The 54,496-nt window shown below is 62.9% G+C and carries 58 protein-coding genes (2 of these 58 only partly in view); 28 read left to right on the top strand and 30 right to left on the bottom strand.

Annotated elements, in window-relative coordinates; all coding sequences use genetic code 11:
- The 7 genes from algG to yaaA form a co-directional block, all read right to left on the bottom strand.
- Positions 1 to 182, bottom strand: the 5' end (the start) of a protein-coding gene (algG, locus tag ACW9H9_RS06150; RefSeq protein WP_457342204.1) for a mannuronan 5-epimerase AlgG. The gene continues 1,387 nt to the left of window position 1, outside the view; the window shows 182 of its 1,569 coding nt (coding positions 1–182); it begins with the start codon at positions 180 to 182; the stop codon falls past the left edge of the window.
- A complete protein-coding gene (locus tag ACW9H9_RS06145; protein ID WP_457342205.1) occupies positions 182 to 1,639 on the bottom strand; it encodes an alginate export family protein in 1,458 nt (485 codons plus the stop codon). Before ACW9H9_RS06145 ends, algG begins: the two co-directional genes overlap by 1 nt.
- Positions 1,636 to 3,027, bottom strand: coding sequence for an alginate biosynthesis TPR repeat lipoprotein AlgK (gene algK, locus ACW9H9_RS06140; RefSeq protein WP_457342206.1), 1,392 nt, complete (start codon positions 3,025 to 3,027; stop codon positions 1,636 to 1,638). The genes ACW9H9_RS06145 and algK overlap by 4 nt, the downstream gene beginning before the upstream one ends.
- 2 nt (positions 3,028 to 3,029) lie before the next feature.
- Positions 3,030 to 4,199 carry an HlyD family efflux transporter periplasmic adaptor subunit gene (locus ACW9H9_RS06135; protein WP_457342207.1) on the bottom strand — a complete coding sequence of 390 codons (1,170 nt, stop codon included), beginning with the start codon at positions 4,197 to 4,199 and terminating at the stop codon, positions 3,030 to 3,032.
- Between the two features lie 38 nt (positions 4,200 to 4,237).
- The gene (gene alg8, locus ACW9H9_RS06130; protein WP_457342208.1) at positions 4,238 to 5,707 is read right to left on the bottom strand and encodes a mannuronan synthase; all 1,470 of its coding nucleotides are present in this window, start codon (positions 5,705 to 5,707) and stop codon (positions 4,238 to 4,240) included.
- Positions 5,708 to 5,792: 85 nt separating this feature from the next.
- Positions 5,793 to 7,109: a nucleotide sugar dehydrogenase gene (locus ACW9H9_RS06125; RefSeq protein ID WP_457342209.1), complete on the bottom strand. Its 1,317-nt coding sequence runs from the start codon at positions 7,107 to 7,109 to the stop codon at positions 5,793 to 5,795.
- Between the two features lie 808 nt (positions 7,110 to 7,917).
- Complete coding sequence (gene yaaA / locus ACW9H9_RS06120; protein ID WP_457342210.1) at positions 7,918 to 8,697, bottom strand: peroxide stress protein YaaA; 780 nt, start codon at positions 8,695 to 8,697, stop codon at positions 7,918 to 7,920.
- A gap of 121 nt (positions 8,698 to 8,818) precedes the next feature.
- Here yaaA and ACW9H9_RS06115 point away from each other — a divergent pair, with 121 nt between their 5' ends.
- From ACW9H9_RS06115 to moaE, 5 genes are all read left to right on the top strand, one after another.
- Positions 8,819 to 9,943, top strand: coding sequence for a polysaccharide deacetylase family protein (locus ACW9H9_RS06115; RefSeq protein ID WP_457342211.1), 1,125 nt, complete (start codon positions 8,819 to 8,821; stop codon positions 9,941 to 9,943).
- A 347-nt stretch (positions 9,944 to 10,290) separates the two neighbouring features.
- On the top strand, positions 10,291 to 11,685 hold the full coding sequence (locus tag ACW9H9_RS06110) for a PhoH family protein (RefSeq protein ID WP_457342212.1): 1,395 nt from the start codon (positions 10,291 to 10,293) through the stop codon (positions 11,683 to 11,685).
- A gap of 169 nt (positions 11,686 to 11,854) precedes the next feature.
- Positions 11,855 to 12,328: a cyclic pyranopterin monophosphate synthase MoaC gene (gene moaC, locus ACW9H9_RS06105; RefSeq protein ID WP_457342213.1), complete on the top strand. Its 474-nt coding sequence runs from the start codon at positions 11,855 to 11,857 to the stop codon at positions 12,326 to 12,328.
- Positions 12,325 to 12,567 (top strand): molybdopterin converting factor subunit 1, encoded by a 243-nt coding sequence (gene moaD / locus ACW9H9_RS06100; RefSeq protein ID WP_457342214.1) that lies wholly within the window; start codon positions 12,325 to 12,327, stop codon positions 12,565 to 12,567. Before moaC ends, moaD begins: the two co-directional genes overlap by 4 nt.
- 2 nt (positions 12,568 to 12,569) lie before the next feature.
- Positions 12,570 to 13,019, top strand: coding sequence for a molybdopterin synthase catalytic subunit MoaE (gene moaE / locus ACW9H9_RS06095; RefSeq protein WP_457342215.1), 450 nt, complete (start codon positions 12,570 to 12,572; stop codon positions 13,017 to 13,019).
- Positions 13,020 to 13,096: 77 nt separating this feature from the next.
- Here moaE and rhlB read toward each other — a convergent pair whose 3' ends face one another.
- Positions 13,097 to 14,548: an ATP-dependent RNA helicase RhlB gene (rhlB, locus tag ACW9H9_RS06090; RefSeq protein ID WP_457342216.1), complete on the bottom strand. Its 1,452-nt coding sequence runs from the start codon at positions 14,546 to 14,548 to the stop codon at positions 13,097 to 13,099.
- A 96-nt stretch (positions 14,549 to 14,644) separates the two neighbouring features.
- A complete protein-coding gene (locus ACW9H9_RS06085) occupies positions 14,645 to 15,301 on the bottom strand; it encodes an alpha/beta hydrolase (RefSeq protein ID WP_457342217.1) in 657 nt (218 codons plus the stop codon).
- On the opposite strand from ACW9H9_RS06085, the gene ACW9H9_RS06080 reads away from it, so the two are divergent.
- The 5 genes from ACW9H9_RS06080 (at position 15,300) to ACW9H9_RS06060 (ending at position 19,816) form a co-directional block, all read left to right on the top strand.
- The gene (locus ACW9H9_RS06080) at positions 15,300 to 15,650 is read left to right on the top strand and encodes a hypothetical protein (protein WP_457342218.1); all 351 of its coding nucleotides are present in this window, start codon (positions 15,300 to 15,302) and stop codon (positions 15,648 to 15,650) included. The two genes, ACW9H9_RS06085 and ACW9H9_RS06080, sit on opposite strands and share 2 nt — an antisense overlap.
- Complete coding sequence (locus ACW9H9_RS06075) at positions 15,647 to 16,678, top strand: amino acid ABC transporter substrate-binding protein (protein ID WP_457342219.1); 1,032 nt, start codon at positions 15,647 to 15,649, stop codon at positions 16,676 to 16,678. Before ACW9H9_RS06080 ends, ACW9H9_RS06075 begins: the two co-directional genes overlap by 4 nt.
- A gap of 72 nt (positions 16,679 to 16,750) precedes the next feature.
- Positions 16,751 to 17,932 (top strand): amino acid ABC transporter permease, encoded by a 1,182-nt coding sequence (locus ACW9H9_RS06070; RefSeq protein WP_457342220.1) that lies wholly within the window; start codon positions 16,751 to 16,753, stop codon positions 17,930 to 17,932.
- Positions 17,933 to 17,942: 10 nt separating this feature from the next.
- Positions 17,943 to 19,040: an amino acid ABC transporter permease gene (locus ACW9H9_RS06065; protein ID WP_457342221.1), complete on the top strand. Its 1,098-nt coding sequence runs from the start codon at positions 17,943 to 17,945 to the stop codon at positions 19,038 to 19,040.
- Between the two features lie 11 nt (positions 19,041 to 19,051).
- Positions 19,052 to 19,816, top strand: coding sequence for an amino acid ABC transporter ATP-binding protein (locus ACW9H9_RS06060; protein WP_008080191.1), 765 nt, complete (start codon positions 19,052 to 19,054; stop codon positions 19,814 to 19,816).
- 57 nt (positions 19,817 to 19,873) lie between these two features.
- Here ACW9H9_RS06060 and ACW9H9_RS06055 read toward each other — a convergent pair whose 3' ends face one another.
- Together ACW9H9_RS06055 and ACW9H9_RS06050 are read right to left on the bottom strand one after the other, a co-directional pair.
- The gene (locus ACW9H9_RS06055) at positions 19,874 to 20,359 is read right to left on the bottom strand and encodes a type II toxin-antitoxin system MqsA family antitoxin (RefSeq protein ID WP_457342222.1); all 486 of its coding nucleotides are present in this window, start codon (positions 20,357 to 20,359) and stop codon (positions 19,874 to 19,876) included.
- Positions 20,356 to 20,667 (bottom strand): type II toxin-antitoxin system MqsR family toxin, encoded by a 312-nt coding sequence (locus tag ACW9H9_RS06050; RefSeq protein WP_457342223.1) that lies wholly within the window; start codon positions 20,665 to 20,667, stop codon positions 20,356 to 20,358. Before ACW9H9_RS06050 ends, ACW9H9_RS06055 begins: the two co-directional genes overlap by 4 nt.
- 157 nt (positions 20,668 to 20,824) lie before the next feature.
- Between ACW9H9_RS06050 and ACW9H9_RS06045 the strand changes: the two genes are divergently transcribed.
- Together ACW9H9_RS06045 and ACW9H9_RS06040 are read left to right on the top strand one after the other, a co-directional pair.
- Positions 20,825 to 21,484 carry a FadR/GntR family transcriptional regulator gene (locus ACW9H9_RS06045; protein ID WP_457342224.1) on the top strand — a complete coding sequence of 220 codons (660 nt, stop codon included), beginning with the start codon at positions 20,825 to 20,827 and terminating at the stop codon, positions 21,482 to 21,484.
- On the top strand, positions 21,474 to 22,769 hold the full coding sequence (locus ACW9H9_RS06040; RefSeq protein WP_457342225.1) for a CynX/NimT family MFS transporter: 1,296 nt from the start codon (positions 21,474 to 21,476) through the stop codon (positions 22,767 to 22,769). Before ACW9H9_RS06045 ends, ACW9H9_RS06040 begins: the two co-directional genes overlap by 11 nt.
- Here ACW9H9_RS06040 and ACW9H9_RS06035 read toward each other — a convergent pair.
- The 10 genes from ACW9H9_RS06035 to ACW9H9_RS05990 form a co-directional block, all read right to left on the bottom strand.
- Positions 22,766 to 23,416, bottom strand: a complete 651-nt coding sequence (locus ACW9H9_RS06035) for a DUF1120 domain-containing protein (RefSeq protein WP_457342226.1) — start codon at positions 23,414 to 23,416, stop codon at positions 22,766 to 22,768. The two genes, ACW9H9_RS06040 and ACW9H9_RS06035, sit on opposite strands and share 4 nt — an antisense overlap.
- A 10-nt stretch (positions 23,417 to 23,426) precedes the next feature.
- Positions 23,427 to 24,551, bottom strand: a complete 1,125-nt coding sequence (locus tag ACW9H9_RS06030; protein WP_457342227.1) for a DUF1120 domain-containing protein — start codon at positions 24,549 to 24,551, stop codon at positions 23,427 to 23,429.
- A gap of 11 nt (positions 24,552 to 24,562) precedes the next feature.
- Positions 24,563 to 26,989 carry a fimbria/pilus outer membrane usher protein gene (locus ACW9H9_RS06025; RefSeq protein WP_457342228.1) on the bottom strand — a complete coding sequence of 809 codons (2,427 nt, stop codon included), beginning with the start codon at positions 26,987 to 26,989 and terminating at the stop codon, positions 24,563 to 24,565.
- Positions 26,990 to 27,109: 120 nt separating this feature from the next.
- On the bottom strand, positions 27,110 to 27,820 hold the full coding sequence (locus ACW9H9_RS06020; RefSeq protein ID WP_457342229.1) for a fimbria/pilus chaperone family protein: 711 nt from the start codon (positions 27,818 to 27,820) through the stop codon (positions 27,110 to 27,112).
- Between the two features lie 2 nt (positions 27,821 to 27,822).
- Complete coding sequence (locus ACW9H9_RS06015; RefSeq protein WP_457342230.1) at positions 27,823 to 28,446, bottom strand: DUF1120 domain-containing protein; 624 nt, start codon at positions 28,444 to 28,446, stop codon at positions 27,823 to 27,825.
- Positions 28,447 to 28,479: 33 nt separating this feature from the next.
- A complete protein-coding gene (locus ACW9H9_RS06010) occupies positions 28,480 to 29,100 on the bottom strand; it encodes a DUF1120 domain-containing protein (RefSeq protein ID WP_457342231.1) in 621 nt (206 codons plus the stop codon).
- A gap of 42 nt (positions 29,101 to 29,142) precedes the next feature.
- Positions 29,143 to 29,766: a DUF1120 domain-containing protein gene (locus ACW9H9_RS06005; RefSeq protein ID WP_457342232.1), complete on the bottom strand. Its 624-nt coding sequence runs from the start codon at positions 29,764 to 29,766 to the stop codon at positions 29,143 to 29,145.
- A 37-nt stretch (positions 29,767 to 29,803) separates the two neighbouring features.
- Positions 29,804 to 30,427, bottom strand: coding sequence for a DUF1120 domain-containing protein (locus ACW9H9_RS06000; RefSeq protein ID WP_457342233.1), 624 nt, complete (start codon positions 30,425 to 30,427; stop codon positions 29,804 to 29,806).
- Positions 30,428 to 30,463: 36 nt separating this feature from the next.
- Positions 30,464 to 31,102 (bottom strand): DUF1120 domain-containing protein, encoded by a 639-nt coding sequence (locus tag ACW9H9_RS05995; protein ID WP_457342234.1) that lies wholly within the window; start codon positions 31,100 to 31,102, stop codon positions 30,464 to 30,466.
- A complete protein-coding gene (locus ACW9H9_RS05990) occupies positions 31,099 to 31,737 on the bottom strand; it encodes a DUF1120 domain-containing protein (protein ID WP_457342235.1) in 639 nt (212 codons plus the stop codon). Before ACW9H9_RS05990 ends, ACW9H9_RS05995 begins: the two co-directional genes overlap by 4 nt.
- Positions 31,738 to 32,075: 338 nt before the next feature.
- On the opposite strand from ACW9H9_RS05990, the gene ACW9H9_RS05985 reads away from it, so the two are divergent.
- From ACW9H9_RS05985 to ACW9H9_RS05965, 5 genes are all read left to right on the top strand, one after another.
- Entirely contained in the window at positions 32,076 to 32,834 is a 759-nt protein-coding gene (locus ACW9H9_RS05985; RefSeq protein ID WP_457342236.1) for a response regulator, read from the top strand.
- Positions 32,835 to 33,030: 196 nt separating this feature from the next.
- Entirely contained in the window at positions 33,031 to 33,666 is a 636-nt protein-coding gene (locus ACW9H9_RS05980; RefSeq protein WP_457342237.1) for a response regulator, read from the top strand.
- Positions 33,667 to 33,861: 195 nt separating this feature from the next.
- The gene (locus tag ACW9H9_RS05975; RefSeq protein WP_457342238.1) at positions 33,862 to 34,479 is read left to right on the top strand and encodes a DUF1120 domain-containing protein; all 618 of its coding nucleotides are present in this window, start codon (positions 33,862 to 33,864) and stop codon (positions 34,477 to 34,479) included.
- 109 nt (positions 34,480 to 34,588) lie between these two features.
- Positions 34,589 to 35,059 (top strand): nuclear transport factor 2 family protein, encoded by a 471-nt coding sequence (locus ACW9H9_RS05970; RefSeq protein ID WP_457342239.1) that lies wholly within the window; start codon positions 34,589 to 34,591, stop codon positions 35,057 to 35,059.
- Between the two features lie 36 nt (positions 35,060 to 35,095).
- A complete protein-coding gene (locus ACW9H9_RS05965) occupies positions 35,096 to 35,377 on the top strand; it encodes a GIY-YIG nuclease family protein (protein WP_457342240.1) in 282 nt (93 codons plus the stop codon).
- 198 nt (positions 35,378 to 35,575) lie between these two features.
- Here the strand turns inward: ACW9H9_RS05965 and ACW9H9_RS05960 are convergent, their stop codons facing one another.
- Entirely contained in the window at positions 35,576 to 36,121 is a 546-nt protein-coding gene (locus ACW9H9_RS05960) for a GNAT family N-acetyltransferase (protein WP_457342241.1), read from the bottom strand.
- Entirely contained in the window at positions 36,093 to 36,404 is a 312-nt protein-coding gene (locus tag ACW9H9_RS05955) for a type II toxin-antitoxin system TacA family antitoxin (protein WP_457342242.1), read from the bottom strand. The genes ACW9H9_RS05960 and ACW9H9_RS05955 overlap by 29 nt, the downstream gene beginning before the upstream one ends.
- Before the next feature lie 420 nt (positions 36,405 to 36,824).
- Between ACW9H9_RS05955 and ACW9H9_RS05950 the strand changes: the two genes are divergently transcribed.
- The 3 genes from ACW9H9_RS05950 to dacB all read left to right on the top strand — a co-directional run bounded on the left by ACW9H9_RS05950 (position 36,825) and on the right by dacB (position 41,889).
- A complete protein-coding gene (locus ACW9H9_RS05950; protein WP_457342243.1) occupies positions 36,825 to 37,760 on the top strand; it encodes a glutathione S-transferase family protein in 936 nt (311 codons plus the stop codon).
- 107 nt (positions 37,761 to 37,867) lie between these two features.
- Entirely contained in the window at positions 37,868 to 40,285 is a 2,418-nt protein-coding gene (locus ACW9H9_RS05945) for a TonB-dependent siderophore receptor (protein WP_457342244.1), read from the top strand.
- Between the two features lie 149 nt (positions 40,286 to 40,434).
- The gene (gene dacB, locus ACW9H9_RS05940; RefSeq protein WP_457342245.1) at positions 40,435 to 41,889 is read left to right on the top strand and encodes a D-alanyl-D-alanine carboxypeptidase/D-alanyl-D-alanine endopeptidase; all 1,455 of its coding nucleotides are present in this window, start codon (positions 40,435 to 40,437) and stop codon (positions 41,887 to 41,889) included.
- A gap of 1 nt (position 41,890) precedes the next feature.
- Here the strand turns inward: dacB and ACW9H9_RS05935 are convergent, their stop codons facing one another.
- The gene (locus ACW9H9_RS05935) at positions 41,891 to 42,658 is read right to left on the bottom strand and encodes an IclR family transcriptional regulator (RefSeq protein WP_457342246.1); all 768 of its coding nucleotides are present in this window, start codon (positions 42,656 to 42,658) and stop codon (positions 41,891 to 41,893) included.
- 119 nt (positions 42,659 to 42,777) lie between these two features.
- On the opposite strand from ACW9H9_RS05935, the gene hmgA reads away from it, so the two are divergent.
- From hmgA to maiA, 3 genes are read left to right on the top strand one after another with little or no spacing between them, the layout of a single operon-like run.
- Entirely contained in the window at positions 42,778 to 44,061 is a 1,284-nt protein-coding gene (gene hmgA / locus ACW9H9_RS05930; protein WP_457342247.1) for a homogentisate 1,2-dioxygenase, read from the top strand.
- Positions 44,062 to 44,064: 3 nt separating this feature from the next.
- Positions 44,065 to 45,351, top strand: a complete 1,287-nt coding sequence (fahA, locus tag ACW9H9_RS05925; protein WP_457342248.1) for a fumarylacetoacetase — start codon at positions 44,065 to 44,067, stop codon at positions 45,349 to 45,351.
- An 11-nt stretch (positions 45,352 to 45,362) separates the two neighbouring features.
- Positions 45,363 to 46,004, top strand: a complete 642-nt coding sequence (gene maiA, locus ACW9H9_RS05920) for a maleylacetoacetate isomerase (protein ID WP_457342249.1) — start codon at positions 45,363 to 45,365, stop codon at positions 46,002 to 46,004.
- A 96-nt stretch (positions 46,005 to 46,100) separates the two neighbouring features.
- Here maiA and ACW9H9_RS05915 read toward each other — a convergent pair whose 3' ends face one another.
- On the bottom strand, positions 46,101 to 46,904 hold the full coding sequence (locus ACW9H9_RS05915; RefSeq protein WP_457342250.1) for a SirB1 family protein: 804 nt from the start codon (positions 46,902 to 46,904) through the stop codon (positions 46,101 to 46,103).
- Positions 46,905 to 47,091: 187 nt separating this feature from the next.
- Between ACW9H9_RS05915 and ACW9H9_RS05910 the strand changes: the two genes are divergently transcribed.
- A complete protein-coding gene (locus tag ACW9H9_RS05910; protein WP_457342251.1) occupies positions 47,092 to 48,111 on the top strand; it encodes a Leu/Phe/Val dehydrogenase in 1,020 nt (339 codons plus the stop codon).
- Between the two features lie 6 nt (positions 48,112 to 48,117).
- Here ACW9H9_RS05910 and ACW9H9_RS05905 read toward each other — a convergent pair whose 3' ends face one another.
- Positions 48,118 to 49,425, bottom strand: coding sequence for an acetamidase/formamidase family protein (locus ACW9H9_RS05905; RefSeq protein ID WP_457342252.1), 1,308 nt, complete (start codon positions 49,423 to 49,425; stop codon positions 48,118 to 48,120).
- A 214-nt stretch (positions 49,426 to 49,639) separates the two neighbouring features.
- Between ACW9H9_RS05905 and ACW9H9_RS05900 the strand changes: the two genes are divergently transcribed.
- Positions 49,640 to 50,365 (top strand): dienelactone hydrolase family protein, encoded by a 726-nt coding sequence (locus tag ACW9H9_RS05900; protein WP_457342253.1) that lies wholly within the window; start codon positions 49,640 to 49,642, stop codon positions 50,363 to 50,365.
- A gap of 46 nt (positions 50,366 to 50,411) precedes the next feature.
- Here the strand turns inward: ACW9H9_RS05900 and ACW9H9_RS05895 are convergent, their stop codons facing one another.
- Positions 50,412 to 50,672: a YebG family protein gene (locus ACW9H9_RS05895; RefSeq protein ID WP_457342254.1), complete on the bottom strand. Its 261-nt coding sequence runs from the start codon at positions 50,670 to 50,672 to the stop codon at positions 50,412 to 50,414.
- A gap of 264 nt (positions 50,673 to 50,936) precedes the next feature.
- Here ACW9H9_RS05895 and relB point away from each other — a divergent pair, with 264 nt between their 5' ends.
- From relB to ACW9H9_RS05880, 3 genes are all read left to right on the top strand, one after another.
- On the top strand, positions 50,937 to 51,128 hold the full coding sequence (gene relB / locus ACW9H9_RS05890) for a type II toxin-antitoxin system RelB family antitoxin (protein WP_457342255.1): 192 nt from the start codon (positions 50,937 to 50,939) through the stop codon (positions 51,126 to 51,128).
- Entirely contained in the window at positions 51,118 to 51,387 is a 270-nt protein-coding gene (locus tag ACW9H9_RS05885; protein WP_457342256.1) for a type II toxin-antitoxin system RelE/ParE family toxin, read from the top strand. The genes relB and ACW9H9_RS05885 overlap by 11 nt, the downstream gene beginning before the upstream one ends.
- 179 nt (positions 51,388 to 51,566) lie before the next feature.
- The gene (locus ACW9H9_RS05880; protein WP_457342257.1) at positions 51,567 to 52,055 is read left to right on the top strand and encodes a phosphate-starvation-inducible protein PsiE; all 489 of its coding nucleotides are present in this window, start codon (positions 51,567 to 51,569) and stop codon (positions 52,053 to 52,055) included.
- Here the strand turns inward: ACW9H9_RS05880 and ACW9H9_RS05875 are convergent.
- The 3 genes from ACW9H9_RS05875 to ACW9H9_RS05865 form a co-directional block, all read right to left on the bottom strand.
- Positions 52,052 to 52,369 (bottom strand): DUF3509 domain-containing protein, encoded by a 318-nt coding sequence (locus ACW9H9_RS05875; RefSeq protein WP_457342258.1) that lies wholly within the window; start codon positions 52,367 to 52,369, stop codon positions 52,052 to 52,054. The two genes, ACW9H9_RS05880 and ACW9H9_RS05875, sit on opposite strands and share 4 nt — an antisense overlap.
- A gap of 219 nt (positions 52,370 to 52,588) precedes the next feature.
- Complete coding sequence (locus tag ACW9H9_RS05870) at positions 52,589 to 53,866, bottom strand: aromatic amino acid transport family protein (protein ID WP_457342259.1); 1,278 nt, start codon at positions 53,864 to 53,866, stop codon at positions 52,589 to 52,591.
- 60 nt (positions 53,867 to 53,926) lie between these two features.
- Positions 53,927 to 54,496, bottom strand: partial view of an L-serine ammonia-lyase gene (locus ACW9H9_RS05865; protein ID WP_457342260.1) — the end only. 807 nt of this gene lie beyond the right edge of the window; 570 of the gene's 1,377 nt are visible here — the last part of the coding sequence; the start codon falls outside the window, past its right edge; its stop codon occupies positions 53,927 to 53,929.

Raw genomic sequence — 54,496 nt, 5'->3', positions numbered from 1 at the left:
AGGGCCGGCTTGGGCATGTCCAGCGGCGCCGTATCGGGGCTGGAAATGGTGTAGGTCTTGGCCTGTTGCAGTTCCTTGGCGAGGGTCGGCGCCTTGGCGGGTGTGTCGGCAAACGCGGTGGCGCTGGCCAGGACGAGGGCGGCCATCAGCAGGCTTTGAGCATTCATTGCGCAGGCTCCCATCAGAATCGCCAGATCACGTCGATAAAGGCGCGGTGCATGTACGAATCGACCTGTTTGCCGTAGGCATCGCCCGGCTTGAACACGCCGCCGCGAAAGCGCACCAGCGCCGAAGGCTCATCGATCGACTGGCTCAGCGCGGCCGGCAGCAGGCCTTGCTTGAAGTACTTGGTGACCACCAGGTCCATCTCTTGGCCGAGGTCTTTTTTGCCGTCTTCCAGCGGCAAGGAGGTGCTGGACAAGATCGCGCCGGTGACGTCGTCGGTGGTGTTCTGCACCGCGTCGATGCCGTTGCTGCCCACCGGCTTGTTGCCGTCCACGCGCCAGAACTTGTGGTACACAAGGCTGGCGTCGTAGTCCTCGCGCAGCTGCCAGGCGCCGAACAGCGTGGCGGCCTGCAGGTTGTTCATTTCGCCGCGAAACGCTTCGCCCAAGCGATGCACGCGCGACTGGGTACCGGTCCAATTGGAGCGGTTGCTCTGCAGACCGTTCTGCTCGTAATGGGCGCTGGCGCGCGAATACGCCGCGCCTACTTGCCATTGCGGGTCCAGGCGCAGGCGCACGCCCAGGTCGGTGGCCCAGCCGTCGGCGTTGTCGCTGCGTTTGCTGGCGGGGCCGTCGACGGTGTCGCGCTTGCCGTTCATGCCGGTGAGGCTGGCCCAGTAGTTGACGGTGTGGGTGTTGCGCCAGTTGTAGGCATCGCTGTTGGCCTCCAGGCCGAGCCAGGTCAGGTCGCCGTTTTCGCGCTTGTCCAACGGGTCGGTGGCCACGCCCGCCTGGGGGTAGTCGAGCTTGCCGTTGTCATGGGTGTGATGGGCGCGAAGGCCCACCCACTGGCCCGGGGTCCACTGGTAGGACGCGTCGGCGTAGAGGTGCTGGCGGTCCTTGTCTGTGGGGGACAGTTCCTTGAGGTCGGTGCGGTATTCGCTGAAACGTTCGGCGACGCCCACATTGGCCTTGAGCAGGGTGGTGTCGAAGGTCCAGTTCAGCGCTTCGATGTTGGTGTCGCGCCATTGCCCGTCGTCATTGCGCAGGCGTTGGCGGCCGAACTTGAGGATCTCGCCGGGGTAGGGGGTGAAACCGCTGTAACCCACCCAGAACTCACGCAGGGCCAGGTAGTTTTTCTTGGGCGTGCGGTCGTCGTTGCTCGACGGCTGGGCGTCGTCGCTGGGTTGCAGGGTGTCGGTTTCGATGATGTCGCTGGAGGTCACCGCCTGGCCCATCGCGTAGGCGCTCCAGTTGCCGCTTTCGCCATAGGCCCACGGGCGCAGGTCCAGGCCGATGCCGTTCACGTCACCGCCGGGCTGGGTGCCCAGGTCGCGGTCGTCTTCGGATTGGCCGGTGATTTTCACTTCCAGGCCAAAGTTCTTCTGTTCGGTCAGCGCCGCCAGGGTGGGGCAAGACCACAGCAAGGCGAAGGTCAGGCCGATACCGGCCTTGACGAATGGGTTGAGCTTCATAGGGATTCCTCGCCGTCTTCTTCTTGCAGGGCGTGCAGTTGCAGCGCGCTTTGGGCCAGGGTGCCCCGGGCGGCCAGTTCCTGTTGCACCAGGCGTTGGCCTTCGGCGCGTTGGGCGGGCGGCAATTGCTCTTCCAGCTGGGCAGCCAGTTCCTCTGCTTGCGGGGTGTTCTGCGCCTTGGCCAGTTGGCTGAACACATAGGCGTTGAGCGGGTCGGGCCGGGTGCCCTTGCCTTGGGAAAACAGCTGGGCGAGGGCAAAATCGGCACTGTTCTGGCCGTTGCGCGCCGCGGTCAGCAGGTGGTCCAGGGCCTTTTGCGAATAGACCTTGCCCAGGTAGCCCCGGCGGTAGATCTGGCCCAGGTAGTAGTCGGCGGCGACTTCCTTGCCCAGCGCCTTTTCAAAATGCGCCTCGGCCGCCTGGGCGTCGGCGGGCACCCATTTGCCCTCGTAGTAGAGCTTGCCCAGCAGCAGTTCGGCGCGGGGCTGGTCGGCGGCGCGGCCGTTGTCCAGGTACTGCATCATCTGGTCCACGTCGCCCAGTTGCGGGAAGTCATAGAGCAATTGCGCCAGGCTCACCCAGGCCGCCGGGTAGCCGGGGGCGATGTTTTCCAGCAGCGACTGGGCGGTTTTTTCGTCGGGGGTGCCCAGGCTGGCGTCGGCCAAGACGCGGGCCACGCTGTCCACACGCTGCGCGGTGACGGTGCCGCGCGCCTGGCCCGCCTGCAGCTGTTTGAGCAGGTCGGCCTGGCGGTCGGGCTGGCCGCGTTTCTGGTAGACGGTGGCCAGTTCCACGTAGCAGATGTCGGTGCTGGCGAGCGCCGCCTTGCAGGTGCGTTCTACCTCGTCCAGGTGTTGGTCGTAGGTGCCCTGGGTGCGGTAGAGCAGTATTTGCGCCAGGCCCGCTTCCGGGTTGCCGGCGGCGCGCCATTGGGTGATCTGCTGCTGGGCGTCGATGCCCGGGAAGTCGTGCGGGTATTGCAGGTACAGCATGGCCAGCGGGATCAGGGTATTGCCTTCGCCCTGGGCCGCGGCTTTTTTCAGCAGGGCTTGCGCCTCGTGGTGCTCGGCGGTGCTGGCGCCGGGCTTGGCCACCAGCAACCGGCCCAGGCGCGCCTGGGCGCGGCTGGAGGTGTCGGCGGCGGCACGGTACGTGGCTTCGGCCTGCTGGATTTGCGCGGGGTCGCGGGTGCTCACCTGGATGTCGGCGAGGCCCACTTGGGCGTCGCTGTAACCCAGTTCGGCCAACTGCTGATAGTTGTGCTGCGCGGTGGCAGTGTCACCGCGCTTGAGGGCCTCGTTGGCCAGGCGCTGGTCGGGCAGACCGGCGCAGCCCGCCAGGGCGATGGCCAGCGCCAACGGAACCGGCAAGGATCGAAGGGCGCTCATGGTTAAAGACCTGCGGCCATGGCTTTGTCGATCAGCCAGTTGAGCGAGGGGCCACGGTCGCTGGTCACTTCCACGGGGCGGCCGGCGTAGGCGCTGTCCAGCGGGGTGTCGGGCTTGATCTGCACGCGGATATCAGAGGACAGGTCGGCGCTGTTCAAACTGGTGCTGCTGACGATGGTGCCGGTACGGGCCTGGTCTTCATCGGCCACCTGGAAACTGACCCGAGTGCCGGGGCGTACGTCGGCGAACTGGCGGTAGGTAAAGCGTGCTTCCACGTTGGCCTGGCTGCCGCGTGGCACCAGTTGGAAGATCACGTCACCCTTGCTGGCGTATTGGCCGTCAGCAACCATTTGCTGGGCCACGACGCAGTCGCAGGGCGAGGTCAGGGTGCCGGTCATTTGCTTGCCGAACAGTTCTTCCACCTTGGCCGGTTGCAGCTGGTTTTCGTCCAGATGGCCCTTGAGCACGTCGAGCATGCTGGTGCTGAAGGTGGCCAGCGGCGCGCCTTTGGCGGCGACCGCGTCGCCCTTGATCAGGCTTTGCACGGTGCCGTCGCGCGGCATGGTCACGTTCATGCCGGGCACGCTCACAAGGCCTGCCTGGGCATGGCTGACAAAGTACATGCCGTACACCGACTTGAAGACAAACCCGAAGGCGGCCAGGCCTACCAGAAAAGCGGCGAGGCTGAAGGTGACGGCGCGCAGGCGGCCCAGCGGGCTCATGCCGCTGCCGTTGTCCTTGACCTTGCGTTTTTTGGTGAAGTTGTCCCGTTGCAGGGTCGCCAGCACGTCGCCCATGGTCACGATGTCACCGGCCAGATGGGAGGTGATCAGGTGGCGCAGGGTGGCGATGTCCTGGGGTTCCAGGTTCTGGAATTCGCAGCCGGTGCGCCCGCTCTGGCGGTCGTAGGAGCGGATCAGCAGTTCCACGTCCATGGCCAGGCCCAGGTTGTCGATCACGAACTGCAAGCGGCCCTTGTGCACCTCGCCGACGCGCAGCGCCTGCGGGCCTGCGTTGAACGCCAGGCCACCGGCGGACAGGTCGAGCACCCGGGCTTCGAGCGGGGTGCGGTCGGTGCCGAAGAAGCGCAGCTTGGCCGGGATTTTTACCCGGGCGTGTTGGCGCTGGGCTTCGGATTCGTGGACAACGTTGATGTTTACGGGGCTATTCATGGCGGTGTAATTCCTTGGTTAATTCAGGCGTGGCTGGCTCAGACCATCGTCAACAGCACGGCCACGAAAACGCTGCCGGCGGAGAAGGTCATGGTCCGGGACGACCAGGTGTTGAACCAACGTTGAAAACTGGCGAGGTCGCGGGTCAGCTTGGTGTCTTGGCGGGTCCAGGACTGTTGATCGAGGCGGAAGAACACGTAGATTTTCACCAGCGCGCCGACGATCTGGTTGTAGTAGAGGATCAGCGGGTAAGCCGGGCCGATGCGGTGCCCGGAACAGGACAGCAACAGGGTGAGGATCAGCCGGGTGATGCCGATCCACAGCAGGTACGCGAGGATGAACGCGCCGCCGTACTTGAAGCTGGCGATGATGGCCACGGTGAGGCCCAGCAGCGAGGTCCACATGGACACGCGCTGGTCGAACAGCACCACGCTGGTGAACAGGCCGAGGCGGCGTATGCCCAGGCCCAGGGCGCGGGAGTTCTGGCGCAGGTTGTTGCCGTACCAGCGGAACATCAGTTTGCGGCTGGCCTTGATGAAGCTTTTTTCGGGCGGGTGTTCCACGGTGTTGATCGCGGCGTCCGGCACGTAGAAGGTGTCGTAGCCCAGGCGCATCAGGCTGAACCAGCTGGACTTGTCATCGCCGGTGAGAAACTTGAAGCGGCCCAGGCGCCAGTGCTGCAGCGAGTCGCTTTCCACGTCGGCGATAAAACCCGGGTCGGTCACCACGCTTGCGCGAAACACCGACATGCGCCCGGTCATGGTCAGCACGCGCTTGGACAGGGCCATGGAGCACATGTTGATGTGGCGCTGGGCGAAGCGCAGTTTGTGCCACTCGCTCATGATGTAGCCGCCGCGCACTTCGCAGAACTCGTTGGTGGTCAGCCCGCCGACATTGCCGAACAGCTGGAACCACGGCACGGTCTTGCGCACCACGCCTTCGGCGAGCACGGTGTCGCCGTCGATCACGGCTACCACCGCGCGGTCATCCGGCAGGTGACGGGAGATCGCCCGAAAGCCGTAGGCCAGGCCGTCGCGCTTGCCGGTGCCGGCGATGCGCACGAAATCCAGCTTGACGCGTTCGGGCGGGTTCAGGCGTTCCCACAGGCTTTTCACCAGCAGTTCATCGGACATTTCCACCAGCGAGCAGACCACCGTGGTGGGAAAGCCGCACTCGATGGCTTCGCGGATCACCGAGCTGTAGACCTGTGCGGTGGTCAGCGCATCGATGCGAAAACTGGTGACCATCAAAAACACGTGGGAGGGGTCTGCCGATGCGCCCAGCTTGCGCACTTTGCGCCGCAGGTGCGGGTAGACCACGTAGAGAAACAGCATGCCGCGAATGAAATGCGTGGCACCCATGGAGTAGCGCCAGATGCCCACGGCGCCAATCAGGAAAATAAAATTCTTGGACTGGGAGTCGAACGTACTGGCGGGCAGGGTCAGCGCCAGCAGCGCCAGAAACCCCAGGAACAATAGCCAGCCCGTCGCTTGGTTTAGCCTTTGCATGTGTGTGACCTTTGGTGGTGGGGAGCTGCGAGCGGCAAGCGCGCGGCTTCAACGGGCGGCTTGCCGCTCTGAACGTGCGCTGCCCTTACCAGCAGATCCCTTCGGCGCGACCGTTGGCCGTGGTGGCCTTGGTCATGAAACCGACCAGGTCGATCACTTGTTTGCCGTGCGGTGCGTCGTGGGCCAGGGCACGGAATTTCTCGTCGCGGTTGCCCAGGATGATCACGTCGGAGTTGTTGATCACGTCGTCGAAATCCGCGTTGAGCAGGGACGACACGTGGGGGATTTTCCCTTCGATGTAATCCTTGTTGGCGCCGTGGACACGGGCGTATTCGACGTTGCTGTCGTAGATGCTCAGGTCAAAGCCCTTGCCGATCAGCATCTCGGCCAGTTCCACCAGCGGGCTCTCGCGCAGGTCGTCGGTGCCCGCCTTGAAGCTCAGGCCCAGCAGCGCGACTTTGCGTTTGTCATGCCCGCTGATGATGTCGAAGGCGTTTTGCACCTGGGATTCGTTGCTGCGCATCAGTGAGTTGAGCAGCGGCGCTTCCACGTCCAGCGAGCTTGCGCGGTAGGTCAGGGCGCGTACGTCCTTGGGCAGGCACGAGCCGCCAAAGGCGAAGCCTGGGCGCATGTAGTACTGGGACAGGTTGAGGGTCTTGTCCTGGCAGACCACTTCCATCACTTCGCGCCCGTCCACGCCCACGGCCTTGGCGATGTTGCCGATCTCGTTGGCAAAGGTGACTTTGGTGGCGTGCCACACGTTGCAGGTGTACTTGATCATCTCGGCCACGGCGATGTCCTTGCGGATGATCGGGGCGTCGAGTTCTTCGTACAGCGATTGCAGGACGTCGCCGGAGGCCGTGTCGAATTCACCGATGACGGTCATGGGCGGCAGGTCGTAGTCGGCGATGGCGGTGCTTTCACGCAGGAACTCGGGGTTGACCGCGACGCCAAAGTCGACACCGGCCTTTTTGCCCGAGCAGTCTTCCAGGATCGGGATGACCACGTTGGCCACGGTGCCCGGCAACACGGTGCTGCGCACCACGATGGTGTGACGGGTGGCTTTGTCGCGCAGCACAAAACCGATTTCGCGGCACACCGACTCGATGTAGTTGAGCTCCAGGTCGCCGTTTTTCTTGCTGGGCGTGCCCACGCAGATCATCGACAGGTCGGTGTCGCGGATCGCCTCGGCAAAGTTAGTCGTACCGCGCAGTCGGCCGGTTTGAATCCCCTGGCTCAACAACTCGCCCAGACCCGGTTCGACAATCGGCGATTTACCCGCGTTGATCAGGTCAATCTTGTCCTTGGAGATGTCTACGCCGACCACTTCGTGGCCGCGGGCAGACAAGCAACCGGCACAGACTGCACCCACGTAACCCAAACCAAATATGCTGATGCGCATCGCATTTACCTCTGTGTTAGTCACGCCATTAGATGGCTGGAGTTCATGTTTTTAGGCGTCGGTCAGCCACAAATAAGTGCGGCGAATAAACGCCGGTAACTTCAGGGCTGGCAAAATAAAAAGTGGAGTGCTTAAACACTGCACTCAAGGTGTGCACAACGTGGCCTTATTATGAGTACTTGCCCTGAAAAGTCGCCGACGCCCCCGCTGGGGGCGCCCGCTAGTGCGGCTTCAGGGTTAAGAAGCAAACGTAAAGCCTTTAATATCAATGCCTTGGTCTGTATTGATAACCTGTGCAAAAGGGCCCGCGCGTGGTCATTGTTCGCAAACGTCCTGGCGGCGGGTCGGGCGCTATCAACTAATAAGTTGATAGCGAATCCAAAATTAAACATGAGATGACAACTTCGCTACGTGTTGAAGTCGTCACGTAAGTTATCGCTTACAGGTACAGATAAAATCGTTACGGGTGGTATGAGCGGCGCTAGAAGACGAAGTTCCTGGCCACTCATCCTGTTTCCGGAAATTTCTTGAAATATTAGAAAAGATGGCACTGGTAGTACAGTGATAGCACGGTATGTTTTAACGAGTCATTACGGGGAGTTGCGGGAGGGAGATAGTTTTATGCCACTACGGTTAAAAAAAGCGGTGCCATTACGAAAAAAAATTACCGATGTCGAGTGAAATAAAAGTTAAAAATTGAAACGTGTGTTTTCTGGCGCCAAATAAATGACGAATCAAGGGGCGAAGGCGGATGGAAGTGGGAGCAGGCTCCCACCTCCACGTGTGCAGAGCCTGTCGACGTACTGCGTTATTCCGGTGCGTGGTCGCGCAGAAAAACCAGGTTGTCCGGTGTGGACTGTTGCGCGTTAAAACGGTAGCCCTGCACGTCAAACTCCTTGAGTTTGGCCGGGTCGTTGATGCGTTCGTCGAGCACAAACCGGCTCATCATGCCCCGGGCCTTTTTGGCGTAGAAACTGATGATTTTGTATTGGCCGTTTTTCAGGTCCTTGAACTCGGTGTTGATGATGCGCGCGTTCAGGGCCGTGCGCTTGACCGCCGAGAAGTACTCGTTGGACGCCAGGTTGAGCAGCACGTCGTCGCCTTGCTCGGCCAACGTTTCATTGAGCCATTCGCTCAGGCGCGTGCCCCAGAACGCGTACAGGTCTTTGCCGCGGGCGTTGGCCAGCTTGGTGCCCATTTCCAGGCGGTACGGCATCATCAGGTCCAGCGGGCGCAGCAGGCCGTACAGGCCCGACAGCATGCGCAGGTGTTGCTGGGCGTAGGTGAAGCCGTCGTCGCTGAGGGTGTCGGCGTTCAGGCCGGTGTACACGTCACCCTTGAACGCCAGCAGCGCCTGCTTGGCATTGGCGGGCGTGAAGGCTGGGGTCCAGCTGCCGAAGCGCGCCGCGTTGAGGCCGCCGATTTTGTCGGACACGTGCATCAGCTCGCTGATTTGCGCAGGCGTGAGGGTGCGCAATTGCTCGATCAGCTCCTGGGAATGGTCCAGGTACTGCGGCTGGGTGAAGCGCGAGGTGGCCGGTGGGGTGTCAAAGTCGAGGGTCTTGGCGGGGGAAATCACCATCAGCATGAAGTCGTCTCCTGTAATCGTGAGGGGATTCTAGGGGGTGAGGCGGTTTGACTCCACCTATGATGCTGATAGCGACCAATCCGCTATGATGCCCGGCGAACCTTGCGATGGAGACTGTGCCGTGCGAATTGCGCTTTTGTTGTCCGCCTGCCTGCTATGCCTGGGGGCCCAGGCGGCGCCCGTGGAAGTGGCCAGCCTGGACCGTGGCACCTGGCCCGAGCGGCTGAGCAGCCCGGCGCTGTTTGATGTGGCCTCCCGCGCCGAAATCCTCATGTTTGCGCGCACGCTGCTGGTCAGTGAGTCGCTGGACGAACCCGCGCTTGGGCAGCGGCTGGGGCTGAAGATCATCAACCTGGCGTCTGTAGACGACCTGCGTCGCCAGCTCTGGCAGCGGCTGTTGGACAACTACACACAGGCCCAGCAGAGCTGCGGGCAGGACGCCTCGTTTTGCTACCTCGTAGAGAGCATGGACGATCTGCGCGAGCAGGCCGGCAAGTTCGAGGTCAGCGACAGTTCGTTCTATATAGGCTGGGCCGGGCCCAGTCGCACGTTTCATGAGCGCTACCTGGACGAGCTGTTGCGCAAGGCGGCGTTGTTCCCGCAGATCAGCAGTGAAATCGCGCGGTTCGGCGACCACGAGCGCAATGGCGACGAGCTCAACGACCGCATGTTCCTGCTGACCTTTGACAGCGGCCCGTCGCCGGTCAGCGGCAACACCGACTGGCTGGCCGACTACCTGCGCAAACAGAAGCTGCACGGGATGTTCTTTACCCTGGGCAACAGCTTGCAGACACGCCTGGAAAAAACCTCGGGTGCCCAGTTGCAGGCGTTGTATCAGGGACAGTGCGTGGGCATCCAGGGGTGGCAGTATCGTTCCCACAGCCACTGGGTCGACTGGCAGTCGTCGGTGACCCGCAGCGCCGCGCTGGCGCAGAACCTGTTGCCGGAAAACTACGTGCCGCTGTTTCGCCCGCCCTATGGCCAGCGCCGCGCCGACAGCCAGGGTTTTTTCCAGGCCCAGGGGCTGCAAGTGGCGTTGTGGGACATCGACTCGCAGGATGACCCGGGCAAGCTCAAGCCCGAGGAATCGGCCAACCGTGTGCTGACACTCATGCTGTTGTGGCGCAAGGGCGTGATCCTGTTTCACGACACGCAGGACAAGGCACGGGTCGCACTGCCTTGGTTGCTACAGGCCACGGCCGAAAGCGGGCTGGGTTGGCAGGACTGTCGGGAAGCGTTTCGCTGAGCAGGCGATAAGCCCGGCCCCGTTGGGGTTGCGGCTTTTTCGGGGTAAAAATGTTGCGCCATTCGATACCGGCGGACTTTCGACTGTAACGGCACTGTGCCGGTACGCCTAGTGCTATTCGTCATCCTGAAAAATAAACTTCAAAAAAGCGTCAAAGTGCTTTTTCCTGTCATGGGTTTTGCGGTATTACGAAGGCAGACCGCCGAAACCTGCAGCACAGGTGGCGTCTTCCAAGACACCTCATGTGTGCACCGCGCTTGACGCCCCTCAGGTGCGAAAAGCGGTCGAATCGAGGCGCAGCACCGCCCAGGTATTGCGTCGACTGGATCCCACAAAGGTGACCGAGTATGGATGATCATGGACGTAACCCTTCTTCCGACCAGCCAATCCTTTATGTGCTTGATACCAACGTTCTGATCCACGATCCAAACGCACTGCTCAATTTCGAAGAACACCACGTTGCCATCCCGATGATCGTGCTGGAGGAGCTCGACAAACTCAAAAGTGGCCACCACAGCGTTGCCGCCGAATGCCGCCAGGCCATCCGCCTGATCGACAAAACCCTGGGCGAAGCCTCTCCCGAGGACGTTGAGCAGGGGGTGCCGATCCAGCGTGGCAAGGGCGGGCCAAAAGGCTTGCTGTCGATCCTGATGAGCAAGCATCACGAGCCCAACATCCTGTTGCCGGAAAACCTCAACGACAACAAGATCATCAACCAGTTGATCGACCTGCACACGCGCGACAAGGGCCTGCGCCTGGTGCTGGTGACCAAAGACATCAACATGCGCCTCAAGGCCCGCGCCTGCGGGATCGCGGCCGAGGACTACAGCACCGACCAGCTGGTTGACGACGTGTCGATGCTCTCGCGTGGCTATCACACCATGACCGGCTCGTTCTGGGACCGGGTCAGTAAAGTCGAAACCCGCCAGGACCACGGCCGCACCTGGCACCAGGTGCAGTTGATCGACAACCTGCCAGCGGTGCACATCAACGAATTCATCATCGACGAGCAGGGGTTCGTGGGCTGGATCAAAGAAATCCAGGTCGACAAACTGCTGATCCTCGACCTGCATCAGGAACCCCTGTTGCACCAGGAAGCCTGGGGCCTGAAACCGCGTGACATCTACCAGAGCCTGGCGCTGTATGCGCTGCTGGACCCGGACATCCACCTGGTCAACCTGACCGGCGCGGCGGGTTCGGGTAAAACTATCCTGGCGCTGGCCGCGGCCATCGAACAGACCATGGTCAGCAAGCGCTACCGGCGCATTATTGCCACCCGCAGCGTGCAGGGCCTGGACCAGGAAATCGGCTTCTTGCCCGGCACCGAGGCGGAAAAAATGGAGCCGTGGCTGGGGGCGATCACCGACAACCTCGAAGCCTTGCATATGGATGACGAAAACACCCATGGCAGCGTCGACTACATCCTCAGCAAAGTGCCGTTGCAGTTCAAATCCCTCAACTACATCAGGGGGCGCAGCTTCCAGCAGAGCCTGATTCTGATCGATGAATGCCAGAACCTCACCCCGCACCAGATGAAAACCATCATCACCCGTGCGGGCGCCGGTTCCAAAGTGGTGTGCCTGGGCAACCTGGCACAGATCGACACCCCTTACCTGTCCGCGACCAGCTCCGGGCTGACCTACCTGACCGAACGCTTCAAGGACTTCCCCAACGGCGTGCACATCGCCTTGCAGGGCGTCCCTCGCTCGATTCTGGCCGAATACGCCGAATCCCACCTATAAGCCCATGCCACAAAAAACGGGCGCCCTTGCGGCGCCCGTTTTTTTACCTGTGCCTCAACTGCGCGGCGCTCGATCGACCAGGGGTCAGCCCGGGGCCCCGCCTGGGCGCCAAACGTGTGCAATCGTGTCATCGGGTTTACAATCGGCGTTCCTGATCTGGAGTATTCCTGTGCTGACCCATCTCGATTCCCAAGGCCGCGCCCATATGGTCGATGTCACCGACAAAGCGGTGACCTTCCGTGAAGCCGTGGCCGAAGCCCGGGTGCGCATGCTGCCCCAGACCCTGCAAATGATTGTCGACGGCGCCCACCCCAAGGGCGACGTGTTCGCCGTGGCGCGCATCGCCGGGATCCAGGCGGCAAAAAAAACCAGCGACCTGATCCCCCTGTGCCACCCGCTGATGCTCACGGGCGTCAAGCTTGAGTTGAGCGCCGAGGGCAGCGACGCCGTGCGCATCCTGGCGCGCTGCAAACTCAGCGGCCAGACCGGCGTGGAAATGGAAGCCCTCACCGCCGCCAGCGTGGCCGCGCTGACGATCTACGACATGTGCAAGGCCGTGGACCGTGGCATGACCATCGAACATATCCGCCTGCTGGAAAAACTCGGCGGCAAGAGCGGGCATTTCAAGGCGGACGAACAATGAGCGTGACTGTGCTGTTTTTTGCCCGCTATCGCGAGGCGCTGGACCTGGACTCGCTGGACGTCGAAGGTGACTTCGCCACGGTGGGCGCGTTGCGCCAGGCGCTGGCGGGGGACCCGGGTTTTGAAGTGCTCAACGAACCCGGCCTGATGTGTGCCCGCAACGAAGAACTCTGCACCCTCGACGAGCCGCTGGTGGACGGCGATGAAGTGGCCTTTTTCCCGCCTGTGACCGGAGGCTGAGCATGAGCGTTCGTGTGCAGGCCCAGGCATTTGACCCAGGCGCCGAACTCAACGCCATGCACGCGGCCAATGTGGGCGTGGGCGCGGTGGTGAGTTTTGTCGGCTACGTGCGCGACTTCAACGATGGCCGGGACGTGGCGGGGATGTTTCTTGAGCACTACCCGGGCATGACCGAAAAGGCCCTGGCCACGATCGCCACCGAAGCCGGGCAGCGTTGGCCGCTGCTCAAACTCCAAGTGCTGCACCGCATCGGCGCGCTGGAGCCGGGCGAACCGATTGTGTTTGTCGCCGCCGCCAGTGCCCATCGCCAGGCGGCGTTCGAGGCGTGTGCGTTTGTGATGGATTACCTGAAGACGCGGGCGCCGTTCTGGAAGAAAGAAAACACCGCCCAAGGCCCGCGCTGGGTCGAAGGGCGGGCCAGCGACCAGGCGGCCGCTGATCGCTGGGCATGACGCGCGCAAGCGTCCTCTAAAAACGACAGTGGGAGCCCCTTGCCAGCGGGCTCCCACCGTGTGTGGCGCGGTTGCCCTCAGGGGCGTTTGCGCTCCACCGCACGCAGCAGGTGCGTGGGCGGCATTTCGCAACTGATCTTGCGCCCCAGCAGCGCTTCGATCGAGGGCAGTTGGTAGGAATCGTCTTCACCGGCAAAGCTGATCGACACACCCGCAGCACCGGCACGGCCGGTACGGCCAATGCGGTGCACGTAGTCGTCCGGCACTTCCGGCAGGGTGAAGTTGATCACGTGGCTGATGCCATCGATATGAATCCCGCGGCCTGCCACATCGGTGGCCACCAGCACGCGAATCTTGCCCTCACGAAAACCCTCCAGGGTCTTGATCCGCTTGTGTTGCGGTACGTCACCCGACAGCTGCGCGGCGTTCACGCCATCGCGTACCAGGCGTTCCTCGATGCGGCGCACTTCGTCCTTGCGGTTGGCGAACACCATTACGCGCTCCCAGCCGTTGTCGTTGACCAGGTTGTAGAGCAGCTTGTATTTGTCGGCACCGGCCACGGCGTAGATGTGTTGCTCGACGTTTTCGTTGGCGACGTTTTCGGCCTCGATCTCGACGATGGACGGGTCGGTGGTCCACTGGCGGGCCAGGTTCATCACGTCATCGGTAAAGGTTGCGGAAAAGAGCAGGGTCTGGCGCTCACTTTTCGGCGGGGTCTGGCGAATGATCTGACGCACTTGAGGGATAAAGCCCATGTCGAGCATGCGGTCGGCTTCGTCCAGCACCATCACTTCGACCATGTCCAGGTGCACGTCGCCGCGCTGGTTGAAGTCGAGCAGGCGGCCGGGGGTGGCGACGAGGATGTCGCAGTGGCGCGCCTCAAGGTGCTTGAGTTGCTTGTCGAAGTCCATGCCGCCCACAAACGTCATCACGTTGAGGCCGGTGTATTTGGTCAGGTCGGCGGCGTCCTTGGCGATCTGCACCACCAGCTCCCGGGTCGGGGCGATGATCAGTGCGCGCGGCTCGCCCATGTAGCGTTCCTTGGGCGGCGGCGTATCGAGCAGTTGGGTGATGGTGGAGATCAGAAATGCGGCGGTCTTGCCCGTGCCGGTCTGGGCGCGACCGATCGCGTCTTTGCCTGCCAGCGTGAAGCCCAGCACTTGCGCCTGGATCGGCGTGCAGTACGGAAACCCCAGGTCCTGGATGGCGTGCATCAGTTCCGGGGCCAGCTTGAAGTCATGAAAGCGGGTCTTGCCTTCCTGGGGTTCGACCACGAAGTCGTCGAGTTTCCAGGGTTTTACCGCAGGCTTGGGCGCGCGCGCACGGCGCGGCTTTTCCTGGCGTGGCGCCTGGGTGGCGACGGCATCGGTGGCGGGGGCTTTTACAGGCTCCGGCGCAGAAGGCTTTGTGGGCGAGGCAACCGGCGCGGGGCGGGCGGACTGTTTGGCGTCTTGGGCGGGGGCAGGTGCGCTGACGGGCTCAGCCTCGCCTTTGCCGAACATCTTCTTGAGTGCTTTGAGCACGGTCATCTCATTAATTGGTTAAGGAATGTACGCCGGCCAGTGTAATGCAAGAATCGGGCGCGGCGTAGTGCGTCTGTCATGTGGCTACATAAAGTGTGGTTTTCAGCCCAGGCGAGCGGTCAACCAGTCACTGATAGTGTGTATCTCCTCAGGTAACACTTCGTGACCCATTGGGTATTCCTGCCATGTCACGGTGACACTACGGGCGTTCAGGTGATCGTAGGCGCTGCGGCCCATGGCGTACTGCACCACGTCATCGTGCTGGCCGTGCAGGCAAAGCACCGGGATTTGCTGCTGGCTGGCGGACAACGTCAGTTCGTCGCTGAAGGTCGGGGCGTAGGTCGACAGGGCCAATACACCGCCCAGCGCGCCTTGCCACCTCAAAAAAGCGGTGTGAAAGACCACGGCGCCGCCTTGGGAAAACCCGGCGAGAAAAATCCGCGAGGCTTCTATTCCGCTGTTCTTCTGCGCTTCGATCAATTCGATGATTGTGTTTGCAGATGTTTCAAGTTCTTCCAGGCTGATAGAACGGGCCGGGCTCATGGCCTTGATGTCGTACCAGCTGGGCATTTCATAACCGCCATTGATCGTCACCGGGCGGGTCGGGGCCTGCGGTAGCACAAAGCGGGTGGTTTGCAAGGTTTCCTGAAGCATCTCGGCCACGGGCAGGAAGTCGTAACGGTCGGCACCCAGGCCATGCAGCCAGATGACGCAGGCGTCTGCGGGCTTGGCGGGCTGAAGAATCAAGGGGTCGGTCATGGTTGCTCCAAATAAGTGCGCGCGCGCCGAATGGGTGCATCGCAACGGTGCGCAAGAGGTTGATCTGTTAAGAATATGTCGCAAGGTTGAATCTTTTTCTATTGACCCTGGGTCGAAGCGGGTCAGCAAGCAGTCTGGTACGGGGCTTGCTAAGGCAACGGTGATGTCAAGGCTCTCCTGCGGCGGTAACACTATCAGTGACAGCCTGCCGAGGGATAGCGACTGGACGTACAGCGAAAGCCTTGTGCCGTTTGACCCTAAAAAAACCAAGACGGGTCAATTACGCCTCAAAAGGGTGCGGCAAGGCCAAGCTCCGACACAACAAGAGCAACTTTGGAGGTTTGAATGAAGGTATTGAAATCCACCCTGGCGGTCGTCTGCGCAGCCGCTGTGCTGGGTGTCAGCGGTTTCGCCCAAGCCGGCGCCACCCTGGACGCGGTACAGAAGAAAGGTTTTGTGCAATGTGGCGTGAGTGACGGTCTGCCGGGTTTCTCGGTACCGGATGCCAGCGGCAAGATTCTGGGGATCGACGCTGACGTTTGCCGCGCTGTTGCTGCCGCCGTCTTCGGTGACGCCACCAAAGTCAAATTCAGCCAGTTGAACGCCAAGGAGCGTTTCACCGCTCTGCAATCGGGCGAAGTCGATATCCTGTCGCGTAACACCACCATGACCAGCTCCCGCGATGCGGGCATGGGCCTGAAGTTTCCAGGCTTCATCACCTATTTCGACGGTGTTGGCTTTTTGGTGAACAACAAGCTGGGCGTGAAAAGTGCCAAGGAACTGGACGGTGCGACCATTTGCATCCAGGCCGGTACGACCACCGAGCTGAACGTGTCGGACTACTTCCGCGCCAACAACCTCAAATACACCCCGATCACCTTCGACACCTCCGATGAAAGCGCCAAGTCGCTGGAATCGGGTCGTTGCGACGTGCTGACCTCCGACAAGTCCCAGCTCTACGCACAGCGCAGCAAGCTGGCCTCGCCGAAGGACTACGTGGTACTGCCAGAAACTATCTCCAAAGAGCCTCTGGGCCCAGTGGTACGTAACGGCGACGACGAGTGGCTGGCCATCGTGCGTTGGGTTGGCTACGCCATGCTCAATGCCGAAGAAGCCGGTATCACTTCCAAAAACGTCGAGGCTGAAGCCAAGTCCACCAAGAACCCGGACGTTGCCCGCCTGCTGGGTGGCGACGGTGAATACGGCAAAGACCTGAAGCTGCGCAAGGACTGGGTCGTACAGATCGTCAAGCAAGTCGGTAACTACGGCGAAATCTTCGAGAAAAACCTCGGCAAGAGCACCCCGCTGGAAATCGACCGCGGCCTGAACGCGCTGTGGAACAACGGCGGCATTCAATACGCACCGCCTGTGCGCTGATCGCTGATGGTTCTATCACCCGGTGGGCCAACCACCGGGTGATGTTCTGTTCCATTTTTTTCGGGGCACTCCATGCAAAATCAAATCGGCGCACCCAAGCAGAAGTTCAGCTTCAGCGATCCTAAAGTGCGTGCGTGGCTATTCCAGATCATTACCGTCGTGGCGGTGATATCGCTGGGCTGGTACTTGTTCAACAACACGCAAACCAACCTGGCACACCGAGGCATTACCTCGGGTTTCGATTTTCTTGAGCGCAGTGCCGGTTTCGGTATCGCGCAACACCTGATTCCCTACGTCGAGTCGGACAGTTACTACCGGGTCTTCGTCATCGGTCTGCTCAACACCTTGCTGGTGACGGTGATCGGCGTGGTCCTGGCGACCCTCCTCGGTTTCATCATCGGCGTGGCGCGGCTGTCGCCGAACTGGATCATCAGCAAGCTGGCCACGGTGTATGTGGAAGTGTTCCGCAACATTCCGCCGCTGCTGCAAATCCTGTTCTGGTACTTCGCGGTATTCCTGACCATGCCGGGGCCGCGCAACAGCCACAACTTCTGGGACACGTTCTACGTCAGCAGCCGCGGCCTGAACATGCCCGCCGCGATCGCCGCCGACGGGTTCTGGCCCTTCTGGATCAGCCTGGTCGTGGCCATCGTTGCCATCGTGCTGATGAGCCGCTGGGCCACTCGGCGTTTTGAAGCCACCGGCGTGCCGTTCCATAAGTTCTGGGCGGGCCTTGGGCTGTTCATCGTGATTCCATCGCTGAGCATGCTGGTGTTTGGCGTGCCGGTGCACTGGGAGATGCCAAAGCTTGCCGGCTTCAACTTCGTTGGCGGCTGGGTACTGATCCCTGAACTGCTCGCACTGACCCTGGCACTGACCGTCTACACCGCGGCGTTCATCGCCGAGATCGTGCGTTCGGGCATCAAGTCCGTCAGCCACGGCCAGACCGAAGCTGCGCGTTCGCTGGGCCTGCGCCCGGGGCCGACGCTGCGCAAGGTCATCATCCCGCAAGCCCTGCGGGTGATCATTCCGCCGCTGACCAGCCAATACCTGAACCTGGCGAAGAACTCCTCGCTGGCCGCCGGTATCGGTTACCCGGAAATGGTTTCGCTGTTTGCCGGCACGGTGCTCAACCAGACCGGCCAGGCCATCGAAGTCATTGCCATCACCATGAGCGTGTACCTGGCGATCAGCATCAGCATTTCCCTGCTGATGAACTGGTACAACAAGCGCATTGCGCTGATCGAGCGGTGAGGACACCTGCATGAGTACGCATACTTTCAAACCCGACATGCCGCCACCGAGCAAGGTTTTCGGGCCCGTGGCGTGGATGCGCGCCAACATGTTCTCCAGCTGGCTGAACACGTTGTTGACGCTGTTTGCTTTCTACCTGATTTACCTGGTGATCCCGCCGATCCTGCATTGGGCCATCCTGGACGCCAACTGGGTCGGCACCACCAAGGCCGACTGCACCAAGGCGGGCGCCTGCTGGGTGTTCGTCGAGCAGCGCTTCGGCCAGTTCATGTACGGCTACTACCCGCAGGAACTGCGCTGGCGCGTGGACCTGACCGTGTGGCTGGCCATCGTGGGCGCGGCGCCGTTGTTCATCTCGCGCTTCTCGCGCAAGGCGGTCTACGGCCTGAGCTTTATCGTGCTGTACCCGATCATCGCCTACTGCCTGTTGCACGGCGGCGTGTTTGGCCTGAGCAACATCGCGACCAGCCAGTGGGGCGGCCTGATGCTGACCCTGGTGATTGCCACCGTGGGCATTGCGGGCGCCTTGCCGCTGGGTATCGTGCTGGCCCTGGGGCGCCGCTCCAACATGCCGGCAGTGCGTGTGGTGTGCGTGACCTTCATCGAGTTCTGGCGCGGCGTGCCGCTGATCACCGTGCTGTTCATGTCCTCGGTGATGCTGCCGTTGTTCCTGCCCGAAGGCATGAACTTCGACAAGCTGCTGCGGGCGTTGATCGGTGTGATCCTGTTCCAGTCGGCCTACGTGGCCGAAGTGGTGCGCGGTGGTTTGCAGGCCATCCCCAAAGGTCAGTACGAAGCGGCCGCAGCGATGGGCCTGGGCTACTGGCGCAGCATGGGCCTGGTGATTCTGCCGCAAGCCCTGAAGCTGGTGATCCCGGGTATCGTCAACACGTTTATTGCGCTGTTCAAAGACACGAGCCTGGTGATCATCATCGGCCTGTTCGACCTGCTCAACAGCGTCAAACAAGCCGCCGCCGATCCCAAATGGCTGGGCATGGCCACTGAAGGCTATGTATTTGCCGCCCTGGTGTTCTGGATTTTCTGTTTTGGTATGTCGCGCTATTCCATGCATCTGGAACGCAAGCTCGACACAGGCCACAAGCGTTAGGAGTTTTTCTGATGAGCGAAGCAATCAAAAAGCCTGTGGGCCCTGAAGGCATTATCCAGATGCAGGGCGTGAACAAGTGGTACGGCCAGTTCCACGTGTTGAAAGACATCAACCTCAACGTGAAACAGGGCGAGCGTATCGTGCTGTGCGGCCCGTCGGGTTCGGGCAAGTCCACCACCATCCGCTGCCTCAACCGCCTGGAAGAACACCAGCAAGGCCGCATCGTGGTCGACGGCGTGGAACTGACCAACGACCTCAAGCAGATCGAAGCGATCCGCCGCGAAGTCGGCATGGTGTTCCAGCACTTCAACCTGTTCCCGCACCTGACCATCCTGCAGAACTGCACGCTGGCGCCGATGTGGGTGCGCAAGATGCCCAAGCGCAAGGCCGAGGAAATCGCCATGCATTACCTGGAGCGCGTACGCATTCCAGAGCAGGCGCACAAGTTCCCGGGGCAACTCTCGGGTGGCCAGCAACAGCGTGTGGCGATTGCCCGGGCGCTGTGCATGAAGCCCAAGATCATGCTGTTCGACGAGCCGACCTCGGCGCTGGACCCGGAAATGGTGAAAGAAGTGCTGGACACCATGATCGGCCTGGCCGAAGACGGCATGACCATGTTGTGCGTAACCCACGAAATGGGCTTTGCCCGCACCGTGGCCAACCGCGTGATCTTCATGGACAAGGGCGAAATCGTCGAACAGGCCGCGCCGAACGACTTCTTCGACAACCCGCAGAACGAGCGCACCAAGCTGTTCCTGAGCCAGATCCTGCATTGATCGATGCGTGAGGCTTGAACACAAACCCGGCCCTGCGCCGGGTTTGTTTTTTTCGGGCTAGGACGCTTTGAGCGTTTCGGCCCCGTCGCTCACGGTGCAGGTGAAGGCGTTGTGCAGGTCGGCCCCCTCGGCCAACGCCGCCGCCTCGCCCAGCAGGTGAGGGTAGCGGTCCAGCAGGCGCATTAGCACCATCAAGGGTTTGGGCGGCGGTACTTCGCCGCGCTCATAACGTGAAAACGCGTTGTGCCCGCCACCGGACAGCAGCGCCACGGTTTCTTTTTGCGTCAGGTGCAGCTTGCGGCGGATGCGCTTGAGCTCGCTGCCGACGATCCGCCGGGCGGCGTGCAGCAGGTCGTCACTGGCCCTGGCATGACGGTCGGCGCTGTCGGCGTCATACAGGCCGTCTTCGCACACCGGGCATTCCCAGCCGCACAGATCATCGACGCGTCGCTCCATGCCTTTGATGCGCAGGGTTTCACTGCGCCCTTCAAAGCGGACCATGGCGCCGGGGGCCCCACAGATACAGCAATCCTGAATGTTCATGGGTTCATCCTTTTGAAGGAAATCACCGGCGGGTGACTGCCCGAGCAGTAAGTGACCTTGAGGTAGATCTCCAGACCGTGTGAATGGGTGGGGTAAACGTCATGCCAGGTGCGGTGATCGGCGTAAGAGGTCATCGACTTGTAAAACAGGCTGTTCTGCAGGTCGAAAACGATCGCTTGCATCTCGCTGATGTCGAGGTTCAAACCCCTCCCTGTGGTTTTTGCGGTACGGGTAAAGGCCCTGGCTCCCAGCCGCCTCACATCCGCTTTTATCACCGCGAGATCGTAATGAGGTGTGTACTTTTCCATAAGACACCTGAGTCAATAGTTACCCTTTAAGGGTAATTTTGCCAATCGAAAATTGAGTTTTTTTGTTGCCTCAAAACCCTAGTGCGTTGCCCTTGTAGGAAAGTCCGAATACGATGTGGGAAAATTCATCCTATGATTGGACGAAACTGCACAGCTCATGACAGACATCACCCCGCTGATCAAACGCTCCCTCGTTGACCAGGCCCTGGACCAACTGCGCCAGCGCATCACCCAGGGCACCTGGGCGATTGGCGAGCGTCTGCCCACCGAGCCTGAGCTGGCCGCCGAGCTGGGCATCAGCCGCAACACCATGCGCGAGGCCATGCGGGTGCTGGCGTTTTGCGGGTTGATCGAGGTGCGCCAGGGCGACGGCAGTTACCTGCGTTCGATGACCGACCCACTGGGCACGCTGAGGGCGCTGTCCCATTGCACCCTGGGCCAGGCCCAGGAAACGCGGCAGATCCTGGAAGCCGAAGCCGTGGGCCTGGCCGCCCTGCGCCGCACCGACGAAGACCTGCAAGGCTTGCGCGAGGCCTTGCGGGTGAGCGCCGAGCACTATCACGGCGACCTTGAGCGCTACATCGACGCAGACCTGGTGTTCCACAAACGCCTGGTCGACGCCGCGCACAACCCGGCGCTGAGCGAGCTGTACCAGTATTTCTCGGGCGTCGTCGGCGCCCAGTTGCGCCAGACCCTCAACATCACGCCGCGCCGCCAGGCCGTGTTCGACCTGCACGAAGCGCTGCTGGACGCGGTGGCGCAGCAAGACCCCGAACGCGCCAAGGCGCTTTCCCGGCAATTGATCAATGAACCTTGAACCCGAGCCCACCATGACCCGTCCAGAACACCCGCCACGCCCGGCCGAACTTGAACGACTGCTGATCGACGCCGAAGCCGACGACGCCGTGGTGCAGCACACCCCCCCGCCCGTACGCCGCCCGTGGCTGTTGCTGCTGGGCCTGGTGCTGATGGCGTTGAACCTGCGCCCGGCGCTGTCGAGCATGTCGCCGTTGCTGGCTGATGTGGCGCGCAGCCTGGGGTTGTCCGCCGCCGAAGCGGGCCTGCTGACCACTTTGCCCGTGCTGTGCCTGGGCCTGTTCGCCCCCACGGCGCCGCTGTTGGCCCGACGCTTTGGCGCCGAGCGGGTGGTGCTGGGGATTTTGCTGATGCTGGCCGCAGGCATTCTGGTGCGCAGTGCGTTTGGTGAAGTGGGGGTGTTTGTGGGCAGCCTGATCGCCGGGGCGAGCATCGGCATCATCGGTGTGTTGTTGCCGGGTATCGTCAAGCGCGATTTTGCCAAGCAGGCCGGCACCATGACCGGCGTCTACACCATGGCGCTGTGCCTGGGCGCGGCCATGGCGGCGGGCGCCAGCGTGCCGATCAGCCAGCATTTTGCCAATAGCTGGAGCATCGGCCTGGGGGTGTGGGCCGTGCCTGCGCTGGTGGCGGCGCTGTTCTGGTTGCCGCAAGTGGGGCACAGACAGGGCGCCCATCAAGTGGCGTATCGGGTCAAGGGGCTGTTGCGTGATCCGCTGGCCTGGCAAGTGACGCTTTACATGGGCCTGCAATCGTCCCTGGCCTACATCGTGTTTGGCTGGTTGCCGTCGATGTTGATCGGCCGTGGCCTGAGCGCCACCGAAGCGGGGCTGGTGCTGTCGGGCGCGGTGATCGTGCAGTTGGTCAGCTCGCTGGCGGCGCCGTGGCTGGCCACCCGTGGCAAGGATCAGCGCGTGGCCATTGTGCTGGTGATGGTCATGACCCTGGGCGGTATGTTCGGCTGCGTGTACGCCCCCATCGAAGGCCTGTGGGGCTGGGCGATCCTGTTGGGGCTGGGCCAGGGCGGTACGTTCAGCCTGGCGCTGACCCTGATCGTGCTGCGCTCGCGCGATGCCCACGTGGCCGCCAACCTGTCGGGCATGGCCCAGGGCATCGGCTACATCCTGGCGTCCCTGGGGCCGTTCGCCGTCGGCCTGGTGCATGACTGGACCGGCGGCTGGGCGGCCGTGGGCTGGATCTTCGCGGTGATCGGCCTGGGCGGCATCGTTGCCGGTATCGGCGCAGGCCGCGCGCTGTACGTGGGCGTGCGCAGCGAGCAGGTCTAGAGGTACACCACCTCCAGCGTGGCCGAGCCGTCCAGCAGGGTGTCGGTGGTCAGGTCCAGGTTCTGCCGGGCGTTGATCACCGCCTCCAGTGTCAGCGTGCTGGTCAGGCTCTGGATCGCTGAGGGGCCGGCCGCGCTGCCGGCCAGGTCAGTAAAACCCAGCAGGCTGCGCGAGCCGATGTCGATAGGGTTGGTATTGGCTGGGCGCCACGCCACGCCGCCGGTGGTGGACTCGGTGCCGTAGATCACTGGCAGGGCGTCGGCCACCGTTTGCTTGGGGTCGAAACTCACCGAATACACCCCCAGTTTGTTGCCGCTGGCGTCCAGGCCCAGCCCGTAGAAAATCTCGCTGTTGACGTGGGCCGTGCCGTCGCGGTTGTCGCGCATGCGCAGGGCGAAACGGCCGGGGGCATTGCAGCTCACGGTGAAGGTCAAAAACTTGAGCGGCAACCGCGTGCCGTTCGCCTGGTTGAGGTCTTGCCGGGAAATCTTGCCAAAGTCGATCAGCCCGCCGCCGGAAAAGCTCGGCGTGCAGGCCATGGGCGTGATCAGCCCGCTGACGGTCAGTTCCACGGTGGACGCGGCCTGGGCCGGGTTGGCACACGCCATCAGGCAGAGGACGGTCAAATGCATCAGATAACGGCTCATGGAAAGGCTCCTACAGGTAGTGGATTTCAAGGGTGGCGGCGCCGTCCAGGCGCACTTCGCTGCCCAGGTCCAGCTCGCCCAGCGGGGCGATCACCGCTTCCAGGCTGGCGGTGGCGCTGAGGTTTTGAATGGCCGCAGGGCCGCCGGTACTGCCCGCGGTCGTGGCAAAGCCCAGGTAACGATCGGCCGCCGCGCCCAGCGGGCTGCTGTTGGCGGCGCTCCAGGGCAGGCTGCCGGTGGCCGAGTCGGTGCGGTAGAGCTGCGCGAATTGATCGGCGGTGACCCGTGTGGGGTCGAAGACCAACCGATAGCGGCCGATCTTTTGCTGGCGTGCATCCAGGCCCAGCCCGTAAGTGCTGGCATCGGCACTGCCGGTGGCCGAGCCCGGGCGGTTGTCTTGCAGGCGCAGGGCAAAAAAGGTCGGTGCATCGCAGCCCACCGTGAGCAGCACCGGGCGCGGCGCCAGTGCGGTTTCCTGTTGCGGGTGCAAGTCGCCGACCGACAGTTTGCCCAAGGCCACGTGGCCGCCATTGGACAAGCTGGGCGTGCACGCCGCCGGGGCAAAGCGCGCCAGCAGGGTCAATTCGCGGGAGCGACCGGCGCTGGCGTCGAACACCCCGCTGGCCTCCCACGTCACCGCATCGCTCACCCGCACCGCCTCTTCCCGTGCCCAGGCGCTCACGCTGATCTGCACTGACAAGCTGGCACCGGTCACCGGCACCCCGGCGCGCATCGGCACCAGCCCGTGGCCCGGGCGCCAGGGCAAGCGGCTCGCCACCTCGACGGGCGCCAGGCCTTTGCCGGGCAGAGAGCCCAGTTCCACCGCCTGGCCGTCCAGCACGGCGTCACTGGCGTGCAGGCGGTAATGGCCCCGTTCGGTAAAGCCAAATTGCTCGGCACCCGCCGCCAGCCCCCGGTAAAACACGCTCATGTCGGTGGCGGTGGGGCAGTTCAGGCTGAGGCTCAGGCGGCGTTCGCCCAGCCGCCGTTCGGCTGCGGGCAGGGGCGCGACGGCGCGGTTTGTCAGGCCAAAATCCAGGCGCGATTCGCTGAGGTTGAGTTGGCAGGCCTCGTTGCTCCAGGCCGGGAGGGCCAGTGCTGAGAGGGTCAATAACACGACGGGTTTCAAGCCCATGGCAGAAGTCCTCATGAGGGTTGGCACCGGGCCGGTGCGGTTTCAAAGTACACGTCAGGGTCACCGTCCTTGGGCAGCACAAAGTCCAGGCGGCAGCGCGCTTGCCCGGGTGCCTTGACCCACAGCGGGCGGGTGTCGAGCACGTCTGGCAAGAACACCTGGCTGCCTTCTTGCACCAGCGTCACGAACTCGCCGTCGGCGGTGCTCACGGTGGCGCCCCGGGGCAGCGGCTGGCCGTCGGCGCGGGTGACGTCCAGCAGCACACGGCGGGTGAGGGACACGCCGAACTGCACGTTGTCCACCGCGCCGCGCCCGGCAGAAATCACCGCCAGGCCATTGCTGATATCGGCGTTGCGCGGCAGTGAGCGGGTGTGCACCTCCACCGGGCTGCGGCCATAGGCATTGAGTTGCGGCACCACGGCCTGGCCTTGCCAGTCGGTCCACACCGGGCCGCTGGGGGTGGTGACTTTGACCCCGGCCATGTCGCCCACCGACACCACGGCAAACGTGTCGCGAACCGGGTAGGGCGAGAACGTCACCCCGTCGCCATGCACCACCACGCCGCCACGCGCACCGCCTTGATAGCTGGAGCGCTGGTCGTCGGCGCGGGTGTAGTTGAAGTCCAACTGGCTGTACCAGGGCAGGGCGGACACCCCCAGGGACGTCTCCACCTCACGGTCGCGGCTGTCGCGCTCCACGCCCACGCGGTAGCTCAACTGGTCGTTGAGCTGCTCGCTCAAGCCTGCGCCGATGCGGTGTTCGCCGCCGGTATTGCGCGCCCAGGCGCGGGCGCGGCGGTTTTCGCCCAGGGGCAGGCTGACATTGAGGTAGACGCTGTTGTCGTTCTGCTGACGGCCGCCCACTTGCCATTCGGCACTGGCAGAAATCGACACCCCGCCAACGCTCGTGCCCCACGACGCCAACGCCCGGCTGCTGCTGTAACCGGCGTAGGACGCCGAGCGCGACACCCCGGCGCTGAACGCTCCGAGCCAAGGGTGGGCCCACGACGCGGTGAGGCTTTGTTGGTCGCGGTAACGCGAGCGTTCCTGGTCGCGGGTGTAGCGGGTGTAGGTGGACGCTTCGAGGTCGCGGTAATCCAGGCTGCGCCAGGAGCCGGAGGTGGTCACGGCCCAGCGTTCGTTAAAGCGCTGGGACCACGACAAGTCGGTCTGCACCCCGCGCTCATTGCCGTTGCGACTGGCCTGGGCAGCCTGCGCCGAGAACTGCACCTGGCTGTCTTGCCAGGCCAGCCAGCCCAGGGTCATCCCGACCGATCGGTACGCATCGGCCACCAGCGCCCCGCCGCCCAGGCTCACCTGGGGGTGCAGCGCGCCGTTCCAGCCAGCGCTGACCACCCAGGGCTCGGCGCCAGCGCCGTCGCCGATCTGGCGCACCCGCCCGGCGGCCACCGAGTAACCCGGCGCGGGCAACCCCAGGCCGAGCATCGCGGCGGGCACGCTGAAGCGGCGTTCGTCGCCGAGGCTTTCCCTCACTGTCACCTCTACGTCTGAACGGCTGTTGAGGCGGCGCACGTCAGTCAGCGCGAACGGCCCGGCCGGCACCACGGTGGAGTGGATCAAGGTGCCGTTCTGGCGGATCTCCACCTGGGCCGGGCTGTTGGCGATGCCGTTGATGGTCGCGCCCTGGCTCTGGTCCTGCAGCGCGGTTTCGGTCATCACCTGGGCGCCGGTGATTTGCGTACCGGCCAGCACTGGGTTGTACAGGGTCAGCTGGCCGGCCTGGACCACCGCGTGTTGCGCGGCAAAGGTGCGCTGGGCGTAGGCGTCGAGGTGCGCGGTGCGCGACACCTTGTCTTGCCAGGTCTGCACCTGGCGGCTGCGCACGATCCAGTCGCCCGCGTTAAAACCCACCTCGGTGTTGGCCGAGGCAAAGCGGCTGGTGTCATCGCCAAATGCGGTGTGCAGCCCGGTCAGGTCGTAGTTGAGCAACCCGGCAAACCCGCCGGTCCGGTAGCCGGATATGTCACGCACCGCCGGGCGCAAGGCGTCGGTGGGCACCACCAGCGCCAGGTTCAGGCCCGCCGGGTCTTGCTCGATGACGGTTTGCGGGTAGTCGGCGATAAAGCCCTGGCAGGCGCTGGGCGCGGGGGCGTCGCCGGGTATTTTCAGGTCACCGGCGTCCAGCAGCGCGCGGTCGAAACACAGCGCGCCCTGGCGGTCGAACACCACGTCCACACGGCCGCGGCGCTGGCCATTGACGCTCAGGTTGACGGCATGACGCCCGGCGGTATAACGCGGCGCGTCCAACAGCAGGTTGGCCAGTTCCGGGTCGATGCCGCGCTGGGCCAGGGTCTGTGGGTCGAAGGTGGCGGCCCGGGCTTCGTTGGCCGACAGGGCCAGTGCAAGGCCCGCCAGCAGCTGGCGTGTTGAACCGCCGGGCACGGCCCTGCCGTCGCGGTCAGTGGTTACTGTGCTCACAAGGTCGTTCTCGAATAGGGGAAGCGGGTGTGCCGATGTGTACCCGTCGGGGCCGCTTCCGGTGGCCTTACGTGAGGCCACTTCGTTGTTATGGGGGCGCCGTCCGTTGGCGTCCGGCGATCAAAGGGTGATCGGTGCTTCGTAGGGCGCCACGGCAAACCCGTACACGGTGGCCGGTTGCAGCTGCACGCGGGTGGCGCCGGGCGCGTCGGCGGCCACGGTCAGGGTTTCACCCGGCAACACGTAGGTGCGCGGCAACAGCGCGGGCGCGTTGCCGGGCAGCAGGCGCAGTTCCTGGGCCAGGCGCACCACATACGGCGAGGGGTTGTGCACGCTCAATTGCGTGTTGCTCAAGCGCCAGGTCAACCCGGTCCAGGGCGTACGGTTGGGCGCCAGGCCCTTGGGGTGCAGGATCACCGGCAGGTTCTGGCGCACCGTCACGCCCACGCGGGCGTGCCCGGCCTGGGCGTCTGGGCGGCCCTGGGGCATGCCCTCGAAAATCACCCGCTTGAGGCGCTGGGTGGTCAGCGGCTGGGATGATTGCAGGATGAAGCGGATCAACTGGCTCTTGGACGGCTCGACCCGCGCCAGTGGCGGGGTGACAAACAGCAGTTTGTCGCTGTCTTCGGGGATGTCTTCAAGGGTCACGTGTAGCAGTGCCAGCTTGTCGTCGGTGTTGGTCACCGACACCGAGGCTTCGCCGTCGGCCTCGTGGACGATCACCACGGAGGTGTCCGGCACCATGCCGTCGGCGCGGGCCGCGCCGTACAGCAGCAAGGCCAGCACGCCGACGCATAGGTGTTGAAAAGGAAAACCAGCAGTAGGGGACATGGTTAGAGATACCTCAAGTCAAGCACGATGGAGCCATCCAGCGGCACGGCCTGGTCCAGCGTCAGGTAGGCGGCGGCGTTGATGGCGGTGGTGACGTGCAAGGTGGCGGTGACCAGCCGATGGGCCTCGGGCACCAGCGTGCCGGGCCGGGCAAAACCCATGTAGTTGTCCGGGTAGGCATTGGACTCGGGAAACCAGGTCAGGCCCTGGTTACTGGAGGCCAGCACCAGCGCCGGTTGCCCGTCGGCCACCACGTTGCGAATGGCCAGCGACACCGTGCCCAGGCGCTCGGTGGGCGCATGCACATTGGTGCCCAGGCCGTAATAAAACCCCGGGCCCAGTGAGGAGCCGGCGCGGTTATCCACACCCACCAGCACAAACAGCACCGGGTCGTTGCAGCTCACGCTCAGGTCCAGCGCCCGGGCGGGCAACTGGCTGAATTCGTACTGGTTGAGGCTGCGGGCCGGCACCTTGCCGTGGTCGACGATGCCGTCGGCCGACAACAGCGGCGTGCAGGCATGCGGGGTGATCAGGCCCGACACCGTCAGTTCGGCATTGGAGGCCGCCAGCGCGCTGTGACCGAACAGGCAGAGCGTGGCAAGCAGGTGTGCAATCGCGTTTTTCATGGTGTCGTGGTTACCGGGGCCCGGGGTTAAGGTTTACAGGTAGACGATCTGCAGCGTGGCGGAACCGTCCAGGGTGATTTCGTTGCTCAGGTCCATGTCCTGCGTGGGCGCGATGTAGGTCGAGAACCGCAGGCCCATTTGCAGGTTTTGCACCGGGATCGGTGCGGACGCGTCAGACGCCGAGGCCACCGACTGATACGCCAGCGGGATGATCGTGCGCTCGGCAAACCAGGTGAGGCCGCGATCGTCCGAAGCGATGGTCTGCACCACCACGCCGTCGGCGACAGGGTCGAGCATGCGCAGCGAATAACTGCCCAGCTTGTGCCCGTCGACCAGGCCCAGGCCAAAGCTGTCGGTGGGTTCGGGGGCGGAGCCTGGGCGATTGTCGAAGGCTTCGAAGGCCATCAGGGTGGCGGCGTCGCAGGCCACGGTCAGGTCCAGGACGCTGTAGCCCAGGTGGGTGCTGGCGGTGGGGCTCAGGTCTTTGGCCGACACCTTGCCGTAGTCCACCGCGCCACCGGCAGACAGGCCAGGGGTGCAGGCGCTGGGCGTGATCAGGCCCTTGACTGTCAGGTCCACGCTGGACGCGGCGGACACAGTGCTGCTGGCCGTGGCGATGAGGGTGGTCAGCAGCAGGGCGGGAAATGTTTTCATGGTGATTTCACCTTTATTGTTCAGGCAGGGCAGGGAATGCCGTTACAGGTAGCGCACGGTCAGGGTGACCGAGCCGTCGATGGCCGCTTCGTTGGTCAGGGTCAGGCCGCTGGTGGGGGCGATTCGGGGTGTCACGTACAGGTCGGCGCTGAACGCTTGCACCGGCATGGGCGCCACGGTGCTGGCGTCGGCCACCGACAACAGCAGGTGACGCATCAGGTAGCGTTCGGTGAACCAGGTGTTGCCGCCGTCTTCGGAGCCGATGGTGCGCACCGGCACTCCGTCGGCGACCGGGGAGATCAGGCGCAGCTGCATGGCGCCGAGTTTTTCGTTGCCGTTGATCAGGCCCAGACCGAACTCCATGCTGTCGTTGTTGAAGTCGGTGCCGTCGCGGTTGTCCTGGCTTTCCAGGGCCATGAGGGTCATGCCGTCGCAGCTCACGGTCAGCTGCAGGATTTGTTGCTCAAGCGGGGTGGGGCGGTCGGGCTGAAGGTCTTTGGCCGAAATCTTGCCGTACTCCACCGCCCCGCCGTTGGACAAGGCCGGGGTGCAGGCGCTCGGGGTGATCAGGCCTTTGACGGTCAGGTCCACGCTGGAGGCGGCGAGCGCGTTGCCTGCGCTGGCGAGCAGCGCGGCGGCGAGGAGGGGTTTGAAGGGCATGTGCATGATGAAACTCCAGGGTCCAGGGGGGTTGAAAAAAGGCTTACCAGTACTTCAGTTGCAGCGTGATTTGACCGTCGATGGGCACTTCATCGAGCAGGGTCAGGTCGCTGGCCGGCGCAATCACGGTAAAGGCGCGAAGGCGGGCGGACAGGTCTTGCAAGGCGATAGGGCGGCTGGTGTCGCTGGCCGTGGCGAACGCCGTAAGGCCTGCGTGACCCAGGTAAGAGGACGGCCCCCAACTGGCGCCGCCATCGCGTGAGAGCACGCTGTACACCGCCACGCCGTCGGCCATCGGTTCGAACAAACCAAGCGCCACGCTGCCCAGTTTCTGGTCGTCATTGACCATGCCCAGCCCGTGGTGGGCCGGGTTGATCGCCGACGTGCCCGCGCGGTTGTCCACGGTGTTGAGGGTGAACAACGTGGCGCCCTCGCAGACGATCGTCAGCTGCATCTCGCCCGCTTGCAGGCGAGTGGGCAGGTCGCGATCCAGGTCGGCGCCGGTGAGCTTGCCGTGGTCGATCACGCCCCCGCCGGACAGCGCTGGCGTGCAGGAGCTGGGGGTGATGATGCCGGTGACGCTCAGGTCGGTCTGGCTGGCGGCCTGGGCACCCGGCATGCCGGTGGATAACAGCAGGGCCAGGGCGGCGGGGGTGTATCTCTGCATGGGCACAAATCCTTGTGGGTGAATGAAACCGTTGGGTTACAGGTAGATCACGTCCACCGTGGCGGAGCCGTCCAGCGTCACTTGCCCGGTCAACGTCAGGCTGTTGGCCGGGGCGATACTGGGTTCGATGTGCAACTCGGTGGTCAGCGCCTGCAGCGGTATCGGCGCGGGCGTGCCGGTGGCGCGGTTGCCGAACGCCGCCAGTTGATGCGCCACCAGCCAGGTGCCGTCGGGCACCAGCCACCAGGACGCGCCGCCGTCCAGCGACATCAGAGGCTGTACCGGCATGCTGTCGGCGAGCGGGTTGCGCACCGTCAGCAGGTAGGTGCCCAGCTTCTGATCACCGTTAATCAGGCCCAGGCCGTAGCCATAGCCGTCATCCTTGTGCGCCGTGCCCGGGCGGTTATCCCGGCCGCGCAGGGCGAACAGGGTGGGCGCCGTACAGCTCACCGCCAGTTGCAAGACGCTGGGCGCCAGCCAGGTGGAGGTGTCGGGCAAAAGGTCGCTGGCGGCCAACTTGCCGTAATCCACCACGCCACCGCGGGTCAGGGACGGGGTGCAGGCGCTGGGCGTGATCAGGCCCTCGACGCGCAGGTCGGTGCTGCTGGCGGCGAGTGCGTGGGGGGCCAGTGCACTCAGCAGGGTGAGTGCAGCGCCTTGGGCGGTCTTGATCACAAGTAAACCAGGTCCAGGGTCGCCGAACCGTCCAGCGGCATTTGCTGGTCGGCAGGCAGCGTTTGCGTCGGCGCGATGCTTGGGTTGATACGCAGGTCGAAGGTCAGCTCCTTGGCCGGCCAGGGAGCGAGTACGCCGGACCAGTTATCGCCAAAACTTGTGAGGGCGCCGGGTGTCCAGGCGATGCCCGGTGTGATGATCGTCCACGTCTGGCCGTTGTCAGCGGACCTGAGCGCGCTGACGGGACGGTTGTCGGCCACGGGCCGGAAGATGTACATCCAGTAGCCGCCCACCCGCACGTTGTCGTTGACCATGCCCAGGCTATACATGTTGGGGTTGGTGGGCGCTGGGTGTTCGGGGCGGTTGTCGCGGGGCTGCAAGGCAAAACGGGTAACGGCTTCGCAACTGATGCGCACCTGCAGCATCGTGTCCGCAAGCGTCGTCCAACTGGTGGGCTTGAGGTCTTTGAAGGACAGCTTGCCGTAGTCGACGGTGCCGCCGTTGCTCACGCTGGGTGTGCAGGCGCTGGGCGTAATGGTGCCCTTGACGGACAGGTCGGTGCTGCTGGCGGCCAGGGCCCAGGGGCAACTGATGAGCAGCAGCGTGCCCGCCAGGGCTGCGAGAGAGGCTTTCATGTGAACGGTATTCCTGTGCAGGGACTCAGGGACATATCAGGGGGCGCGGCAAACTTGCTCGCAGGATTTAGGGGGATCCAGGGAGCACGCGCGGTTCTTGTAAAGCGGGGGGAAAGTTATCGCCGGGAACCCGCGAGGTGAATGCAACTAATACGATTGTCCCCGGCCCCGGGAACTTACGCGTGTCGGTGCAGGGGGGTAGCGTGCGACAGCGTTGAAAAAAACCGCATGTCGTAGTTGTTGTATCGTTGTTTGAGCCCCTCTGGGCTATGTTCCGCGCTCTTTTTTGCGCTGTTCTTGCGCGTGGCAAGCGCGGCGTTATGGCACGGGAAGTTGCAGTGCGAGATCAATGGCAGCACGTCCAGGTTCTGGTAGTGGACGACCAGCTCACCTATCGGTTGTTGATGAGTGCCCTGCTGGAAAGGCTGGGTGTGCCCCATGTGACCTGCGCGAATGGCGCGGTGGCCCTGGAGACGATGGCTGGTGGCGGTTTTGACCTGGTCATCAGCGATTGCCGCATGCCGGTCATGGACGGGTACGCCATGACCCGCGAACTGCGCCGGCGCGAGCGTGAGGCGGGCCTGCCCCGGGTGCCGGTGATGGCCTTGACCGCGTGCCTGGGGGGCGAGGAGGTGCGGCGCTGCGTGGAATGCGGCATGGACGGCTGCTTGCCCAAGCCGGTCACCCTGGATCAACTGCGCGAGGTGTTCCGCTATTGGCTGGCGCCCCCACACGCGCCTGCGCCCGATCACACGAGCCCGCCCCCGCGTCACCCCGCGCCCAGCCGCACCAGTCTGATTGCCACTTTTGGTTCGTGGGCGGTGGTCGAGTCGTTGCTGTCGAGCCTGTTGCTCGAAGCCCGGGAAGACCTGGCCCACCTGGCCTATGCCGAAGCGCGTCAGGATACGCAACTGATGGGGCAGTGCACGCACCGCCTGGTGGGCAGCATGGCGTTTCTTGGCGCGGCGCAGTTCGAGTCTCAGGCCGCGGCGCTGATGGCCCAGGTGGCCCGTGTCGGGGTGCCCCGTAGCGCAGCTGACTTGAAGAACTTCCGACAGGAAGTTGAAAGATATTTGGAATATTTGAGTAAGCTCTAAGTGGAGTTGTTGAAGGAATTTATCCCTCTGTTGTGTAGTACTTTTCTGTATGTCATTTCTTTTTATTTTGTAGGCCTACTTACAGGCCCCATGGAATAAGGCGTACACGCAATTCAGCGATGTTATTGCCGGTTGTTGCAGCCGGACGGTCAAGGTATTTTGACTGCTAACTAATTGCCATCATGGGGACTTACCAATGCTTCGCATAATTATTGCTGACGACCACCCTATCGTCCGTGTCGGACAGCGAGTGGTGATCGAGGCGAGTGGTAAATGCAGGGTGGTAGGCGAGGCCAATGGCCCGGATGAACTGCTGGCCTTGGTGGCCAGCCAACCCTGCGACGTGATCGTCACCGACTTTGCAATGCCGGGCGACCAACAGGCCGACGGTTATGGCTTGCTGGGCTTGTTGCACCGCCAATACCCGCGGTTGCCGGTCATTCTGGTGACCATGTTTGCCAACGTCGCCACCCTGCGCGCCGCGCTGGGCCACGGTGCACGCGGCGTGGTGGCCAAGAGCGCATCGGCACGCGAGCTGCCCGAGGCGTTGCAGACGGTGGTGCAGGGGCGCACGTTCGTCAGCGAGTGCCTGCGCGTCCAACTGGACCAGGCCGGGCTGTCGCAACCGACGCAAACCCCCACCTTGTCGGGCAAGGAGCAGGAGGTGGTGCGCATGCTTGCCAGCGGCATGACCGTCAGCCAGATCGCCGCCCGGGTCAACCGCAGCATTTCAACGATCAGTAAACAGAAAAGTACTGCGATGAACCGCTTATGTATTTCCACCGACGTGGACTTATATGCCTATGCGCGGGATGCCGGCATGGTGCCTTAGTTGAATAAGTTCATTCGTATTAGTTGCATTCAACTGCCGAGGTCAACACGTTAACTTGTGACCTGTACGCACCGCTGCATAAAAGGGTGCGACTGATAAAACCGACATCCCAAGTCCCTAAAGCGCACACACAGTCCGCCAGACGCATAACGCCGGGCGTGTGCTTGAGTGCGTTTGTCAAATGAGTCTCTAACGATGAAATATGCTCTGACCGCGGCCACTGCCGCGCTCTTGATGGCCAGTTCCACCCATGGGCTGGCCGCTTCCAGTGTCGACCTGAGTGTCAAAGGCACCATTACCCCGTCGGCGTGTACGCCGGTGTTGTCTCAGGGCGGTGTGGTGGATCATGGCAAGATCTCCATCAGTGACCTGAAAAGTTCGCGAAACCTGTTACGCCCCGTCACCGTGCAATTGGCGGTCAATTGCGACGGCGCAACGCTGATGGCGTTCAAGTCCACGGATAACCGTGAGGGCACTGCCGATCATCTCGGGCTGGTTTTCGGCCTGGGCATGAGCGGCGATGGGCAGAAGCTTGGGTACTACGAACTGAAAACGGCCAACACCTTGGCCGACGGTGAGGCGGTGCCTGTCGTGGAGTCGCCCGACGGGGTGAGCTGGCAAGGGATTGTCGGCGACCAGATCTGGCAACCAGGCTGGATGCGCTCGGTCAGCCGCAACGCGGACAGCACCCCTGTCGCGGTGCAGAGCCTGACCACGGACGTCATCGTGCAAACCACCCTCAGTCGGCCGAAGATCGGCACCGAGGACATCCCGCTGGACGGTAGCGCCACCCTGGACATCGTCTACCTGTAAACGCACCAGCCCCCAGGCGTCGGCATCATTCTTGTCATGAATACCCATGGTGTTCGCCGCGTGCGCGGACTATCGTGCACGCCTGACAATAATGAGCCGGAGCCTGCCCATGAGTGATGCCCACGACGCCCTGATCACCCGTTTCTACCAAGCGTTCCAACGCCTGGACGCCGACGCCATGGCCGCCTGCTACACCGACGACGTGGTGTTCAGCGACCCGGCGTTTGGCGAACTGCGCGGGGCCGATGCGGGCGACATGTGGCGCATGCTCACCACCCGCGCCAAAGACTTTTCCCTGACGTTCGACCACGTACGCAGCGACGAACACAGCGGCGGCGCGCATTGGGTGGCCACCTACCTGTTCAGCGCCACGGGCAACACCGTGGTCAACGATATCCAGGCGCGTTTCGTGTTTCGCGACGGCAAGATCTGCGAACACCACGACCGTTTTGACCTGTGGCGCTGGTCCCGCCAGGCGCTGGGCACCAAGGGCCTGCTGCTTGGGTGGACGCCGTTGGTGCAAAACGCCGTACGCACCCAGGCGCGCAAAGGCTTGAAGGCATTTCAGGCGAGTCGTTGATAAGATTGGCGCCCCTTTGGCTTGCCGACCCCGCCCGTGACGACTCCCGCTCAAACCCCACCCAAGCCGTGGTACGTGTACCTGGTACGCGCCGCCAACGGCTCGCTGTATTGCGGCATCAGCAACGACCCGGTGCGCCGTTTTGCCATGCACCAGAGCGGCAAGGGCGCGCGGTTTTTCCTCTCCAGCCCGGCCGTGGCGCTGGTGTACACCGAAGTGTGCGCGAGCAAGGCCGAGGCGCTGCGCCAGGAGCGGTTGATCAAGAAACTCAAGAAGAGTGCCAAGGAGTGCCTGGCGGCGAGTGGGGCGTTGGTCTGATCGACGGGGTCTGATGACGCCGTTTCAAGCGCGGCTGGGTATTGCGCATCAGAGCCGGGGAGAAATCTGCGCTCTTTCCCTGCAAGTGCTTGCGTGTCATGTTGTTGGCCTCGCTATCGAAGGAACTCTGGCCAACAGAGTTACATTGATAGCGATACAGGAAAGTTGTTAACACCACCGTTGCCCATCAACGGGTGACTAACACGCTGCAATAGCCTTTAAGATGACTTTGATTGGGAGCAGCATTGGCGTGCTTTGGTTCACATCCGGCGCGGAAACTTTCTTAAAGCCAAGCTGTTCATAAAAGGAAACAGCATTGGGGGCTGAGTCCAAATAAACGCCTTTGATAGGGATTTCTTTGTGGACCCGTGCCGCTTGTTTGAACGCTTCCATGAGAAGTTGTTGGCCTATGCCCAACCCCTGATATTTTTCATCAACCCCAAGCATCACCAACCTGATGACCGATACTCTGGACGGCAGGTTGGTATCGCTGATTGCATTTTTTGCAATCGCTTTCTCGATATCTGCCAGCGTCAGCGTGCAGAAACCCACCACGTCCCCGGACGGGGCAATAGCTCCGATAGCGTTGATATTCTCGCTTTTCAGAGCACGTTTGAGGCTGCCCCTGTAGTACGAGTCAATTACGTCGACACCGGAGGCGAATGTCTTGAAATAATTATATTTTTCGAAATTGGCAAGCAGATTGCCGTCAATTTCACATGTTGGCATCCCGTTTGTTTTCATGCTCACCTCTCATTAGTTTAAGTAGGGCACTGGTAGGTGCGGCTGTTTCAGCGTCAGCAAGAATGGCTTGTAGTTGGTTAAAGGCGGTTTCTGATAGCTCTATTCTCCTGTGGTTTTCAATGACCTCTTCTGCTTTGGCAAACGCGGAGGCGATGATGAAGGCCGTCATATCTAATCCGGAAATGGAGGCGGCTTGTTTAATTCGCTCCTTTGCAAATTCAGTGGTTTTTATTTCGAGTCTTGCACTTTTTGCTGGTTTTAATGTCTTGTCTAACGTTTTCATGGACATACCTACTTAGGTTTTTCGATGATTTGTTCCTTTAAGGAGTCAGGTGAGTTCCGACTCGCTTTCGAGCCCTGGAAGGTTCTTTTTTAATCACAGTGGTTGCCTCACTTGGTTTAAAGATTTCTAGAGTCTAAGATTTTTAAAGTCTGAGTTTTCCTTGCGGTACGGATATTGACCGTACGGAAATGATCTGTCAAGGTGTACGTATAATAGCCGTACGCTTGCGCTTTCTCCTGGTCATGTCGACGCGGTATGCGCATGCTGGCCTGGCTGATCTGGCCGGAAGAGGCAATCTGGATTTTCTCGTTAAAGAATGCGGATATTTAGGTTGAAAAAGCCGATTTTGGTGCTGTGTAAATGATGACAAAGACTTGTCTTAATGGGCCATTCAGCCCATTTGCCACTGGAATCTAAAAAATGCCCGAGCTGATCCTCCACCACTACCCCCAGTCCCCGTTCGCAGAAAAAGTCCGCTTGATCCTGGGGTTCAAGGGCTTGTCCTGGCGCTCGGTGCATATCGCGCCGATGATGCCAAAGCCTGATCTCACCGCGCTCACCGGCGGTTATCGCAAGACCCCGGTGTTGCAGGTGGGCGCCGATATTTATTGCGACACGGCGTTGATCGCCCGCCGCCTGGAGCAGGAAAACGCCTCGCCGACGCTGTTCCCCCAAGGCCTTGAACTGGTGGCGCAGGGCTTTGCCGCCTGGGCCGACGCCGTGGTGTTTCCCCATTCCGTGGCGCTGGTGTTCCAGCCGGCGTCGGCGGCGGTGAGGTTCGCCCAGGTTCCACCGCAGGCGCTTGAGGCGCTGGTGGCCGATCGCGGCAAGTTGTTCACCGGCGGCAGCGCCTCCCGCATGCAGGCCGACCAGGCCCGGCACCAATGGCCGGTGATCATTGGGCGTGTTGACCAACAGTTGCAGGGGCAAGCGGGGGGCTTTCTGTTTGGTGAGCCCTCGATTGCCGACTTCGCCCTGGCCCATCCGTTGTGGTTTTTGATGGGGTCACCGGTGACTGCGCTGCTGGTGGACAGTTATCCGGCGGTGAGTGCGTGGCTGGCGCGGGTCGCTGCGTTTGGCCATGGCACGTCCAGCCCGATGACCGCCGACGAGGCCCTGGACATCGCCCGCACGGCCACGCCCGCGCCTTTGCCAGACGAGGTGTTTGAAGACCCCAACGGCTTCAAGCCCGGCCAGCAGGTCACCATCGCCGCCACCGATTATGGGGTAGATCCGGTTGCTGGCGAGTTGCTGTTTGCCGGCCGTGAAGCGCTGATCCTGCGGCGCACCGATGCGCGCGGCGGCACTGTGCATGTGCATTTCCCGCGCATGGGGTTTCGCATCGAAGCGCAATAAACAAATTATTTTCAAACACAGGTGAGGTAAACCGGCGGGCCATCCGTGTAGTGCTTGAAACTGCGATCTATTCGCATTAACAGCGTTCTCTACACGGGTTCTCAAGCATGGCAAAGTCGGCGGGTTCGGTTAAACAGTGGCTGGGAGCCTCGGTATTGGCGGTGTCAGGGCTGGCGGTGCTGCCCCTGTGTGTGGCGCAGGCGGCGGATGCGCAGCAGCAAAGCGCGCAGTTCACCTTTGCCCTGGCCGCCAAGCCGTTGCCTCAGGCGCTGAGCGATTTCAGCCGGGTTACCGGGATCAGTGTGATCTACACCGACGAAGCGCCCTACGGCCTCAACGCCCCGGCGGTCAGTGGGCAGATGAGCGCGACCCAGGCCTTGCAACGCCTGCTGGGCAATTCGGGCTTTACCTTCCGCCAGATCGACGCCCGTACCCTGGCCCTGGAGCCCGTACCGGCCGAAGGCGCGGTGAACCTCGGTGCCACCACCATCAGCGGTGCCAGCCAGCCGTCGACCACCACCAGTTACCAGCCACCGCCTACCAGTTCGGTGATGCGTTCCCACGGCCTGTTGCTGGAAACCCCACAAACCGTCAACGTCGTTTCTGCTCAGGTGATCCGCGACCAGCAACCGCGCAACCTCGATGACGCGTTGAACAACATCAGCGGCATCACCCAGGCCAACACCTTGGGCAGTACCCAGGACGCGGTGATGCTGCGCGGTTTTGGTGACAACCGTAATGGCTCGATCATGCAAGACGGTATGCCTGTGGTGCAGGGCCGTGCGCTCAACGCCACCGCCGAGCGCGTCGAAGTGCTCAAGGGCCCGGCGTCGTTGTTGTATGGCATCCAGGACCCGGGCGGCGTGGTCAATATCGTCAGCAAAAAGCCCGAGTTGGTCCAGTCCACCGCGTTGACGGCACGCGGTTCGACCTTTGGCGACGGCAAGAACGGCAGCGGCGGCAACCTCGACACCACCGGCCCGCTCGGCGACAACGGCCTGGCCTATCGCCTGATCGTCGACCACGAAGACGAAGATTACTGGCGCAACTTCGGCACCCACCGTGAAAGCCTGGTGGCGCCGTCCCTGGCCTGGTACGGCGATACCACCAAGTTGCTGTTTGCCTACGAGCACCGGGAATTTCTCTCACCGTTCGACCGGGGCACCGCCATCGACCCCAAGACCAACCACCCGTTGGACATCCCTGCCACCCGCCGCCTGGATGAGCCGTTCAACAACATGGAAGGCCGCTCCGACCTCTACCATTTCGAGGCGGACCATGACCTGAACGACAACTGGAAAGCCCACTTTGGCTACAGCTGGAACCGGGAAACCTACGACGCCAGCCAGGTGCGCGTCGCCGCCGTCAACGCCAACGGCACCTTGACCCGCAGCATGGACGGCACCAAAGGCGCGCTGACCACCGACCGCTTCACCACCGCCAGCCTTGAAGGCAAGGTGCAAGTGGCTGGCATGCAGCACGACCTGACGTTTGGCCTGGACGACGAATACCGCAAGATCTACCGTGCCGACCTGATTCGCCAGGCGCCACGGGGCACCTTCAACTTCAACAACCCCAACTACGATGGCGAAGTGGCCGGCACCAAAGTCAGCGCGCCCGACAGCAACCAGACCGACTTGCTGCGCAGCGACTCGGTGTATTTCCAGGACGCGATCCACCTGACCGACCAGTGGATTCTGGTGGGCGGCGCGCGCTACCAGATGTACGACCAGTACGCGGGCAAAGGCGTGCCGTTCACCGCCAACACCGACGGCAATGGCCAGAAGTGGGTGCCCCGTGCGGGCCTGGTGTACCGCTACACCGACGAGTTGTCGTTCTACGGCAGCTACACCGAGTCATTCAAACCCAACTCCACCATCGCGCCGCTGGCCAACAAAACCGTGCTCGACGGCAGCCTGGAGCCCGAGCAGTCCAAAGCGTGGGAAGTGGGCACCAAGCTCGACATTCCCGGGCGTATCACCGCCAGCGCGGCGCTGTTCAACATTGATAAACGCAACGTGCTGGTGCAGGTGGGCGACGGCTTGACCTCGGTGTACAGCGTGGCTGGCAAGGTGCGTTCCCGTGGCCTGGAGCTGGACGCCAGCGGCCAGTTGACCGACCAGTGGAGCCTGATCGGCAGCTACGCCTACACCGATGCCGAAGTGACCGAAGACCCGGCCTTCAAAGGCAACCGCCTACAAAACGTCGCGAAAAATACCGGCTCGCTTTCGGCAGTGTATGACTTCGGCAGCCTGATCGGTGGCGACCAACTGCGCGTCGGCGCCGGTGCCCGTTATATCGGCGAGCGGGCAGGGGACGCGGCCAACAGCTTTGAACTGCCGGGTTACACCGTGGCCGATGCGTTTGCCACCTACGACACCAAAATCGAAGGGCAGAAGGTCAAGTTCCAGCTCAACGTGAAGAACCTGTTCGACAAGACCTACTACACCTCGGCGGTCAGCCGGTTCTTTGTGTCCATGGGCGATGCGCGGCAGGTGTCGGTGTCCAGCACCTTGAGTTTTTGATCCTGAGGGCACAGGCCCATCAAACGCCGGGGTGGGCCGTGAACGATGGCGGCCTGCCCGCCACCTACCGTGTTACAGATGAGCGTCGCCACCCGCCGATGGACCTGCTAGCGTGGCGGCCTTGATGGTTTTGCGGAAACACGACACTGATGCAATTTGGACGATGGCTACACACCAGCGGTTTGCTGGGCTTGAGTATGCTCCTGGGCGCCTGCGCCACACCGTCGACGACCTCGACCACCGCACACCTTGACCGCCTGCTGGCCGACCCGGCCCTGCAAGGCGCCAGCGTCGCGCTGATGGTGCGGGAGGCGGGCAGCGGCAACACGGTGTATCAACACAATGGGCAAACCCGCCTGACCCCCGCTTCCAACCTCAAACTGTTCACCACCGCTGCGGCCATGGATGTGCTGGGGCCGCAGTACCGTTTCGCTACCCAACTGCTGGGCAGCGGCCAGCGCCAGGGTGAGCGGCTGACCGGCAACCTGTACCTGCGTGGCCTGGGCGACCCAAGCATTCAGTGGGCCGATTACCAGGCGCTGGCGGCGCAATTGGCGAGCCAGGGGGTTCGCCAGGTGCAGGGCGACCTGGTGTTTGACGACACCTGGTTTGACGCCGAGCGGCTGGGCGTGGACTGGGCCCAGGACGATGAAACCACCTATTACGGCGCGCAGATTTCCGCGCTCACCGTTTCCCCCAACACCGATTTCGATGCCGGCACCGTGTTGGTCATCGCCCAGGCACCGGCCATCGTCGGGCAGCCAGTGAGCGTCGCGATCAACCCGCCCACCGGCTACCTGCAACTGAGCAACCGCGCCGTCAGTGGCACGGGGCAGCGCTACAGCCTCAACCGCTTGCACGGCACCAACCTGTTGCAACTGAGCGGCGCCATCGCGCCCGGCAAGCAGCGCCAGCAACTGGTCAGTGTGTGGGAGCCGACGCAATTGGTGGCCAACCTGTTTGAACAGGCGCTGGCGCAACAGGGCATCAGTGTGTCGGGGCGCCGGCTATTCGGCGCAACCACCCCGGCCACGGCCACCGTGCTGGCCAGCCATGACTCGGCGCCGTTGCAGGACCTGATCACGCCGCTGCTTAAACTGTCCAATAACAACATGTCCGAAGCGCTGCTCAAGGCCATGGGCCGCAAGACCGCCAACGCCGGTACTGCCGAGGCCGGAGCGGCAGCGGTGGCGGGTTTTCTCAAGCGTCAGGGGCTGAACCCGGCGATGTTGAATCAGGTGGACGGCTCCGGCTTGTCCCGGCGCAACCTGGTGTCGGCGCAAGACCTCACCGACCTGCTGCTGGTCGCCCGCAAGCAGCCCTGGTTCGACGCCTGGTACAACGCGTTGCCGATCGCTGGCAACCCGCAGCGCATGGTCGGCGGCAGCCTGCGCAACCGCCTGCGCGACACGCCCGCGCAAAACAACCTGCACGCCAAGACGGGCTCGATGGAGGGGGTGTCGTCGTTGAGCGGCTACCTCACCGATGCGAACGGGCGGCGATTGGTATTTGCGATGATGAGCAACAATTACGCGGCGACGGGCGCGCAGCTCAAGGCACTGGAGAACCGCGTCGCCGTGGCATTGGCGCAGGCAGCCCCCTGAATCAGGGCTGATAGCCCAGGCGCCAGCTCACGGCCTGGGCGGCGGCCTGCAGGTGCCGGGCGGCCGGGCCGTCTTCGTCGGCATGGAACAACGAGGTCGGTCCCACCACCGTCAACACGGCCACCACCTGCCCGAAGGCGTTGAACACCGGCGCCGACAATGCATCCACCCCGGGCATCAGCAGGCCATGCACCCCGTGCAGGCCGCGCTGGCGAATCTGCTCACAGACCTGCGCATAGGCCTGCTCGTCCACCAGGGTATGGGCGGTGCCGGCCTGGATCTCCTGGGCGCGCAAGTCCACGGTTTCCCGCGTGGGCAGGTAAGCCCCGAACACCAGCCCGGTGGACGAGCCGAGCAACGGCAACACCGAGCCCAATTGCGTCACCACCGTCACCGCACGCACGGCCGGTTCAATGTGCACGACGGTCGCCCCCTGGTTCCCCCACACCGCCAGAAAGCAGGTTTCATTCAACTCATCGCGCAGTTGCGCCAGCGGCAGGGCGGCGACTTTCAGCACGTCCAGGCCCCCGAGTGCCGCCAGCCCCACGCGCAAGGCTTCGCGGCCCAGGCCGTAGTGGTTGGTGGCGCTGTTCTGTTCGGCAAAGCCCGAGGCGATCAAGGCCTGCAAATAGCGGTGCACCTTACTGGCCGGCATCTGCACGTGTTCGGCCAGGCGCGACAACGAGGTGGCGGGCGACAGCTCGGCCAGGGCCTTGAGGATGTCGGTGCCGACTTCGGCCGAGCGGACTTTTTGTTTCGGCTTTTCCATGGAAGACCAGAATCCAAGAGATGAATGGGCGTCTTTATAGCTTGACGGGTTAGGGTGGGCAAATTACGTTAAGCGTAACTGGATTACGATAAAAACAACTTCTGCACAGAGGATGATCCATGGACCTCGCTTACCAATCGGGCTTTGGCAATGAATTTGCCAGCGAAGCCCTGCCGGGCGCCTTGCCCGTTGGCCAGAACTCCCCGCAAAAAGCCCCTTACGGCCTGTACACCGAACTGTTTTCCGGCACGGCGTTCACCATGGCCCGCAGCGAAGCGCGGCGTACCTGGATGTACCGCATTCAGCCGTCGGCCAACCACCCGGCGTTCGTCAAGTGCGAGCGGCAACTGGCCGGTGGCCCGCTGGGTGCGGTCACGCCGAACCGCCTGCGTTGGAACCCGCTGGCGCTGCCTGCTGAACCCACGGATTTTGTCAACGGGCTTGTCGGCATGGTTGCCAATAGCGCGTCGGAAAAACCGTCGGGCATCAGCATTTACCACTACTGCGCCAACCGTTCGATGACGCGGGTGTTCTTCAACGCCGACGGCGAGTTGCTGATCGTTCCCGAGCAGGGCCGCCTGCGCATCGCCACCGAACTGGGGGTACTGGAGGTGGCGCCGCTGGAAATCGTCGTGTTGCCCCGAGGCCTTAAATTTCGTGTTGAACTGCTCGACGCCGAGGCCCGTGGCTACGTCGCCGAAAACCACGGCGCGCCGCTGCGCCTGCCAGACCTGGGGCCCATCGGCAGCAACGGCCTGGCCAACCCCCGCGATTTCCTGGCGCCGGTCGCCCATTACGAACACCTCCAGCAGCCCACTCCGTTGGTGCAGAAGTTTCTCGGCGAACTGTGGGCGTGCGAGCTGGACCACTCGCCGCTGAACGTGGTGGCCTGGCATGGCAACAACGTGCCGTATAAATACGACCTGCGCCGCTTCAACACCCTGGGCACCGTGAGTTTTGATCACCCCGACCCGTCGATTTTCACCGTGCTGACCTCGCCCACCAGCGTGCACGGCCTGGCCAACCTCGACTTTGTGATCTTCCCGCCGCGCTGGATGGTGGCCGAAAACACCTTCCGCCCGCCGTGGTTCCACCGCAACCTGATGAACGAATACATGGGCCTGCTGCAAGGCGCCTACGACGCCAAGGCCGAAGGCTTCGTGCCCGGCGGCGCGTCGCTGCACAGCTGCATGAGCGCCCACGGCCCGGACGGCGAAAGCTGCACTAAAGCCATTAACGCCGAGCTGGCCCCGCACAAAATCGACAACACTCTGGCCTTTATGTTTGAAACCAGCCAGGTGCTGCGCCCCACTCAATTCGCGCTGCAATGCCCGCAGCTGCAACCCGCTTATGACGCGTGCTGGGCCTCGTTGCCCGCCACCTTCAACCCCCATCGGAGATAACCCATGACACAGCCAAACCTCACCCGCAGTTGGGTGGAATCTGCCAACGGTCACCGGGACTTCCCGCTGCAAAACCTGCCGCTGGGGGTGTTCAGCCTTGACGGCGGCGCGCCGCGCAGTGGCGTGGCGATTGGGGACTGCATCGTCGATTTGCACGCGGCGCTGGCGCTTTTTGACGGTGAGGCCCGGCGCGCCGTGGAAGCGACCGCGGGCGGTCAACTCAATGGCTTTTTCGAACTGGGCCGTGGCCCGCGCGTGGCCTTGCGCGAACGCTTGCTGACACTGCTGGCCGAAGGCAGCAGCGCAGCATCCCAGGCCGCGACGTGGCTGCATCGCGCCGCGGATTGCCAGCTGCACCTGCCCGCGCGTATCAGCGATTACACCGACTTTTATGTGGGCATCGAGCACGCGCAAAACGTCGGCAAACTGTTCCGCCCCGACAACCCGCTGCTGCCCAACTACAAATACGTGCCGATTGGCTATCACGGCCGCGCCTCCACCGTTCGCCCGTCGGGCACCGAGGTGCGCCGCCCCAAAGGCCAGACCCTGCCCGCAGGCCAGACCGAGCCTGTGTTCGGCCCTTGCGCGCGCCTGGACTACGAGCTGGAGCTGGGCATCTGGATCGGCCAGGGCAATGCCATGGGCGATGCGATTGCCATCGGCGACGCCGCCGAGCACATCGCCGGTTTCTGCCTGCTCAATGACTGGTCGGCGCGGGATATCCAGGCCTGGGAATACCAGCCGTTGGGGCCGTTTTTGTCGAAAAGCTTCATCACCAGCGTCTCGCCCTGGGTGGTCACGGCCGAAGCCCTGGCGCCGTTTCGCAAAGCCCAGCCCGCACGGCCCGACGGTGATCCGCAGCCGTTGCCCTACCTGCTGGATAAACGCGACCAGGAGGGCGGTGCATTCGATATCGAACTGGAAGTGCTGCTGACCACGGCCCGCATGCGTGAGCAACAGCTGGCGCCCCATCGGCTGACCCTGAGCAACACTCAACACATGTACTGGACCGTCGCGCAGATGGTGGCGCACCACAGCGTCAACGGCTGCCAGTTGCAGGCCGGTGACCTGTTTGGCTCGGGCACTTTGTCGGGGCCGGGGCCGGGCCAGTTCGGCAGCCTGCTGGAGATCACCGAGGGCGGTAAAAAGCCGATCGAATTGGCCAGCGGCGAGGTGCGTAAATTCCTCGAAGATGGCGACGAAATCATCCTGCGCGCCCGCGCCAGCCGCGAAGGGTATGCCTCCATCGGCTTCGGCGAATGCCGCGGCACCGTGGTCGCGGCGCGCTGAGGGGGCGGGGCATGGAACTCTACACCTACTACCGTTCCACCTCCTCGTACCGGGTGCGCATCGCGCTGGCGCTCAAGGGCCTGGAGTTCAACGCGCTGCCGGTGAATTTGCTGGTGCCCCCGGGCGGCGCGAACCGCCAGCCCGAGTACCTGGCGATCAACCCGCAGGGCCGGGTGCCAGCGTTGCGCACCGATCAGGGCGAGCTGTTGATTCAATCGCCGGCCATCATCGAATACCTGGAAGAACGTTATCCACAGGCGCCGCTGCTGTCCCAGGACCTGGTGGCCCGTGCCCACGAGCGGGCGGTGGCGTCGATCATCGGCTGTGACATTCACCCGCTGCACAACTCCAGCACGCAAAACCTGCTGCGCCAATGGGGGCATGACGAGGCGCAGGTGCTGGAGTGGGTGGGGCACTGGATTCACCAGGGCCTGGCGGCGGTAGAGCAACTGATTGGCGACGCGGGGTATTGCTTTGGCGCGGCGCCGGGCCTGGCGGATGTGTTTTTGATTCCCCAGGTGTACGCCGCCGAGCGCTTCAAAGTGTCGCTGCACGCGTGGCCGCGCATCCAGCGGGTCGCTGCCCTGGCGGCGCAGCACCCGGCGTTTATCCAGGCGCATCCTGCCCACCAACCGGACACCCCATCACACTAAAAGCCGGCCCTGTGCGGTGCACAACCCGATCGCCAGTTTTCGTACGGCACTCGATGCCCGGCGCTGGCCACCGGGGACCTCCTCAAGGCGTCGGGGTCAATGCACCACTGAGTTGGGCGGCAGGTGCCCCAGCCGCTCGGTTAGGCGCAGCCGCTGAACGGGATCTTCGCTGAGCAACAGGGCGTGTTCCAGGTCAAAGCGCTCGGCGTTCGGGCAGTCCAGGCGCTGGTACAGGCTGGCCCGGGCCAGGTAATCGGAAGCGCTGGCGTTGCCCAGTTCCAGTACCCGTTCGGCGTCCACCAGGGCGTCGAGCGGAGTGTCGTTGGCCTGGTGCAACTGGCGCAAATTGCGCGACAGGCGTTGCAGCATCGCGCGCGGCTGGGCGGTGTGCAGGTGCTCGGCGGACAGCTTCAGGTCGGGGCCGTACTGGCGGTGCAGCAGCTCGCGGCAGTCCTTGGGGTACAGCCGCCGACCGCCGCAGGGGTCCAGCAGGTGGTCGGCGCCGCGCACGCGCAACAGAAAATGCCCGGGAAAATTGACGCCCTCAAGCGGTATGCCCAATTGCCGCGCCAGTTCCAGGGCAATCAGGCCCAGTGCCAGCGGTTGCCCGCGTTTGCGCAGCAACACCTTGTCCAGCAGGGCAGCGGCGGGGCGCAGCGGCGTGTCGTCATCCTGGGCAAAGCCCAGGTCATTCATGCGCCGCAGCAGGGGCTGGCCCAGCTCGTCTGCTGGCAGCAGCGGCAGGCTGATGCTGATCCGCTGTTGCAGCACGTTCATCTCCTGCAGGACATGCAGTGGCACGAGGGCCGTATCGTGCTCGGCGGCTATCCACAGCGCGGCTTCAAACAGCGCGGGCGGGGAGCGGTCCAGGCAGGCGAAAAAGGCTTGGCGAGGGGTCATCAAGTTCTCCGACGGATGTCACGTTTTAGCCCTGCCGGGAAAATTCGTCCAGTGCCGTGGCACGCGTCCTACTCTTTTATGTCCTAAAGCCTGCAAAACCTGTGGGCTTATTCCCCTGTGCTTCAGGCAAGCTTTCGGCACCGGTCCTATACTTGCCGCCTACCAGAAGTGATTCGGGAGCTTGACGATGTTTGCGCTCATGCACAGCACCCGCCTTGAATCGCTGCACCTGAGCACCGACCCGGCCACCGGGTTGAAAGCGATCATTGCCATCCACAACAGCCGCCGGGGCCCCGCCCTTGGGGGGTGCCGCTACCTGCCCTATGCCGACGATGAAAGCGCCGTGGCCGATGCTGCGCGCCTGGCCCAAGGCATGAGTTACAAGGCCGCGCTGGCCGGGTTGCCGGTGGGCGGCGGCACGGCGGTGATCCTGCGGCCCGCCCATGTGCAAAGCCGTGCCGCGTTGTTCGAGGCCTTTGGCCGCTGCGTGGAGCAGTTGGACGGGCGCTACGTGACCGCCGTCGACAGCGGCACCTCGGTGGCCGACATGGATTGCATCGCCCAGCACACCCGCTTTGTCACCAGCACCACTGCCGCGGGCGACCCCTCACCCCATGCCGCCATGGGCGTGTTCGCCGGCATCCGCACCACCGCGATGGCGCGGCTGGGCAGCGATAACCTCGAAGGTTTGCGCGTGGCGATCCAGGGCCTGGGCAACGTGGGGTATGCGGTGGCCGAACAACTGCACGCTGCCGGGGCCGAGTTGCTGGTGAGCGACATCGACCACGGCAAGGTGCAACTGGCCATGGAACAGCTGGGCGCGCACCCGATTGCCAACGATGCGTTGCTCAGCACACCGTGCGACATCCTCGCTCCCTGCGGACTGGGCGCGGTGCTCAATCGCCAGAGCGTTGCACAGCTGCGTTGTGCGGCAGTGGCCGGGTCGGCGAGTGCGCAATTGACCAACCTGCACGTCGCCGATCAGTTGGAAGGGCGTGGGATTCTTTACGCGCCGGACTACGTGATCAACTCGGGCGGGCTGATCTACGTGGCCCTCAAGCATGGCGGTGCCGAACTGCCGACCATCACCGCGCACCTGTCGAGCATCGGCGCGCGGCTGACCGAAATCTTCGCCCATGCCCAGGCCGAAAAGCGCTCACCCGCCCGGGTGGCGGATGAGCTGGCGGAGCGCCTGCTGTACCGCTGACACGCGTCAGAGCTGGTATTTTTCCCGCACCAAGGGGCCCAGGCCGATGCGGTCCAGGATGGCCAGCGGGCACAGGATCGTGACGCGCACGGTGCCCGGCAGCCGGCTGATTTCAATCGAACCGTTGAGAGTGGCGCGGTTGCGCACTTCATCCAGCGACAGGCCGGTCACGGCGGCCGCGCGTTCCAGGCCGTTGTCTGTCGCGACGTTGAGATTTATCCCACTGCCAATAAAGGTGATGGGCGCGTTGTCCTCGATCTCGACCTGGCCCCAGCGCTCGCCCAGCGCCTTGACGTGCGCGCGTTGCGTGGCGTTCATCGGCCGGGCCATCGGCGGCAGGTCGTCGAGGTTTTGCAGCAGGATCGGGCCGTCGATCGTCAGGTGTTTGATCACGTGCACGCTCAACTCGGTTTCCCCTGACACATCGGTGGCGTGACCGGCGATTTCGCCGTTGCCCTGCTGGGCGTGCATATCGCCCATGTACACCCCGGCGCCGGGCACCTTGACCGGGCAGATCAAAATGCAGCCTTCGCGCACGGAGTTGGTGTCCATGTGGCCATCGGTTTTTGCCGCATGGAGCTCTTCATGACTCATGCCATAGCGGTGGGGCGCGCCGACCAGGTACTGGCCGAAGTCGGCGCAGTTGTGGGAATCGGGCAAGTCCCGTGAAGGCGTGGTGCCGATATTGCCCAGGAACGGTCGCATGTGCGCGGCCAGGCCCGGCAGGTCGGCGCGGGCCAGGGACAAAATCGAGTGCTGGGCGGCCAGCTCGGGCAGCGCCGACATCTGCGACGCCTTGCCCGCCAGGCGGTCGGCGATCTCCTGGTTGACCGTGAGGCTGACCTTGTGTTCGTCGTCCAGCACGATCACGTAACCGTTGCTGAAGCGAAATGCACTGACCTCCGCGCCGCACGCGTTACACCGGATCGCGTCTTCCCCAATGCCCTCGACATGACTGGCCGGGTGCTCCTGCCCGCAGTTGGAGCAGAACTTGGCGACAAACGGATCGCCGTGATAACGCCCTTCGACAAAGCTCATCACCCCCGAAGACGTCGCCAGGGACGTGACGCGCATGCGTGTGATTTTTAGCGCGACGGCGTCACCGATTTCTGCGCCAGCAATCGCCACCGGCTGGGTCACTTCATGCCCGCCTTCAAACGCGGGTGTGATCATCGGGCCCCAGCAGCCGGGCGGTGTGCCGGTGATCAACGTGCCGCCATCGGCCAGTGGGCCCAGCATGGGCTGGCTGGGGCCGAGCAGGCCGTGGGTGTAGGAGGTGACGGTGAGGCGATCGACGGCAGGGAGGTTATTCATTTTGTTTTTTGGGTCCTGAGTGATTGAATGCGCAAGTCCGTAGGGGGCGAACTTCCAGCTTTTGTCACTTAACCGCCGGCATGTATCTGCCATGTGTCATCCACAGGCGTATGCCCTGTGGGAATGTATCTGCGCAGGGCCTATACACACTGTGGTACAGGCCGGGGTTAACCCCATCACTTGTTGTTGAACCCGTGTTCATAAAGAGGTTTGCATGTCCAAACACACCGCAGGACGCGCCAGCGGGCGCACCATCACCTTCAAACGTCCGGACGGCGCCGAGGTCCAGGGCTACCTGGCGAGCCCCGCCGTATTGGAAGGCGCACCGGCCATCGTAGTGATCCAGGAATGGTGGGGCGTCAACGATCAGATCAAGGGCGTGGCCGACCGCCTGGCCGAGTGCGGCTACCGCGCACTGGTGCCCGATTTGTATCGCGGCGCCTCCACCGTAGAAGAGGAAGAAGCCCACCACCTGATGGACGGGCTGGATTTCAGCGACGCCGTCACCCAGGACTTGACCGGGGCGGTGCAGTACCTCAAGGCCGAGTCGAAAAACGTCGGCGTGACCGGCTACTGCATGGGCGGCGCGCTGACATTGCTGGCGCTCAATGCCATTCCCGACCTCGCGGCCGGGGTAGTGTGGTACGGCTTCCCGCCGCTGGAATACCTGGACCCGTCAAAAATCAAGGCGCCGCTGATCGGGCATTGGGGCACGCAAGACCTGTTCTTCAGCATCGAAACCGTGGGCGAGCTGGAATCGAAACTGCACGCTGCCGGTGTAGACGCCACCTTCCACCGCTACCTGGCGCACCACGCGTTTGCCAACGAAACCGCGATTGGTGACGGCCGCATCGCTGGCACCCAGTACGACGCCGCCTGGTCGCAACTGGCGTGGGACCGCACGCTGACGTTCTTCGGCAAGACCTTGTGGAACGCTTGATGTGAAACCCGGCGGCCGTACCTCTCCGGTACGGCCGCCCTTGGCGTCACTCGCTCTGTTCCTGCCCGATCTCGGCCAGCGCCGCCGCATTGTTCTTGAACGCCGCCGCAAAGGCCACGCGGTTCTTGGCCATGAAAATACCGGCATCTTCGGCCTGCTTTTCACTCAAGCCTTCGACATTTTTCAACAGCACGTCCATCAACGATTCCGCCAGCTCGAGCATTTGGTCGTGGGCGTCGGCAAGTTTGCGATCCAAGAATGTAGTCTCCAAGTCGCGGGTACTGCGATACAGGGTTTCAACAGCCATTTTGTTGGCCTCGTCGTCAGGGTGCAGAGGTGAAAGTGCAAATACTGTATTTATGTACAGTTAAAAACTCAAGAGAATCTTTGGATTTGGGTGATGGCCTTTTAATGTAGTTGGGATCTGGGAGGGATGCACCGGCTGATCGTTCGCCGTCCGGGACGCGTTGGCGCAAAGTGCGACGTGTTCTGTTACTCACTTCATCGCGTGAGCCACGACACCTCAAAGCTCAGCGGCTAGACTCCTCCTTCATCGACCCCGGAGGCCCCTATGAGTACTTCCCTTTCCACTGGCGTTCCCCTGGCAGAGTCCGAAGAGCACGCCGCCAGTTACGACCGTTGGCTGCGCGCCAAAGTGCAAGCGGCCCTGGATGATCCAAGCCCTGGAGTGGCTCATGACGAAGTGATGGCGCAGATGCAGGCGCTGATCGAGTCCAAACGCAAAAAGGACGATGCTGATTGAGTGGGCACCCGCCGCGCGGGTGGAACTCCGACAGATTATTGATTACATCAGCGACCGAAATCCCAACGCCGCCATCGAGCTGAGCCGAGCCATAGACGCGTCGGTACGGGCTCTTTCACGCAGGCCTCATCTCTACCGATCCGGACGTGTAAGCGGCACGCGAGAAATGGTGGTACATCCCAATTACCTGGTCGTCTACCAAGTGACCGACAGTATTCGGGTGCTCTCGGTTATACATTCACGGCAGCAATATCCATAAGTACTCACTCGTGGGGGTGAGAAGTACTGATGGTTTTTTGTTGGCGCATGAACACTCAACGACGTGCCTCCCAACCCCCACCACCTTCTAACCCCGTCTCTGGCCTTTTTTCTGCATACAGAAAAACCGTCACGTCCAACCCGCATCATCCGGTCGAGCCGACCTAAGGAAGCATCATCGTGAAAATCAACTGGGCTGAAAACCTGCGTGAAAGCGTGCATTCGCTGGCCGAGTCGCTGGGCAACCTGTTCGTCGAGACCTTCCACTACCTGGCGCTGTTCGCCATTGGTGCGGTGACCGCCTGGGCGGCGGTGATGGAGTTTTTGCAGATGATCGAGGCGGGGCACATCAAGATCGATGACATCTTGCTGTTGTTCATCTACCTGGAGCTGGGGGCGATGGTGGGGATTTATTTCAAGACCAACCACATGCCCGTGCGCTTCCTGATCTACGTAGCGATCACCGCACTCACCCGTTTGCTGATCTCCAACGTGTCGCACCACAACCCGCCAGACCTGGGGATTATCTACCTGTGTGGCGGCATTCTATTGCTGGCGTTTGCGATTCTGGTGGTGCGCTACGCCTCGTCGGCGTTTCCGTCGGTGAAGGTCGAAGGCCCGCGTCGCAAGGGCGAGGCAGGCCTGGAAACCGAGAAGGGCGAGCTTTAAAAACCGGCGTTCAACGGCGGCCGGCTGGTGGGCGGTCGCTGGAGCAGGGTGGGGTCGTCGCTTTGGGTCATCACCGTCAATATCTCCAGGGCGCTGTGGCCTTGTTCGATGGCGATGCCAAATTGCACGCTTTGCACCAGCCGCTTGAGGCGCTGCGGGTCGTTGCGTTGTTCGGCGCTGATCATGCGTTTGGCCACCACACCGTCCTTGTCGGATAGGGTCAGCATGATGCTGCCGTCCAGCCGCTGGACGCTGAGGTTGACCCGATAGCGGGGGCTGAAGGTGTCGGTGATGATTTGAAAAGGATTGTCCATGGTGCGTTACCGCCTGATAAGAACATGCAGTCATTGACGACCGGTGTCGGGATTGGTTCGTGTTTCCTGACCGCCGGTCATTCGTTCGCCGAGGCTTTCACAAGATCCGTTTTCCTCAGAAGGTGTACAGCAAGGGTCGTGCCGTAACGCTTGCCAGCGCGTATTTGCGGGGTAAACAAAAAGCGGACCCTTCGGTCCGCTTTTTTCGGGTGGGCTGTTTCAGGGCACTACGGAAAAAACGATCGCAGACAGTGCAATCAGCCCCACCCCCACCACAAACACATTCGACAGCTGGCCCGAATACTGGCGCAGTGAAGGCACTCGGCGGATGGCGTACATCGGCATCAAAAACAGCAGGCAGGCGATGACCGGCCCGCCCAGGGTTTCGATGATGCCCAGGATGCTGGGGTTGAACGTGGCCACCGCCCAGCACGTAAGGATCATGAACAGCGCGGTGCAGCGGTTCAGCCAGCGTTGCGGCAGGGTGCGCGTGCCGCCGAGCAGACCCTGGAAACCTTCGCTGGCGCCGATGTAGTGGCCCAGGAACGATTTGGTGATCGCCACCAGGGCGATCAGCGGCGCTGCATACGCGATGACGGGGGTCTGGAAGTGGTTGGCCAGGTACGACAGGATCGAGATGTTCTGCGCCTTGGCCTGGGCCAAATCTGCCGGCGACAGGGCCAGCACGCAACTGAAGCAAAAGAACATCACGGTCAGCACCATCATCGCGTGGGCCATGGCCAGGATGCCGCTGCTCTTGCGTTCGGCGTGCGCGCCGTACACACGTTTCTGGTCCACGGCAAAGGCCGAAATGATCGGCGAGTGGTTGAACGAAAACACCATCACCGGAATCGCCAGCCACAGGGTCTTGAAGAACAGCGGCAGGGGCATGCCATCACCGGCCGTGGCGAAAAACGCGCCGTTCCAATTGGGGATCAGGCTCAGTGCCAACAGCAGCAGGGCGGCGACGAACGGGTAGACCAACACGCTCATGGCCTTGACGATCACGCCCTGGCCGCAGCGCACGATCGCCATCACGCCAAGGATCAGTGCCAGCGACAACACGGCCCGGGGCGGTGGGGTGAGGTGCAGTTGATGCGTCATGAAGCTGGTCAGCGTGTTGGTCAGCGCCACGCTGTACACCAGCAGGATCGGGAAGATGGCAAAGAAATAGAGCAGGGTAATGAGTTTGCCCGCGCCCGCGCCAAAGTGTTCCTCCACCACTTGGGTGATGTCCCCGGATTTGCCCGACAGCACAAAGCGCGTCAGCCCACGGTGGGCGAAGAAGGTCATCGGAAAGGCCAGCAACGCCAGCACGATCATCGGCCAAAAGCCGCCCACGCCTGCGTTGATCGGCAGGAACAGGGTGCCCGCGCCGATGGCGGTGCCGTAGAGCCCCAGCATCCAGGTGGTGTCGTGTTGGCTCCAGCTTTGGGCCACTGTGTGGGGCCGCTCTACAGCGGGATTTTCGGCAGCAGGTGTGTGTACATCGGTCATCGTTATTGCCTCGTTATTATTTTTGCGCGGGCTCACGTGGGGACGGTCAGGCGATGCTCCTCAGCATTCCACCCAGCTCACGGCCAGGCCGCCCCGTGAAGTTTCTTTGTATTTGTCATGCATGTCGGCGCCGGTGTCGCGCATGGTGCGGATCACCCGGTCCAGGGAAATGAAGTGTTTGCCGTCGCCGCGCAGGGCCATTTGTGTGGCGTTGATCGCCTTCACGGCGGCAATGGCATTGCGCTCGATGCAGGGCACCTGCACCAGCCCGCCCACCGGGTCGCAGGTGAGGCCCAGGTTGTGTTCCAGGCCGATTTCAGCGGCGTTTTCCAGTTGTTCCGGCGTGGCGCCCAGCACCTCGGCCAGGCCGGCGGCTGCCATGGCGCAGGCCGAACCGACTTCGCCCTGGCAGCCGACTTCGGCGCCGGAGATAGAGGCGTTTTTCTTACACAGGATGCCGACCGCGGCGGCCCCCAGGAAGAAATTGACCACGTCGTCGTCGCACGCTTCGGCGTTGAATTTCAGGTAGTAGTGCAGCACCGCCGGGATGATGCCCGCCGCGCCGTTGGTGGGCGCAGTGACCATGCGCCCACCGGCGGCGTTTTCTTCGTTGACGGCGAGGGCGAACAG

The organism is Pseudomonas sp. SDO5215_S409, from assembly GCF_054071325.1.
The sequence above is the reverse complement of the archived record's forward strand: the minus strand, read 5'-3'. Positions and strand labels throughout refer to the sequence as shown.

Bases quoted from the DNA above. Each gene is read 5' to 3' on its own strand.
- ACW9H9_RS06145 (WP_457342205.1), bottom strand. From the start codon at position 1,639: ATGAAGCTCAACCCATTCGTCAAGGCCGGTATCGGCCTGACCTTCGCC.
- algK (WP_457342206.1), bottom strand. From the start codon at position 3,027: ATGAGCGCCCTTCGATCCTTGCCGGTTCCGTTGGCGCTGGCCATCGCC.
- ACW9H9_RS06135 (WP_457342207.1), bottom strand. From the start codon at position 4,199: ATGAATAGCCCCGTAAACATCAACGTTGTCCACGAATCCGAAGCCCAG.
- alg8 (WP_457342208.1), bottom strand. From the start codon at position 5,707: ATGCAAAGGCTAAACCAAGCGACGGGCTGGCTATTGTTCCTGGGGTTT.
- ACW9H9_RS06125 (WP_457342209.1), bottom strand. From the start codon at position 7,109: ATGCGCATCAGCATATTTGGTTTGGGTTACGTGGGTGCAGTCTGTGCC.
- yaaA (WP_457342210.1), bottom strand. From the start codon at position 8,697: ATGCTGATGGTGATTTCCCCCGCCAAGACCCTCGACTTTGACACCCCA.
- ACW9H9_RS06110 (WP_457342212.1), top strand. From the start codon at position 10,291: ATGGATGATCATGGACGTAACCCTTCTTCCGACCAGCCAATCCTTTAT.
- moaD (WP_457342214.1), top strand. From the start codon at position 12,325: ATGAGCGTGACTGTGCTGTTTTTTGCCCGCTATCGCGAGGCGCTGGAC.
- moaE (WP_457342215.1), top strand. From the start codon at position 12,570: ATGAGCGTTCGTGTGCAGGCCCAGGCATTTGACCCAGGCGCCGAACTC.
- rhlB (WP_457342216.1), bottom strand. From the start codon at position 14,548: ATGACCGTGCTCAAAGCACTCAAGAAGATGTTCGGCAAAGGCGAGGCT.
- ACW9H9_RS06080 (WP_457342218.1), top strand. From the start codon at position 15,300: ATGGTTGCTCCAAATAAGTGCGCGCGCGCCGAATGGGTGCATCGCAAC.
- ACW9H9_RS06085 (WP_457342217.1), bottom strand. From the start codon at position 15,301: ATGACCGACCCCTTGATTCTTCAGCCCGCCAAGCCCGCAGACGCCTGC.
- ACW9H9_RS06075 (WP_457342219.1), top strand. From the start codon at position 15,647: ATGAAGGTATTGAAATCCACCCTGGCGGTCGTCTGCGCAGCCGCTGTG.
- ACW9H9_RS06070 (WP_457342220.1), top strand. From the start codon at position 16,751: ATGCAAAATCAAATCGGCGCACCCAAGCAGAAGTTCAGCTTCAGCGAT.
- ACW9H9_RS06065 (WP_457342221.1), top strand. From the start codon at position 17,943: ATGAGTACGCATACTTTCAAACCCGACATGCCGCCACCGAGCAAGGTT.
- ACW9H9_RS06060 (WP_008080191.1), top strand. From the start codon at position 19,052: ATGAGCGAAGCAATCAAAAAGCCTGTGGGCCCTGAAGGCATTATCCAG.
- ACW9H9_RS06055 (WP_457342222.1), bottom strand. From the start codon at position 20,359: ATGAACATTCAGGATTGCTGTATCTGTGGGGCCCCCGGCGCCATGGTC.
- ACW9H9_RS06050 (WP_457342223.1), bottom strand. From the start codon at position 20,667: ATGGAAAAGTACACACCTCATTACGATCTCGCGGTGATAAAAGCGGAT.
- ACW9H9_RS06045 (WP_457342224.1), top strand. From the start codon at position 20,825: ATGACAGACATCACCCCGCTGATCAAACGCTCCCTCGTTGACCAGGCC.
- ACW9H9_RS06040 (WP_457342225.1), top strand. From the start codon at position 21,474: ATGAACCTTGAACCCGAGCCCACCATGACCCGTCCAGAACACCCGCCA.
- ACW9H9_RS06035 (WP_457342226.1), bottom strand. From the start codon at position 23,416: ATGAGCCGTTATCTGATGCATTTGACCGTCCTCTGCCTGATGGCGTGT.
- ACW9H9_RS06030 (WP_457342227.1), bottom strand. From the start codon at position 24,551: ATGGGCTTGAAACCCGTCGTGTTATTGACCCTCTCAGCACTGGCCCTC.
- ACW9H9_RS06020 (WP_457342229.1), bottom strand. From the start codon at position 27,820: ATGTCCCCTACTGCTGGTTTTCCTTTTCAACACCTATGCGTCGGCGTG.
- ACW9H9_RS06015 (WP_457342230.1), bottom strand. From the start codon at position 28,446: ATGAAAAACGCGATTGCACACCTGCTTGCCACGCTCTGCCTGTTCGGT.
- ACW9H9_RS06010 (WP_457342231.1), bottom strand. From the start codon at position 29,100: ATGAAAACATTTCCCGCCCTGCTGCTGACCACCCTCATCGCCACGGCC.
- ACW9H9_RS06005 (WP_457342232.1), bottom strand. From the start codon at position 29,766: ATGCACATGCCCTTCAAACCCCTCCTCGCCGCCGCGCTGCTCGCCAGC.
- ACW9H9_RS06000 (WP_457342233.1), bottom strand. From the start codon at position 30,427: ATGCAGAGATACACCCCCGCCGCCCTGGCCCTGCTGTTATCCACCGGC.
- ACW9H9_RS05990 (WP_457342235.1), bottom strand. From the start codon at position 31,737: ATGAAAGCCTCTCTCGCAGCCCTGGCGGGCACGCTGCTGCTCATCAGT.
- ACW9H9_RS05980 (WP_457342237.1), top strand. From the start codon at position 33,031: ATGCTTCGCATAATTATTGCTGACGACCACCCTATCGTCCGTGTCGGA.
- ACW9H9_RS05975 (WP_457342238.1), top strand. From the start codon at position 33,862: ATGAAATATGCTCTGACCGCGGCCACTGCCGCGCTCTTGATGGCCAGT.
- ACW9H9_RS05970 (WP_457342239.1), top strand. From the start codon at position 34,589: ATGAGTGATGCCCACGACGCCCTGATCACCCGTTTCTACCAAGCGTTC.
- ACW9H9_RS05960 (WP_457342241.1), bottom strand. From the start codon at position 36,121: ATGAAAACAAACGGGATGCCAACATGTGAAATTGACGGCAATCTGCTT.
- ACW9H9_RS05955 (WP_457342242.1), bottom strand. From the start codon at position 36,404: ATGAAAACGTTAGACAAGACATTAAAACCAGCAAAAAGTGCAAGACTC.
- ACW9H9_RS05950 (WP_457342243.1), top strand. From the start codon at position 36,825: ATGCCCGAGCTGATCCTCCACCACTACCCCCAGTCCCCGTTCGCAGAA.
- ACW9H9_RS05945 (WP_457342244.1), top strand. From the start codon at position 37,868: ATGGCAAAGTCGGCGGGTTCGGTTAAACAGTGGCTGGGAGCCTCGGTA.
- dacB (WP_457342245.1), top strand. From the start codon at position 40,435: ATGCAATTTGGACGATGGCTACACACCAGCGGTTTGCTGGGCTTGAGT.
- ACW9H9_RS05935 (WP_457342246.1), bottom strand. From the start codon at position 42,658: ATGGAAAAGCCGAAACAAAAAGTCCGCTCGGCCGAAGTCGGCACCGAC.
- hmgA (WP_457342247.1), top strand. From the start codon at position 42,778: ATGGACCTCGCTTACCAATCGGGCTTTGGCAATGAATTTGCCAGCGAA.
- fahA (WP_457342248.1), top strand. From the start codon at position 44,065: ATGACACAGCCAAACCTCACCCGCAGTTGGGTGGAATCTGCCAACGGT.
- maiA (WP_457342249.1), top strand. From the start codon at position 45,363: ATGGAACTCTACACCTACTACCGTTCCACCTCCTCGTACCGGGTGCGC.
- ACW9H9_RS05915 (WP_457342250.1), bottom strand. From the start codon at position 46,904: ATGACCCCTCGCCAAGCCTTTTTCGCCTGCCTGGACCGCTCCCCGCCC.
- ACW9H9_RS05910 (WP_457342251.1), top strand. From the start codon at position 47,092: ATGTTTGCGCTCATGCACAGCACCCGCCTTGAATCGCTGCACCTGAGC.
- ACW9H9_RS05905 (WP_457342252.1), bottom strand. From the start codon at position 49,425: ATGAATAACCTCCCTGCCGTCGATCGCCTCACCGTCACCTCCTACACC.
- ACW9H9_RS05900 (WP_457342253.1), top strand. From the start codon at position 49,640: ATGTCCAAACACACCGCAGGACGCGCCAGCGGGCGCACCATCACCTTC.
- ACW9H9_RS05895 (WP_457342254.1), bottom strand. From the start codon at position 50,672: ATGGCTGTTGAAACCCTGTATCGCAGTACCCGCGACTTGGAGACTACA.
- relB (WP_457342255.1), top strand. From the start codon at position 50,937: ATGAGTACTTCCCTTTCCACTGGCGTTCCCCTGGCAGAGTCCGAAGAG.
- ACW9H9_RS05885 (WP_457342256.1), top strand. From the start codon at position 51,118: ATGCTGATTGAGTGGGCACCCGCCGCGCGGGTGGAACTCCGACAGATT.
- ACW9H9_RS05875 (WP_457342258.1), bottom strand. From the start codon at position 52,369: ATGGACAATCCTTTTCAAATCATCACCGACACCTTCAGCCCCCGCTAT.
- ACW9H9_RS05870 (WP_457342259.1), bottom strand. From the start codon at position 53,866: ATGACCGATGTACACACACCTGCTGCCGAAAATCCCGCTGTAGAGCGG.